Annotated in this window: 58 protein-coding genes and 1 pseudogene; 42 read left to right on the top strand and 17 right to left on the bottom strand. The window is 49.0% G+C overall.

Annotated features, from left to right (window positions below):
- The first annotated feature begins 5 nt into the window (after positions 1–5).
- The 6 genes and pseudogenes from PSI17_RS17420 to acpS all read left to right on the top strand — a co-directional run bounded on the left by PSI17_RS17420 (position 6) and on the right by acpS (position 3,226).
- Positions 6–137, top strand: a complete 132-nt coding sequence (locus PSI17_RS17420; protein WP_443256016.1) for a transposase — start codon at positions 6–8, stop codon at positions 135–137.
- A gap of 18 nt (positions 138–155) precedes the next feature.
- Positions 156–383, top strand: a pseudogene (locus PSI17_RS08050) (putative dsRNA-binding protein); the annotation flags it as partial.
- Positions 380–1,285 carry a GTPase Era gene (gene era / locus PSI17_RS08045; RefSeq protein ID WP_273551485.1) on the top strand — a complete coding sequence of 302 codons (906 nt, stop codon included), beginning with the start codon at positions 380–382 and terminating at the stop codon, positions 1,283–1,285. The pseudogene PSI17_RS08050 and the gene era, both read left to right, overlap by 4 nt.
- Positions 1,286–1,294: 9 nt before the next feature.
- The gene (gene recO, locus PSI17_RS08040) at positions 1,295–2,032 is read left to right on the top strand and encodes a DNA repair protein RecO (protein ID WP_273551484.1); all 738 of its coding nucleotides are present in this window, start codon (positions 1,295–1,297) and stop codon (positions 2,030–2,032) included.
- A gap of 82 nt (positions 2,033–2,114) precedes the next feature.
- Positions 2,115–2,846 (top strand): pyridoxine 5'-phosphate synthase, encoded by a 732-nt coding sequence (pdxJ, locus tag PSI17_RS08035; protein ID WP_273551483.1) that lies wholly within the window; start codon positions 2,115–2,117, stop codon positions 2,844–2,846.
- Positions 2,846–3,226, top strand: coding sequence for a holo-ACP synthase (acpS, locus tag PSI17_RS08030; RefSeq protein WP_273551482.1), 381 nt, complete (start codon positions 2,846–2,848; stop codon positions 3,224–3,226). The genes pdxJ and acpS overlap by 1 nt, the downstream gene beginning before the upstream one ends.
- Positions 3,227–3,228: 2 nt before the next feature.
- Here the strand turns inward: acpS and PSI17_RS08025 are convergent, their stop codons facing one another.
- Positions 3,229–3,489, bottom strand: coding sequence for a YfhL family 4Fe-4S dicluster ferredoxin (locus tag PSI17_RS08025; protein ID WP_273551481.1), 261 nt, complete (start codon positions 3,487–3,489; stop codon positions 3,229–3,231).
- A gap of 216 nt (positions 3,490–3,705) precedes the next feature.
- Between PSI17_RS08025 and PSI17_RS08020 the strand changes: the two genes are divergently transcribed.
- On the top strand, positions 3,706–5,103 hold the full coding sequence (locus PSI17_RS08020) for a recombinase (protein ID WP_273551480.1): 1,398 nt from the start codon (positions 3,706–3,708) through the stop codon (positions 5,101–5,103).
- 213 nt (positions 5,104–5,316) lie between these two features.
- On the opposite strand, the gene PSI17_RS08015 is transcribed toward PSI17_RS08020, so the two are convergent.
- The 8 genes from PSI17_RS08015 to PSI17_RS07980 all read right to left on the bottom strand — a co-directional run bounded on the left by PSI17_RS08015 (position 5,317) and on the right by PSI17_RS07980 (position 11,210).
- Entirely contained in the window at positions 5,317–6,699 is a 1,383-nt protein-coding gene (locus tag PSI17_RS08015; RefSeq protein WP_273551479.1) for a DEAD/DEAH box helicase, read from the bottom strand.
- Positions 6,700–6,888 (bottom strand): hypothetical protein, encoded by a 189-nt coding sequence (locus PSI17_RS08010; RefSeq protein WP_273551478.1) that lies wholly within the window; start codon positions 6,886–6,888, stop codon positions 6,700–6,702.
- Positions 6,889–6,985: 97 nt separating this feature from the next.
- Positions 6,986–7,225, bottom strand: coding sequence for a hypothetical protein (locus PSI17_RS08005; RefSeq protein ID WP_273551477.1), 240 nt, complete (start codon positions 7,223–7,225; stop codon positions 6,986–6,988).
- Positions 7,226–7,395: 170 nt separating this feature from the next.
- Positions 7,396–8,130: a phosphoadenosine phosphosulfate reductase gene (locus PSI17_RS08000; protein WP_273551476.1), complete on the bottom strand. Its 735-nt coding sequence runs from the start codon at positions 8,128–8,130 to the stop codon at positions 7,396–7,398.
- 78 nt (positions 8,131–8,208) lie between these two features.
- A complete protein-coding gene (locus PSI17_RS07995) occupies positions 8,209–8,658 on the bottom strand; it encodes a class I SAM-dependent methyltransferase (RefSeq protein WP_273551488.1) in 450 nt (149 codons plus the stop codon).
- A gap of 13 nt (positions 8,659–8,671) precedes the next feature.
- Positions 8,672–8,941, bottom strand: a complete 270-nt coding sequence (locus PSI17_RS07990) for a VRR-NUC domain-containing protein (RefSeq protein ID WP_443256015.1) — start codon at positions 8,939–8,941, stop codon at positions 8,672–8,674.
- Positions 8,898–9,140, bottom strand: coding sequence for an ANR family transcriptional regulator (locus PSI17_RS07985; protein WP_273551475.1), 243 nt, complete (start codon positions 9,138–9,140; stop codon positions 8,898–8,900). The genes PSI17_RS07990 and PSI17_RS07985 overlap by 44 nt, the downstream gene beginning before the upstream one ends.
- A gap of 3 nt (positions 9,141–9,143) precedes the next feature.
- Positions 9,144–11,210 (bottom strand): DNA polymerase, encoded by a 2,067-nt coding sequence (locus tag PSI17_RS07980; protein WP_273551474.1) that lies wholly within the window; start codon positions 11,208–11,210, stop codon positions 9,144–9,146.
- Positions 11,211–11,240: 30 nt separating this feature from the next.
- Between PSI17_RS07980 and PSI17_RS07975 the strand changes: the two genes are divergently transcribed.
- Positions 11,241–11,993: a hypothetical protein gene (locus PSI17_RS07975; RefSeq protein WP_273551473.1), complete on the top strand. Its 753-nt coding sequence runs from the start codon at positions 11,241–11,243 to the stop codon at positions 11,991–11,993.
- A 67-nt stretch (positions 11,994–12,060) separates the two neighbouring features.
- Here PSI17_RS07975 and PSI17_RS07970 read toward each other — a convergent pair whose 3' ends face one another.
- The 7 genes from PSI17_RS07970 to PSI17_RS07940 all read right to left on the bottom strand — a co-directional run bounded on the left by PSI17_RS07970 (position 12,061) and on the right by PSI17_RS07940 (position 16,711).
- Positions 12,061–12,618, bottom strand: coding sequence for a DUF2815 family protein (locus PSI17_RS07970; RefSeq protein ID WP_273551472.1), 558 nt, complete (start codon positions 12,616–12,618; stop codon positions 12,061–12,063).
- A 22-nt stretch (positions 12,619–12,640) separates the two neighbouring features.
- Positions 12,641–13,921, bottom strand: coding sequence for a DUF2800 domain-containing protein (locus PSI17_RS07965; RefSeq protein WP_273551471.1), 1,281 nt, complete (start codon positions 13,919–13,921; stop codon positions 12,641–12,643).
- 2 nt (positions 13,922–13,923) lie between these two features.
- Positions 13,924–14,703: a hypothetical protein gene (locus PSI17_RS07960; protein ID WP_273551470.1), complete on the bottom strand. Its 780-nt coding sequence runs from the start codon at positions 14,701–14,703 to the stop codon at positions 13,924–13,926.
- Positions 14,704–14,722: 19 nt separating this feature from the next.
- A complete protein-coding gene (locus tag PSI17_RS07955; protein ID WP_273551469.1) occupies positions 14,723–14,854 on the bottom strand; it encodes a hypothetical protein in 132 nt (43 codons plus the stop codon).
- 112 nt (positions 14,855–14,966) lie between these two features.
- Entirely contained in the window at positions 14,967–15,287 is a 321-nt protein-coding gene (locus tag PSI17_RS07950) for a hypothetical protein (RefSeq protein WP_273551468.1), read from the bottom strand.
- A gap of 51 nt (positions 15,288–15,338) precedes the next feature.
- A complete protein-coding gene (locus PSI17_RS07945; RefSeq protein WP_273551467.1) occupies positions 15,339–15,638 on the bottom strand; it encodes a regulator in 300 nt (99 codons plus the stop codon).
- Between the two features lie 407 nt (positions 15,639–16,045).
- A complete protein-coding gene (locus PSI17_RS07940) occupies positions 16,046–16,711 on the bottom strand; it encodes a S24 family peptidase (RefSeq protein WP_273551466.1) in 666 nt (221 codons plus the stop codon).
- 139 nt (positions 16,712–16,850) lie between these two features.
- Between PSI17_RS07940 and PSI17_RS07935 the strand changes: the two genes are divergently transcribed.
- The 34 genes from PSI17_RS07935 (at position 16,851) to PSI17_RS07770 (ending at position 43,262) form a co-directional block, all read left to right on the top strand.
- Complete coding sequence (locus PSI17_RS07935; protein ID WP_273551465.1) at positions 16,851–17,045, top strand: helix-turn-helix transcriptional regulator; 195 nt, start codon at positions 16,851–16,853, stop codon at positions 17,043–17,045.
- A 14-nt stretch (positions 17,046–17,059) separates the two neighbouring features.
- On the top strand, positions 17,060–19,228 hold the full coding sequence (locus PSI17_RS07930) for a VapE domain-containing protein (RefSeq protein ID WP_273551464.1): 2,169 nt from the start codon (positions 17,060–17,062) through the stop codon (positions 19,226–19,228).
- A gap of 303 nt (positions 19,229–19,531) precedes the next feature.
- Complete coding sequence (locus PSI17_RS07925) at positions 19,532–19,900, top strand: antiterminator Q family protein (protein WP_273551463.1); 369 nt, start codon at positions 19,532–19,534, stop codon at positions 19,898–19,900.
- A gap of 412 nt (positions 19,901–20,312) precedes the next feature.
- Positions 20,313–20,495 (top strand): phage holin family protein, encoded by a 183-nt coding sequence (locus PSI17_RS07920; RefSeq protein ID WP_273551462.1) that lies wholly within the window; start codon positions 20,313–20,315, stop codon positions 20,493–20,495.
- A complete protein-coding gene (locus PSI17_RS07915) occupies positions 20,479–21,015 on the top strand; it encodes a lysozyme (protein ID WP_273551461.1) in 537 nt (178 codons plus the stop codon). Before PSI17_RS07920 ends, PSI17_RS07915 begins: the two co-directional genes overlap by 17 nt.
- Positions 21,012–21,461, top strand: a complete 450-nt coding sequence (locus tag PSI17_RS07910) for a lysis protein (protein WP_273551460.1) — start codon at positions 21,012–21,014, stop codon at positions 21,459–21,461. Before PSI17_RS07915 ends, PSI17_RS07910 begins: the two co-directional genes overlap by 4 nt.
- A gap of 9 nt (positions 21,462–21,470) precedes the next feature.
- The gene (locus PSI17_RS07905) at positions 21,471–22,040 is read left to right on the top strand and encodes a terminase small subunit (protein WP_273551459.1); all 570 of its coding nucleotides are present in this window, start codon (positions 21,471–21,473) and stop codon (positions 22,038–22,040) included.
- Positions 22,041–22,042: 2 nt separating this feature from the next.
- Entirely contained in the window at positions 22,043–23,662 is a 1,620-nt protein-coding gene (locus tag PSI17_RS07900) for a TerL protein (RefSeq protein WP_273551458.1), read from the top strand.
- The gene (locus PSI17_RS07895; RefSeq protein ID WP_273551457.1) at positions 23,662–25,104 is read left to right on the top strand and encodes a DUF1073 domain-containing protein; all 1,443 of its coding nucleotides are present in this window, start codon (positions 23,662–23,664) and stop codon (positions 25,102–25,104) included. The genes PSI17_RS07900 and PSI17_RS07895 overlap by 1 nt, the downstream gene beginning before the upstream one ends.
- A 19-nt stretch (positions 25,105–25,123) precedes the next feature.
- Positions 25,124–25,717 carry a phage head morphogenesis protein gene (locus PSI17_RS07890; RefSeq protein WP_273551486.1) on the top strand — a complete coding sequence of 198 codons (594 nt, stop codon included), beginning with the start codon at positions 25,124–25,126 and terminating at the stop codon, positions 25,715–25,717.
- A 2-nt stretch (positions 25,718–25,719) separates the two neighbouring features.
- Complete coding sequence (locus PSI17_RS07885) at positions 25,720–26,934, top strand: DUF2213 domain-containing protein (protein ID WP_273551456.1); 1,215 nt, start codon at positions 25,720–25,722, stop codon at positions 26,932–26,934.
- Positions 26,935–26,938: 4 nt separating this feature from the next.
- Positions 26,939–27,433 carry a structural cement protein Gp24 gene (locus PSI17_RS07880; protein WP_273551455.1) on the top strand — a complete coding sequence of 165 codons (495 nt, stop codon included), beginning with the start codon at positions 26,939–26,941 and terminating at the stop codon, positions 27,431–27,433.
- Between the two features lie 14 nt (positions 27,434–27,447).
- Entirely contained in the window at positions 27,448–28,386 is a 939-nt protein-coding gene (locus PSI17_RS07875) for a DUF2184 domain-containing protein (RefSeq protein ID WP_273551454.1), read from the top strand.
- On the top strand, positions 28,387–28,740 hold the full coding sequence (locus PSI17_RS07870) for an STY1053 family phage-associated protein (protein ID WP_273551453.1): 354 nt from the start codon (positions 28,387–28,389) through the stop codon (positions 28,738–28,740). It begins immediately after the preceding gene.
- On the top strand, positions 28,721–29,131 hold the full coding sequence (locus PSI17_RS07865) for a DUF4054 domain-containing protein (RefSeq protein WP_273551452.1): 411 nt from the start codon (positions 28,721–28,723) through the stop codon (positions 29,129–29,131). Before PSI17_RS07870 ends, PSI17_RS07865 begins: the two co-directional genes overlap by 20 nt.
- Positions 29,128–29,673 carry a hypothetical protein gene (locus PSI17_RS07860; protein WP_273551451.1) on the top strand — a complete coding sequence of 182 codons (546 nt, stop codon included), beginning with the start codon at positions 29,128–29,130 and terminating at the stop codon, positions 29,671–29,673. The genes PSI17_RS07865 and PSI17_RS07860 overlap by 4 nt, the downstream gene beginning before the upstream one ends.
- A 1-nt stretch (position 29,674) precedes the next feature.
- Positions 29,675–30,055: a head-tail adaptor gene (locus PSI17_RS07855; RefSeq protein ID WP_273551450.1), complete on the top strand. Its 381-nt coding sequence runs from the start codon at positions 29,675–29,677 to the stop codon at positions 30,053–30,055.
- Entirely contained in the window at positions 30,052–30,591 is a 540-nt protein-coding gene (locus PSI17_RS07850) for a phage neck terminator protein (protein WP_273551449.1), read from the top strand. The genes PSI17_RS07855 and PSI17_RS07850 overlap by 4 nt, the downstream gene beginning before the upstream one ends.
- A 5-nt stretch (positions 30,592–30,596) precedes the next feature.
- The gene (locus tag PSI17_RS07845) at positions 30,597–32,063 is read left to right on the top strand and encodes a DUF3383 domain-containing protein (protein ID WP_273551448.1); all 1,467 of its coding nucleotides are present in this window, start codon (positions 30,597–30,599) and stop codon (positions 32,061–32,063) included.
- A 4-nt stretch (positions 32,064–32,067) separates the two neighbouring features.
- Positions 32,068–32,508: a phage structural protein gene (locus PSI17_RS07840; RefSeq protein WP_273551447.1), complete on the top strand. Its 441-nt coding sequence runs from the start codon at positions 32,068–32,070 to the stop codon at positions 32,506–32,508.
- Positions 32,509–32,519: 11 nt separating this feature from the next.
- Positions 32,520–32,963: a phage tail assembly chaperone gene (locus PSI17_RS07835; protein ID WP_273551446.1), complete on the top strand. Its 444-nt coding sequence runs from the start codon at positions 32,520–32,522 to the stop codon at positions 32,961–32,963.
- A gap of 35 nt (positions 32,964–32,998) precedes the next feature.
- On the top strand, positions 32,999–33,148 hold the full coding sequence (locus tag PSI17_RS07830) for a DUF6889 family protein (RefSeq protein ID WP_273551445.1): 150 nt from the start codon (positions 32,999–33,001) through the stop codon (positions 33,146–33,148).
- Positions 33,135–35,486 carry a lytic transglycosylase catalytic gene (locus PSI17_RS07825; protein ID WP_273551444.1) on the top strand — a complete coding sequence of 784 codons (2,352 nt, stop codon included), beginning with the start codon at positions 33,135–33,137 and terminating at the stop codon, positions 35,484–35,486. The genes PSI17_RS07830 and PSI17_RS07825 overlap by 14 nt, the downstream gene beginning before the upstream one ends.
- Entirely contained in the window at positions 35,486–36,133 is a 648-nt protein-coding gene (locus tag PSI17_RS07820) for a phage baseplate protein (RefSeq protein WP_273551443.1), read from the top strand. The genes PSI17_RS07825 and PSI17_RS07820 overlap by 1 nt, the downstream gene beginning before the upstream one ends.
- On the top strand, positions 36,130–36,429 hold the full coding sequence (locus PSI17_RS07815; protein WP_273551442.1) for a phage baseplate plug family protein: 300 nt from the start codon (positions 36,130–36,132) through the stop codon (positions 36,427–36,429). Before PSI17_RS07820 ends, PSI17_RS07815 begins: the two co-directional genes overlap by 4 nt.
- A 23-nt stretch (positions 36,430–36,452) precedes the next feature.
- The gene (locus PSI17_RS07810; protein ID WP_273551441.1) at positions 36,453–37,463 is read left to right on the top strand and encodes a hypothetical protein; all 1,011 of its coding nucleotides are present in this window, start codon (positions 36,453–36,455) and stop codon (positions 37,461–37,463) included.
- 339 nt (positions 37,464–37,802) lie between these two features.
- Positions 37,803–38,102: a hypothetical protein gene (locus PSI17_RS07805; RefSeq protein ID WP_273551440.1), complete on the top strand. Its 300-nt coding sequence runs from the start codon at positions 37,803–37,805 to the stop codon at positions 38,100–38,102.
- A gap of 46 nt (positions 38,103–38,148) precedes the next feature.
- Positions 38,149–39,102: a phage protein gene (locus tag PSI17_RS07800; protein ID WP_273551439.1), complete on the top strand. Its 954-nt coding sequence runs from the start codon at positions 38,149–38,151 to the stop codon at positions 39,100–39,102.
- Positions 39,099–39,854 carry a Gp138 family membrane-puncturing spike protein gene (locus PSI17_RS07795; protein WP_273551438.1) on the top strand — a complete coding sequence of 252 codons (756 nt, stop codon included), beginning with the start codon at positions 39,099–39,101 and terminating at the stop codon, positions 39,852–39,854. Before PSI17_RS07800 ends, PSI17_RS07795 begins: the two co-directional genes overlap by 4 nt.
- Entirely contained in the window at positions 39,854–40,198 is a 345-nt protein-coding gene (locus PSI17_RS07790) for a hypothetical protein (protein ID WP_273551437.1), read from the top strand. Before PSI17_RS07795 ends, PSI17_RS07790 begins: the two co-directional genes overlap by 1 nt.
- Positions 40,199–40,200: 2 nt before the next feature.
- Positions 40,201–41,388 (top strand): baseplate J/gp47 family protein, encoded by a 1,188-nt coding sequence (locus tag PSI17_RS07785; RefSeq protein ID WP_273551436.1) that lies wholly within the window; start codon positions 40,201–40,203, stop codon positions 41,386–41,388.
- Positions 41,385–42,041 (top strand): DUF2612 domain-containing protein, encoded by a 657-nt coding sequence (locus PSI17_RS07780; RefSeq protein ID WP_273551435.1) that lies wholly within the window; start codon positions 41,385–41,387, stop codon positions 42,039–42,041. The genes PSI17_RS07785 and PSI17_RS07780 overlap by 4 nt, the downstream gene beginning before the upstream one ends.
- Before the next feature lie 7 nt (positions 42,042–42,048).
- On the top strand, positions 42,049–42,840 hold the full coding sequence (locus PSI17_RS07775; RefSeq protein WP_273551434.1) for a phage tail protein: 792 nt from the start codon (positions 42,049–42,051) through the stop codon (positions 42,838–42,840).
- Entirely contained in the window at positions 42,840–43,262 is a 423-nt protein-coding gene (locus tag PSI17_RS07770) for a tail fiber assembly protein (protein WP_273551433.1), read from the top strand. Before PSI17_RS07775 ends, PSI17_RS07770 begins: the two co-directional genes overlap by 1 nt.
- Positions 43,263–43,288: 26 nt before the next feature.
- On the opposite strand, the gene PSI17_RS07765 is transcribed toward PSI17_RS07770, so the two are convergent.
- The gene (locus PSI17_RS07765; protein ID WP_273551432.1) at positions 43,289–43,708 is read right to left on the bottom strand and encodes a tail fiber assembly protein; all 420 of its coding nucleotides are present in this window, start codon (positions 43,706–43,708) and stop codon (positions 43,289–43,291) included.
- Positions 43,709–43,769: the final 61 nt, after the last annotated feature.

Genomic DNA, 43,769 nt, shown 5'->3' with positions numbered 1-43,769 from the left:
GCCAGTTGGAGTGGTTACCGCCTTACAGCCCAGATTTAAATCCTATCGAACATAAATGGGCTGGAGCAAAAGCCACAAGAAGGCGAGAAAGATGCTCTATTGATGAATTATTCAAAGAACACGTGAATTATGTCTAATTATATTGATTCTGCTATAAGCAGAAAGATCCTAAAACACGTTTACAAGAATATTTGCAAGGGCGTCATTTGCCGTTGCCTACATATCTGGTTGTTCAGGTTCGTGGGGAAGCACACGATCAGGAATTTACCATTCACTGTCAGGTCAGTGGATTTGAACAACCTGTCAGAGGAATCGGTTCCAGTCGCCGCAAGGCAGAGCAGGCGGCTGCGGAACAAGCATTAAAACAATTGGAGCTTGAATGAGCGAAGAAAAAAACTATTGCGGATTTGTTGCAATAGTCGGTCGGCCCAACGTCGGTAAATCAACGTTATTGAATCAGTTATTGGGTCAGAAAGTATCCATCACTTCCCGTAAACCTCAAACGACGCGGCACCGCATCATGGGGATCCAGACGGAAGGGGCTTACCAAGTCATCTATGTTGATACACCGGGCCTTCATATTGAAGAAAAACGGGCCATCAACCGGTTGATGAACCGTGCGGCGAGCAGCTCTATTGGTGATGTCGAGCTGGTTGTTTTTGTTGTGGAAGGTACGCACTGGACACCCGATGATGAAATGGTGGTGAATAAGTTGCGTCATTTACGTTGTCCGGTCTTACTGGCTATCAATAAAGTGGACAATGTGACAGATAAAACCCTTCTTCTGCCACATATCGGCTTTCTCAGCCAACAGATGAATTTTATCGATGTTGTGCCGATGAGTGCGGAAAAAGGCATGAATGTTGATACCATTGCCAAAATAGCGCGTGATCATATCCCTCAGGCGGCACACCACTTCCCTGAAGATTACATTACTGATCGCTCACAGCGTTTTATGGCATCAGAAATCATCCGTGAAAAACTCATGCGTTTCTTGGGTGAGGAACTGCCCTATTCCGTGACCGTGGAAATTGAGCAATTTGTTACCAATGAACGTGGGGGTTATACGATCCACGGTTTGATTCTGGTCGAGCGTGACGGCCAGAAGAAAATGGTTATTGGTAATAAAGGCAGCAAAATCAAGACCATTGGTATAGAAGCCCGTCAGGATATGGAAAAGATGTTTGATATGAAAGTCCACTTGGAATTGTGGGTAAAAGTAAAATCAGGCTGGGCTGATGATGAACGGGCGCTACGTAGCCTCGGTTATATTGACGACTTATAAGGCTGATGAGTGGACGGCTGGCAAAGAGCTTTCGTGCTTCATGGGCGCCCTTACAGTGAAACCAGCTTATTACTGGATTTTTTTACTGAAAACGAAGGGCGGGTACGTGTCTTAGCAAAAGGGGCACGCAGCCGTCGCTCCAATCTAAAAGGTTGTTTGCAACCGTTCACCCCGCTGCTCATTCGTTGGAGTGGGCGTGGGGAAATCAAGACACTCAGGGAGGCAGAGCCTGTCTCATTGGCTCTCCCCTTAACGGGAAGTGTGCTCTACAGCGGTTTATACGTGAATGAATTGTTGTCCAGAGTCCTTGAACAAGGAACGGCATATCCCGCACTTTTTTTTGATTACCTCCAATGTTTACAATCCCTTGCGGCGAGTGAATACACACCAGAAAGTGCATTGCGTCGTTTTGAATTAGCGCTACTCACCAATATGGGATACGGTGTAGATTATCTTCACTGTGCCGGAAGTGGTGAGCCGGTATCGGATACCATGACTTACCGTTATCGCGAAGAAAAAGGATTTATCGCCAGCTTGGTGGTGGATCACTACAGCTTTACGGGTGATGAACTAAAGGCATTGGCCATTAGCGAATTTCCTGATCCGGCCACCCTGAAAGCGGCGAAGCGTTTTACTCGCATTGCGTTAAAACCTTATTTGGGCGGGAAGCCATTAAAAAGCCGTGAACTCTTTCGCCAATTCGTGCGTAAAAAAACTGATCATCCCGACAAGAAAAATGAAAACTAAAGTAAGCCACTTTTTCATGGTAAATTTTTCATGATGAAAAGGGTACACTTTATTGAATCTTATATTATTGCAGGAGCTAAAAATGGCTGAGGTATTGTTAGGTATCAACATTGATCACATTGCAACCTTACGTAATGCCCGTGGGACGCAATATCCCGATCCCGTTCAGGCTGCATTTGTTGCAGAACAAGCGGGTGCTGATGGTATAACGATTCACCTGCGTGAAGATCGCCGCCATATTATTGACCGGGATGTTCAATTATTAGAAAAAACCATTCAAACCCGCATGAACCTTGAAATGGCGGTAACCGACGAAATGGTGGGGATTGCTGGTCAAATCAGGCCAGCTTTCTGCTGCTTAGTGCCTGAAAAACGTCAAGAGGTCACAACCGAAGGCGGACTGGATGTGTTTGGGCAAAAAGAGCACATTGCTGCGGCGGTTAAGACTTTATCGGCCGCGGGAATTCAGGTGTCTTTGTTCATTGATGCGGATCACCAACAAATTGATGCTGCTGTCGAAGTTGGTGCGCCATTTATTGAGATCCACACTGGTGCGTATGCAGATGCAGAAAATGAGATACAGCAGGAAAAAGAATTTCAGCGTATCAAAGAAGCGGCAACCTACGCGGCAGCCAAAGGCCTTAAGGTCAATGCCGGTCATGGTTTGACCTATCACAATGTACAACGTATTGCCGCCTTACCTGAAATTTATGAATTGAATATAGGGCACGCCATTATTGGCCGTGCGGTATTCAGTGGCTTATCTGCGGCGGTGGCCGATATGAAAACGTTGTTGCGGGAAGCACGCCGTTAATGGCCATTATTGGATTAGGCACAGATATTGTTGAAATATCCCGTATTGAAGACATTGTCGGGCGTTCAGGCGAACGTCTGGCAAGGCGTATTCTGAGTGACGGAGAGTGGCAACAATATCAACAGCATAACCAGCCTGTCCGCTTTTTGGCAAAACGCTTCGCCGTCAAGGAAGCGGCAGCCAAAGCGCTTGGAACCGGCATTCGCAATGGACTGGCCTTTAATCAATTTGAAGTGATGAATGATCCACTGGGAAAACCCACGTTGAAACTCCATGGAGAGGCTGAAATGCTGGCTAACAAACTGAATGTAAAATCCATCCATGTCACACTGGCAGACGAACGGCGTTATGCCTGTGCGACCGTGATACTGGAAAATTGAATTCAGATCTTATCAGCATGATGCAGGAGCACAAATTTATCCCATAACTGCTCTTCGGTTTCCTGATGGTTAGGATCAAGGATAATGGTATTTGTGATCGGGCAGACAGATTGGCAAGTTGGCTTTTCGTAATGCCCGACGCACTCGGTACAGCGTTCAGGCTCAATTTCGTAGATCTCAGTGCCCATTGTGATAGCCTGATTAGGGCATTCGGGTTCACACATATCACAATTAATGCAGCGTTTAGTAATTAATAATGCCATTTCAACCCCTTACATAAATTTTAAATTAAAATCAGTCATTTATAGGTAATTCCAAGCTACCCCTTTCGCTCATATACTGACGCTTTATCCAGTATACATTACCTTCAAAAACCATATTCCGTAACACAAAAACGCAACACATAGCTATTTTTAGTGTCTAAAATAGGGTAGTGTGTGTCACTACTACCTCAACGTTTTGATATTACGGAGTTTACAATGGAAAACATAGTAGCACAAACGCATAACCTCTCGGAAAACGATGCATATTTAAGCGCTTTGGCGAGTTGGGAGGCTTGCAAGCCTCCGTACACAGGCTCACACATGAGAGTTTGTGCTACGGCCGTAAAAACCATATTAAAACATCTAGGTAAGCCACGTCGATCTAAGTACGAAAAAGAAAACTACTTAAGGCTAGATTTTAGCAAGGCTGGAAAAGTTACTATCTATGCCGAATACCCTAAGAGCATGGGTTTAAAAGGCAGGAAATTGGGAGAGTGGCCTGAACTGACGCTACCGATAGCCCGTGAGAAAGCGCAGGAATTAGCGCAGGACGGGTTAACCGCGGAATCAGTACCCCAGCTTTTAGATGCCTACGAAAATGATTTACAGGCGAAGGTCGAGCGTAAGAAACTTGGAGAGCATAGCTTTTATACGTATCGATGCCGAATAAAACAATTGCGTGAATCGTTCGAACAGCGCGAGGTTTTTAGTGATGTTACGTATCCGCGGTTGATTGCCGTTCTCGATTCATGGATCGAAACAAAATCCAACAACCAGGCGTTTGAACTATTCGCGGAGTTGCGTAGATTTTGGAAATTTGCCGCGCCATTACATTGCGGCGGCCGGAATATTGCCGCCAGTATTCCTGATGACTATATTTCATCTCGTGTACAGCGGCCAACCCCTACCCGAAGATTTACGGATATAGAGTCTATTGCTCAACTATGGATTAATGTTGCGGCGTGCACTTCCGTTCATCAAAAAAATGCTATTCGCTATATGATACTGACTGGCGTTAGGCCGATCAACGTATCTAATCTGCGCTGGGAATATATCAATGAAACTGCGGGGGAAATTATTTATCCTGCTGGATTACCGGGAATGCGTGGGGCTATGAAGACGCAAAAAGAATTTCGATTGCCAATCACGCCTATGCTAAATGTTATCATTAATGAGCAAAAAGCATGGCGTGATTCGGTTGAAGGGTGTAACCGGGACTATGTATTTTTACAGCCAAGAGACATAACTGAACCGTTCTCAAAACGGTCTCTGGATAAACTAATAAAAATTTATAGTCCTGATAACGCGTTAAAAGGGGTCGTTCATGAGGGTACAGTGAAGGGTAAGTCGGGAGCGTTTAATACCATGTGCCGTAAGTTTCTAAAAAGTAATGTTATCGCCCAGATGCGGGCACGGGGTTACTCTCGCTCAGATACCAGAGAGATTAGCCAGTTGTGTATGCATCACTCTGATAACCGCTCCGATCCTATGGGCGAACATTACGATTTTTCCGATGAAATCCTGCAAGAAGAAATCGCGTTAAAACGGCTGGCATTTGAGGCACATGAAAACAGTATCATGGCGCAGGCTGCATTATTACGGCGAAAAAATTAATACACAGCACGGCATTTTTCCTTAAATGCCATGACGTTTTTATATTCATATCGAATAATCTTGGCCGTAAATCTTATGGGGGCCAATGTTTTTTTGTGCCGGTGTTTATTATTCCAATCGGCCAATGTTTTTTGCGTAATACCCCCCAGTAGTTTACAGACAGCTTCGGGGGTTAATAAATCGTCGTCTTTATACCGTTCCGTCATCTCGGGGTTACGTCCTCTTCATAGCCTCTAATAGAATGTCCTGAACTTCTCGCTTAGAATCGCGCCGTTCCATCACCATCTCATCCATTGTGCCGGTAGCAATAATATGGTGTATGAATACCGGGCGGTTGTATCCGGCCTGAATCTGTCGGGTAGGGCCGATACGTTCAATGATTTGCTGGTACTGTTCCAGATCCCACCAGTGGGAGAAAAACACTAAGATATTGCCGCCGTCCTGTAGGTTCAAACCGTGCCCAGCGCTGGCAGGGTGAGCGAACATCACCGGGATTTTTCCGGCGTTCCAGTCGCGCAGGGTTTGCGGATCAGAGTCGAGATGTCGCCCGCGCGGGAACGCTTTCAATAACCGTGCTAAATCGTGTTTCCAATGATAGGCGACCAGTACCGGCATTCCGCCCGCCTCATTAATAATACTATCGAGAGCCTGTAGTTTGGCGTCATGCAGCTCCTGCCAATTGCCGTTCTCGTCGGTGTATAGTGCACCGCTGGCAATTTGCAGGCATTTAACGGTTTTGGCCGCCGCGTTCAGAGCCTCCACGCTGATGTTACCCAGCTCTACAAACATCTCTCGTTCCATCGCCTGATACTGCTGGCGAACTTTGGACGGTAGGTCAACGTGGATAACGTTATGAACAGGTTCCTCGATATCAAACCAGTCCGCCGCGTCTAGCGCGATAGTCACCCCATTTAGTGCCGTTTGTATTTGCTCCTGGGCAAACGGCCACGGCTCTAATTTCACCCATTGTTGCCCCGGAAAACGAATGCTGTTAAACCAGCGTGAGGTGAAGGCGCTGTACGTTCGGCCTAAACGCTCGCCTTGGTCGACAAACCACGCCTGCCCCCATAAATCGACCAATCCATTAGGGGACGGGGTGCCGGTGAGGTTGACCCAACGGCGCGCATACCGATGCGCGACCCTCGCCAACGCGGCGGCGCGCTTGCCGCCCTTGCGTAACCTGAACGATTTTAGTCGTGTGCTCTCGTCGGCGATGACGGTAGCGAATGGCCATTTATCGCCTAGTGTTTCGACCAGCCAGACGAGGTTGTCATAGTTGGTGGTGAACACGCTGGCGTTGGTGTTTTTCAATGCGGCGGTGCGTTCCTTCGCACTGCCGACAATAGGCTGTATCTCGATATTGTGTAGATGGTTCCATTTATCCGCCTCATCCGGCCATGTGGAGCGAGCCACACGCAACGGGGCTAAAACTAACGTCGGTTGGGTTTCCATACCCGCCATGTACAAATCTTCGAGCGCGGTTAATGTTGCTACAGTTTTGCCCATACCCATTCCAGCCCACACATTGCAACGGGAGATATCCAGTTCGTGGTCGATGATCAGGTTTTGGTAGGGGCGGGGTGTGAACGGTTTCATTTATCCTTCCACATTCTCTATATAAACGGGAACGACAATAAGTTTTTTATCGCCATTATTATTATTATTATTAACCAGTAATTCAGCCTCCGATTTATCGAAAAATACCGCTTTCAATGTTTGGTATTTGTCACCGTTAAAATTGCAAACACCAACATCATCGCAGACTGCGTAAAATACAGTTTTCATATAGAATCTCATTCTGCATTTCTCCGTGTAAATTTATCGTACGTATTTGATATGAATTCCAACGCTGATAATGTATAGTCCACCGTGATATCTGGCATTATTTAATTGGCTCCCGTATTTTATAAATGGAGTTTTGAGTTTTTATATAGCCATCGGCTTTGTAGGTTTCAACATTAATTACCAACGAGGTTATTATTTCCACTCCGTCCTCAAATCGTTTACGGCTGTCATTAAATACCCGGCCGTATGCTCTGGCTGTAGTTTTGCCATCATCCTCACCGACATATTCCTGCGCGAAATCGGTTAATTCTAATTCTGCGGTATAGTCATTGTTCATAAATGTTTTCCTCATTTAATTTTCTTGGCAGGGAAATGATAACCAATCATTTGATGAAATACCCTCGGAGCAAATCGACCTAAACCTATTCCGCTCCATTCGCTGAAATTCCAAACCTGCAACCAAACCCATCGCCATAAATAAAAACGGCGTATATTGTTCATTTTTATTTACCCGTCATAGCAACCGCACGGCATATCGTGATCGGTATCGTCCATACGGTAGCCGTCAGGGTTTGTTAAAAAATCGCCCCAATTCCAGCGCCGGCCAATCCCTTTTATTTGTTTCAGATCGGCGGACTGCTCCATTACAAGCGCTTTTTCTACAAGTTCAGGGTGGTCTTGTTGGAGGCGTAAAAGCTCTGGCTTTTTCGTGTAGGGGCAACACCAGCAAGCGCTTTTACCCGGTCGGGGGAGTCCTGCGCGTTGAATGGCGTCTATACAAGCGTCTCTGCCCCATTCCCAATCATACAACGGGTATTCGTACTGAAATTTCTTGGACAGAACCGCATCATTAGCCAGGCTACGACGGGCGTTGAGTACTCGTTGCTCTTCGTCAAAATCGTAACCGACCAGCATGATGACCCGTTCACCACGCGCCCATGTAGCTTTGCACAGAGGGTGGTTATTCCATTCCTTTTCTTGCGGTTCGAGTTTAAATTTTTGACTGCAATTTTTAAAACCGTAGGCGACGGCGGGTAACATATTTCGTTCGCAATAGTAGGTATACAAATCCTTTTCCTCATATACCCACTCCGCTTTAGTTCGCCCCCGTCGAAATACTTTTTTGCAAACGGTAATTTGCGGCCCACCATTTGCCAGTAACCAATTATTTATTACGGAGAGGTACGCGTAGGTGTGAGGTTTTTCGCAACCGGTATCCGCGAATGTTATTAAATCTGGCATTAAACCTATTTCTAATAACCCGATTAATAACGCAACTGAATTTGTACCCCCCCCCATATGACATAGCGATCATTATTTTTACCTCTTATAAAATGTCATCCAATGTGTATATCCGCGTTTACCTGACGGATGCCCAATAACCGGTTTAATATCTGTCAATGCCAATATTTCACTGGTTTTAATTTGGGTTTCATTCCATTTGAAAATTAATATTCGTTCTGGTTGCAATACCCGAAATGCCTCTTTGAATCCCCGTGATAAATCATCGCGCCATGTCGCTTTATTCAATGCTCCGTATTTCTTACGTTGCCAGCCATTTTCACCCGCACGAATTAAATGCGGCGGGTCGAATATCACTAAATTAAACGACTCATTTTCGAATGGCAGGTTTCTAAAGTCGGCTATTAAATCTGGATTAATATTTAACTCCCTGCCATCACATAAAATATGTTGCTCTCTGCGAATGTCACAAAATAAAACATCGGGATTGGATTTATCAAAATAGAACATTCGGGAGCCGCAGCACATATCGAGAATGGGTTTATTCAACGATTGCCTCCACATTTTGGCTATCCAGAACAACCACTGTTTGCCCCAGTGCCCTGAGCCGTTCATGTTCCCGTAATTGGTCAGGGCGGGGCTTTTCGCCCGGTGCTTTACACTCAACAAACACCACACGCCCGTTGGGTAAAACGACAACGCGGTCGGGTACACCCCGGCGACCGGGGGAAACGAACTTATAGGCGATACCGCCTAATTTTTTCACTTCATTGACCAGATGCCGTTCGATCACGTCCTCGCGTATTTTCATTATTTTTATTCCGTTCACGTTGTTTTAAACAAAAATCAGAACGATTTTCTGCCCACTCAATATTTAACGTATTGCGTGAATGGCGGGCCGCTTTATTCCAGACTTTTGATGCCTGTAAATAATCGCCTTCGCGTTCAATTTGCGCAGCCTCCCGCGCTGCCCGAAAATATAACGGGCTGTCTCGGTATTTAAATGACATAATTCAACTCTTCTTATATCGGTACGCCTCAAACCCGCCAGCGCTCAGAGGTAAATCCGGTGCCCAGTCGGGGTTAGTGGCGAGTAGGGTGCTGAGATGTTCATGGGAGTAACCCAACGTGTCTGGTGCCTCGGTCAAAACCTCATCGTGTACGGTCAGTACAATGTCATAGCCGGCGGCTTCAATGCGTGGCATGTTGCCCGCCAGCACATCGCGGGCGGCGGCTTGGGTGACGTTTTCGACCAGTTTCCCGCCGTAGGTTTTGAGCCGTTGCCATTTGCGGCTGTAGGGGTTCGTACCCATGTAACTGATCTGCCCGTCATCCAGACGAGGCGAGGGGTAGCACACGGCACGCCCCGACGGTAGTACCGCCCTGAGCCAAGCGCCATCGCGGCGGATACGCAGTTTACGGCAAAGAATAGTTGTACCGGGTGCGCTGATAGCACGCCTTACCGCCTCTTCCAGCTCATACCAGAACGGCACGGTTGCGGTGTGGGCATTGCGCCACATACGTTTAAGTGAATCGCAGGTAATAAACACCCATTCGCTCAGGCCATACGTGTTTTGCTTTTTGACCGATTCCGTGTACCAGCGCCGGGCATCCCGCTGAACAGGGGCGGGAATGTTCGGTAACGCGGCGTCGGCGAGTTCATCCAGATCCATGCCGTAGGTCATGGCAAATGTCAGAAACGCAGAGACACCGCCCCCGTACCCTAATCCCAATTCCATCACTTTACCGATTTGGCGCTGATCTTTCGTCACTTCATCGGGTTTGATATTGAACGCGCGGGCATAGGCCAGTTTATAGAGGTCGTGGCCTATGCCGTTGTCATAGTCGCTAAACGCCCGTAATTTCCAGTGCTCCCCCGCCAGCCATGCGAGCATTCGCCCTTCGATGTTGGACAAATCCGTGGCTACCAGTTTTTGACCGGGTGGAGCGATGATAGCGCCGCGGATAGCGGAGCTGGTTAACTCCATGATGTTATCGAATAACAGATCCGCACAGTCCGTTTTCAACGCCTCAATACCGGTATCAATCGTGGCCTGACTTAGAGTAGCCCTAGGGAGATTTTGCGGTTGGAATAGGCGTCCTGCCCAGCGTCCTGTACGTGACGCCCCGCAAAATTGGAGTGTACCGCGTAAGCGGTTATCTGCGCTAATGCCATTCATCAATGCCTTGTACTTGCTGGTACTGGTGGTACTGGCCTGTAGGCGGATGGTCAGCAATTCCCGCAATGCAACGGGAATATCAGGATCGGCGATCCGGCGTTCCAAGGTACTTTTTTGCATATCGGGCAGTTCAACACCGAACGCGGCGGTAATATGTCGTAGCATTGCGTCACGCTGGGTAGCTGCCTGTACACCACCGTCGGTCAGTTTCTGCGTGCGTTTTGCCAGCCGTTTCTGTTCCTGTTCCACGGCATCGATGGCGGCTATTGCCAGCTCCATATCCATGCGCACACCGCGATCATTAATTTGTTGGTCACGGTGCCAGAGCGCTAATTCATTGCCCTGATAATTCCATTTGGGCAGGCGTTTATGCACCTCGCGCATGGCCTCGATATCCAGCCCGGCATACGTGACGAATCGCTGCCACTCTGTGGGATGGGTTTTACTGGTGGCGCGGCGAATGGCGACGTTTTTAGGTCTGGGTTTACAGAATAACTGGATCAACGACTTGCCCTCCTTGTCTTTCGCTTTGTCCGCCGGAATGCCCAATACCTCACACAACGCACCCAGTGCCCCCGGTAAACCGTGAGCTAATGCCTGCACCATCGTGTCACGCCAGCGTCCAATATCCAAATGCAACGTCGGCATGTCATGGCGCAGAACGGTACGGTCAAAGTGGCTGTTATGGGCGAATAGAATAGCGTTCGGATCTTGTAACATTTGATACAGTTCGACGGGCATGGGCGCACCACTGGTAACATCCCATACCTGAACAGGGTTATTGTTAACCGCCCATGCAAATAGCATAATTTCGGCATGTTCGGCGTAGGCGTGAGTGCCGTTTTTAATCGGCGTCTCACAGTAGGTCTCAAGGTCGAGCCAGAGAATTGTTTTATTCATAGTAGTTTGTTTTAAATTGGTGAGGAATATATGGGAAGCTCCGCAATTAATATTAAGAAATTCGTGATTGCCATTATTGTTATGGTTGTCTTTTTTGCTGTGGGTTATGGTTATGCAAAAGATAAAGAAAACATCATTCCTACACGGGAAAAAGTATTAAAAATGTATCCAATGTTTGAGGCAATAAACAAAATTGATCCGGAAAAGTTTGAGAGTTTATATAAAGAGATAAAATCTATGCCTTATACGGAGAATAAGGAGATTCAAAATGAATTTATATTAAAAGTCCTATCATCTCTTAATGTATGGTTTGATAGCAAGATAGGGAGTTTATTAAACTCCGCTTCTGATGAAGCTGTAAACAAATACGGTAGGCATTTCATTAACTCCTTTAGTATCTTATTAAAAAATGATCCTACTGGTGTCCAGTGTTTCAACACCGTATATCCCGGTGTGATAGGTGATCTCGATGCATTTAAATTAAAAGATGATATTAAAGGGATAGAAAAAAAGACAAATTATTTGAATAGCATTGCTGATTCAATAGCTCGCGGTGATAAAGTTAATAGATTACCCGCCGAACAAGTCGAAGAAGCATTATCCATCATTAATGATAAATTAATCGGAAAATATGGAGAAGATTACTATATTGAAGACCCGAAAGAATTAGCTAAACAACCTAGTTTAGTATGCAGGAAAACCCTAGATCTACTGAGAGAGGTGTTAGCCCTAGACCCGCATCTTTCGGCGGAGATTCTCCGTTATATAAATGCACCTGAATAATTCTATTTTCTGTGTCATGGTTTTTTATCCTGATAAATACCCCGCCCGAAGCGGGGCATAAAAATATTTAATTAAAAACGTCGGCCTCTGCATCAGCCCCTTCGCTGATATCGTCAAAATCATCTACCGAGGCTACGCCGCCACCTGCGAATGCGTCACCGTCGCGGAAGAACTGAACCCCTGAGAGCGAGGCTGATATTCCTTTACCGTTATTTTCATAGGCGAAAATACTGATAGTGGCATTAACATAGCAGCCAGAATACGGTTTACCGTCCTGAGCCGCGAGTGGCGAACGGTCGCGATCAATAACCAATGGACGGGATTTGTTACTGGCGGAAATATACATATTGCCGGCGTAACCGTCGTAATCTGGTTTATCATCACCATCACGGAAATTAAATCGCATGTTGTTCCCTCGGATACTTTTAATAATACCCTCCGCTTTAGCACCCCATTTTTCCGTGGCCACTTTTTTGATCGCGGCTTCAATTTCAGCAATTACATCTTTGCGCTCTTTTGGAATTAGAAACGTGGAGCGAAATTTAAAATCGCCCTGACCATTAACTTGGGTCGCTTCAAATAAATCAGGGAATGCCAGACGCACTTGTTTTAAACTAACTTTCATTTTGTTATCTCTTTAGAGGTTATTACGAGAACATACCATCAGATATGTCGTCAAAATCATTGATAGGATTAACGTCCAGTGCTGGACGGGGATCAGATTCCTGTACGACGGTAGGTTTACCGTCAGGTCGAGTAATCAGTGATTCCAGTTTGGCCCACTTTTTCGGGTACTCTTTTTTGAGCACTTTTTCCGCTTGGGTAGGGCTAATGAGTTTTTTGATGTAGATTTTGTCTTGTTTGAGTTTGAACCCCTTTAGCATAGATTCGGCGTCGGCCTCAACACCCCATGACCGGTTACCCTGTTTACCCCCGACCAATTTAAATCCGGGGATAGGGTGACCCGCGTTGAGCTCATCGTTGACACGCCCCCGAACCGCTTTGCACCAGCTTTCTATAAAATCAACCTGTGCGTATTTAGCCGCGAGGGTTTGGTTGTCGTAGTGTGGAACTTGTTCCTCCACTGCCGGAGGCTCTAACGGTTGCGTCAGGTCGTCAAAATCCTCTGCGATAACGCTCCAAACGTGGGCGGACAGCGCGGGGCAATCCGCCTTGGCCTTGCAAAATCGGCACTGCTTTTCACCCGGTGTGAACGTATCAGGCGGCAGCGTGTCCACCCCCTCACACTGGGCGATGTTGAATGTGACAATAACTGATGCGGCGGCGTCTTTGGCTCTTTCTCCGAACTGGCGCAGTTCATCGACACCCAGCGCCCATTCTGAAACGTGATTCAATCGGGGCTGGTGGATGAACAACCGTACCGTTTCGAACTCGTACAGCATATCGAATTGGTCGAGAGCACCCAGCGCGTACAACATGAGTTGTTCATTTTTCTCAGCATCGACCCGCACGCCGCGCCCGTATTTCAGGTCGTGAACTTGCAGTTCACCGCCGTTAATGATGATGGCATCAGCAGTACCGAACGAGTTTTCAACGCCAATCACATCAGAAAAATCAACGCGCTGTTCGATCAATAGCTCGTTACCCTGAGCCAGCCCCCAGACCGTCTCGACATACTGACCCACCGTCTCCACCATTTCGTCATTAACCTGTGGTGTGTTGGGTTTGAGCAATATGTGCTGCCCTAAATAATCGGCGGTGTTTTGCCCTAATGTAACGGGTTCACCGAGGAACGTAGAATTCTGGCGGTTGTTCAGCACAGTTTCGGCCAGCGCATGGGCTGCGGTGCCTTCAATCGCGAACGGTGATTCAGTGTTAGGCTGGCCTATTTCCATCGCGAGGCTGCCTGTGCAACGCAACCAACGATGGGCAGATGAGGGCGAGAGTTTTGCGTGTACCTCCGACATGGCTATCCCTCCAGCGCAGTTTCAGCCAGTTCCAGAACCGCCGGCAGTTTTTCCTGTGGGATATCGCCCAATTTTTTAACCCCAAATTTAGAGACGATGTCCACAGCCTCGCGGCGGTAACCGTTTTTTGCCAGCCGTAGCAGTGCCTGTTGCGCCTGATTGAAGATCGCCCCATAATCTGGCTCTGGCTCTGGCTCTGGCTCTGGCTCTGGCTCTGGCTCTGGCTCTGGCTCTGGCTCTGGCTCTGGCTCTGGCTCTGGCTCTGGCTCTGGCTCAGTGGTGTGTGTGCCCCGATTGAGTAAATCTAGTGCGAATTCTCGCCGTTCAGTAATGCCGGGGATGTCGTCCCAGTTTTCCAGCATTTCTAGGCACAAATCCAAAATTCGCCCATTGGTCAGTGCCTTGAGTTCCTGTAGCCCCTGTAGCGCGCAATCCAACGCGTCCGCTTGGCCGTTACGCGCGTCGCCAACAGCCGCTATCACGGCGCGAGCCTGTGCTAGCTTATCGGCGGTCAGGTCGTAGGCGTCATTTTTAAACAGTACTGAGAGGGCTACTACCGTTTCTAAATCGAGGGTTTCAATATCGACGGGGGTGTTATCGACTGTTTTTTTAACCGCTTTTTCTTTTTTGGTGGGTTGTTCAATAGGTTCGGGGTTATCTGCTACCCATTGAACACGTGGTTCCACGTTCGTTTCGTCATTTGCTGCTACTAATCGCGTTAACAACGGGATTAACTGCTCCAGCAGCTCACTATGCTTATCTAGAGACGCTTCTAAGCTCATTTTTATTGGACCTTTCTATCTATGAATACAGGGTAATTGGGAATTGGGTGTTAGGGCTGCGCTTGAGTTCATCACATTTCCGTAGCCAGCGCAGACGGCGAACGGAGTTGCTTATCGGGTACTTATCCACGGGAATTACTTTGGGTTTCACTGCCGGAACTCCTCATTTTGCGTATCAAAAAGCACACCCTCCGGCCAGTTTTGGCGGGGGTGTGGTAGCGAATGGATGTGCTTTTTGATAGGGCGTGCGGGACGCCCCTAAATTAGGTGTTATTTTCCGGGCGAGTTAATTTCGCCAATATTTTCTCGGCCTGTTTCGGTCTGTATTGCACCATTATTTTTAATTCCAGACGATAATCAGGCAGGCTCATTCCAACTCGTTTAGCCGCGTTTTTCATTAAATTTCTATCAACCAATTTAAATAATTGCTCGGCGTTTTTCCGTTCCTGTTCGCGTTGATAGTTAATCTCATCCAACCGCTGTCGTTTCTCCGCTACCTGTTCGTTTTTCCATTTATCGATTTCCCTATCGATATTCCCGCGTTTATGTAGCGGGACGTTTAATACACCGTGATCTAATGCCATATTCGCCTCTCTGTAATTACTCACCACAGCCCACTCGGAAATGAGCTGGAGTTAATTAGTGTGCGGCTCTCTCGGTTTATATTTATACCGATGCCAGCTATCCGCTAACTCGATTGCATCATAATTATCACGACGCTCGGCAAAACCCAGCTCCACTGCCAGAGCATGTAATTCATGCCGCCTTTTGATATTATCCATAGCAATCCAATCGGCATCTGTCGTTCGTTTTTGTGCCTGTTTAGGTGTCAGACCTCGATAATCTATTTCACTCAGTTTATTGAGTTTCAGTAAATCTGTTTTCAGTTTTCGCAGCATTGCGATCATTGAATCAATTCGTTCGATATCCGTCATTTAATACCTCGCTATAATTATTAACTCACCACAGCCCCCTAATTTAATGAGCTGTAATTAGTCGCTCTATTTAATGCTTGTTCCTCCTCTTAGTTGGGTTTTGCGCTCGCACGCTCCCTACTGCCAGTGTTGCCCGTTCGCGCCCATTTCGGGGGTTAACCTTCCCATCGACCGGATCGCGCCCGATGGTACGTCGCATTTGATGCGTAGGGGTCTAAACAGTAGGTAGTGTGCTGTTCCGACTTTCTAGATTGTTAAAGAGCAACTGCGCTAATGCAAAACTGTATTTTTAATTCGATAATGTATTTATATACCGTGTTGCATGAGAGGTCAATACGAAAACACATAATTTTTCCAAAAATAAAGGCCACAAATATGTGGCCTTGTTTAACTAATTGATTTTAAAGTTAAGAATGCCATAACGAACTTTTAGCTATTCCTGCTACGTATTGCATCCGAACTATTTTGGAGGTGTGGAGGCGTACGGGGGCGTGGTCTTCGTTGATAGATAGTAGGTGGCAATAGCCCTCGCGTTCAAACAGAAATGTTTTAACCCTCACCTCCTCGGTATCAGTGACAACTAATACCTCGTCCCCCGGCGAGTACAAATGATTTGGCTCTATGATTACGAACTCGCCCTCTTTTACTCTGGGGATCATGGCGTTGCCTATACATTTTAGTGCGTAGGCGTCTGGGTCATGCGTCGGCCATCTGATATACCCATCCGTACTGTCGATATTGTTCCAACGACTGACATCACCTAATTGGGCGTTCCCCCGCACCGGAATGTCATTGAAATGGTATATATGCGGTTCCCCCTGTTCGTCTAGGACTATTTTAGTGGGGGCGGATTGCAGATCGCACTCAACCAAATCGATTGGGGATACTCTAAAAAAATCAGCGATAGTTTTTAGCGTGGCGTATTTAGGATCTTTTACCTCCCCTGTCAACATCCGGTGTAGTGTTGGTTGGTGCATTTTCAACCGTTTAGATAGCTCTGTTACGCTGGTTATCCCCTGCGCCTCCATCAAGTACCTGATATTTTTAGTTAAAACTCCAAAGTCTGACATCATTTTCTAGACCCTCGTTCGCGCTATTTTTAATCAATTATGCAGTTACGCATATATTAGAGTTTTTTTCGATACATTCCAGTATTGATATATAATTCGTTTACGTATAGTTTAGGCTCATCTAATAAATAGGAGCGCGATGATGCACGAATTTCACCCACAAGAATTGATTAAAAAAATTATAGATGCTGGATTTACCCAAGCCCAGCTAGCCTCACACACAGGGGTTAGCCAGCCGTCGTTGAGCCGGATTTTGACGGGTGTCAGTCCTAACCCCCGTTTATCTACCGCTAGGTCTATTGAGCGTTTTTACACCGAATTTGTAGCCAAAAAATAACAGGACATACGCATATGTCAGAACAAAAACAATGGGGAGCTACCCAAGACGAGTGGTTCCACCTCGATCTGATTCAGGGCTTTACAGATAGAATGCTACCCGTTGTATGTAACCCCGGTGCGACAGTCTCCCCTGATTCATCACTGAAAAGCATTGGCAAGACACCTAGCCGTTACAATCGTTCACGACATGTAGTCGGCATCCCTAAATGGACGGAAAAGATCGCGACCGATTCCGAAATTATTACGTGGGCTAACGAGCCTGATTATGGCATTTGTATGCTCACCGGTCGGGGGCAGTTAGGGCTGGATTGCGATAGCGATGACGCAGGCATACACGCCCAAATCCAGACGCTGTTGGTCAATGTGTTCGGCGAACTACCCCCGCGCCGTTACCGTAACAACTCTAACAAATGCCTGTACCTGCTGGCCGTTGAGGGCGAGTACCGTAAACGCATCCATCGTCTGGAGGGCGAACTCGGTATTATTGAGCTGCTGGCCGAGGGTCAGCAATTTGTTGCGGCGGGCACTCATCCCAGCGGTGCACGCATCCAATGGGACGGCGGTCTGCCCGGTGAGCCGCTCGCAATCACGCCTGAACAGTTAGAAATGCTGTGGTCGGCGTTGTCCGAACATCTGCCCGTTGTTGGTTCCACTAGGGCAAATATCACTGGCGCGTTGCGTGATCGTAGCCTGTCTACGCCTAACGCAACTGACGAAACCGCCGATTATCTGGACGCGAACGGGCATACATTGACATCGGGTAAAAACGGGGAGCGTTATATCACATGCCCGTTTGCAGATGGGCACAGCATTGACAGCGGCCCCACCAGTACGGCGTATTTTCCGGCAGGTACGGGCGGGTTCGAACAGGGCCATTTCAAATGCCAGCACGGTTCATGCGCACATCGTAATGACGGCGATTTTCGTAACGCTATCGGTTTCGGCAAAGATGATTTTGAGGATTTAACGTCTACCGAGGTGGCAGAATCCGCGCCGTTACCGGCGTTCAAACGCGATAAATGGGGGCAAATCGAGGCTACCATAGAAAACACATTCAAAGCGGTGATGCGGCCTGATTTTGTTGGTATCGAAATTCGGTTTGACCAATTCAGGGACGAAATCATGCTTACCCCAACGGGTACGGTTCAGTGGCAGTCATTCAATGATGCTGAGTATTCGCGCCTGCGCATCACATTGGAAAATAAGGGGTTCAAACCCGTCGGGCGTGAATTAGTGCGCGATGTTGTGCTGCTGGTGGCAGATGAACAACCGTTCGACTCGGCTATCGAGTGGCTCAACAGTTTGGAATGGGACGGCGTACCCCGTATCGAGCGTTTTTACCACACCCATTTTGGTACTGAGGATACGCCGTATACCCGTGCGGTATCTATGTACACGTGGACGGCATTAGCGGGGCGCGTTCTCGACCCCGGTTGTAAAGCCGATATTGTACCGATTTTGGTCGGGGAGCAAGGTTGTGGTAAATCGTCCGGCGTGGCGGCGCTCTCGCCGGCTCCCGCGTTTCATACCGAGGTCAGTTTTGCCGAAAAAGATGACGATTTGGCGCGCAAGATGCGCGGGCGCTTAGTTGCGGAAATCAGCGAATTACGCGGGCTGAACACCAAAGAGCAAGAAAGTATCAAGGCTCTGGTCACCCGTACCCATGAGAACTGGGTGCCTAAGTACCGTGAATTCGCTATTCAGTTCCCTCGACGGTTGTTGTTCTTCGGTACGACCAATAAAAGAGAATTTTTAGGGGATGATACCGGCAACCGTCGGTGGACTCCCGTTGAGGTTACTAAAATAAACCTCGCGGCGATTAAAGACGATTTGTTGCTGCTGTGGGCGGAGGCGAGAGAAACATTTAAACAGACGGGTATCCAATTCAGCGAGGCAGAAAGGTTAGCGGTGACAGTGCATGACCAGTACCAGATTAGGGACGCGTGGCTGGAAATTGTCGAGAGGTGGTTAGACGAACCCGATTTGATGACAGGTGAACAGCCACGAACGCGCGGATTTTTACGCGCAAGTGACGTTTTACGTGAAGCGCTGAATTTTGAGTCATCGCGGATCACCAAGCGCGAGGAGATGAGAATCAGCAATGTTTTACAATCGTGTGGTTTTAAACGTGTTCAGCGACGTGTTGACGGGAAAGTTACGCGAATTTTTGAGCCAGTGTAACAACCTGTACCAACCGGAGAACGTAGGTTGGTACACTTAAACTTATTGATTTATAAGGCAAGTCCCAACTGTACCAACTGTACCAACCTTGTGGTTAACTACCCCATTATATATATAAGGCGCTTATAGGAAAGGTTAAGAAATAGATGGTACAGGCGGCTACAGGTTGGTACACCTTTAATAATCAACCACTTAGATGCTAGCACTTCGCGATTTGCTTTCGCGAGCACCACACAGACACGTAGGCGCGACGGCTTCCAGTGAAAAATTTTCAGGATACACGAAACTACAGGGCAAAATTCTATGCGAGATATTCAACAGGTTTTAGTACGGTGGGGCGGTTGGTCAACCAACGAATCGACTCGCGTCGGCTGGTCGCCTGTCGCGGCGGGTTTTAGCGGGCTGGTCTCTGCCAGTGGCGACAACCGGCTAACATGCAGCGACGAGGACGGGCTGATCGTCGATCTCTGCGTAGCACGGCTACAGGCAACGGGAAGACATGACGAACTAGAGTACATCAAACAGCACTACCAGTTGGGGCGCTCCAAACGCGAGATTGCACGCCGATTTGAGACGAATGAAAAAGAGGTCAGGCACCGGATACAACGCGGGGAGAGTTTTATTGAGGGTTGTCTATATATGCTTAATATTCAATTAGATATGGATTTATAGGCTAAAAAACAATCAGTCGGTTGCTAAACGTTAGTGCGGGCCGCAAAAAGTGTGCTATTGTGCTAAAAATGGTTTTTTGTATCCTGAGAAAAGGCGCCCAACTTCGAGCGCCTTTCTTTTTGCCTGAAAAACGAAAACGGGAAAAACACAGCGTAGCCATCGAGATTTGCCCGAACCTCAATAGCGGCTATTTGTTAACAAAATGTTATGGCAAAAATACGGCTATTATGGGCGAGAAAAGTTGCGCTTTTAGGGATTTGGCATCGTTTTTTGCCTGAGTTGCAAACCTCGGGTGCGCATAATGACCATTATGTTAAATAGACCTCGTTTTTAACAAATTATCTACCACCCTCGATTCTGAGGGCTTTCCCGATCAACACACCTAATGGTCACTCCGTCAGTGGGGTGGAATATGCGTATGGACAAATATACAAGCCCCACTGCCTACGGATGGGGCGCATTTACAGCTATGCTCGGTGCTTTGTCATTAAACGATTGGGCGATTGTCGTCGGCATTATCTGCACGGTGGGAACATTCGCCGTGAACTGGTACTACAAACACCGGGAATTCAGCAAACATGAAAAAGACGAGTAAATTAACGGCTGCGGTCATTGGATTGGTGCTGTCCAGTGTAGGTGCCACGGCCATCCTCTCTCAGTTTCTGGATGAAAAAGAGGGTAATCGACTGTCAGCGTATCGGGATGCAGGCGGCGTCTGGACCATCTGCCGGGGTGTGACACGGATAGATGGCGCTCCCGTTCGTCAGGGCATGAGACTGACCGCAGCACAATGCGACTCTCTGAATCGGGTTGAGGCGCAGCGGGCGATTGACTGGGTTAAACGCAATGTACGAGTGCCGCTGACTGAACCTCAGATAGCGGGCATTGCCAGTTTTTGCCCGTACAACATCGGCCCTGCCCGGTGTTTTTCCTCCACGTTCTACCGGAAACTCAACGCGGGGGATAAAACAGGTGCCTGTGATGAGATCCAACGTTGGATTTTTGACGGTGGACGTGACTGTCGTCAGACCTACGGGCAGGCGAACGGCTGTTATGGGCAGGTAGAGCGGCGTGCTCAGGAGTCGGAACTGACATGTTGGGGGTTGGATGAATGAAATTCAATTTCACCTACGGCGTTATTGTTGCGTTGATTGTTGCATCAGCTGCGGCCGTTTTATATCGCTCTGGATACAAAAAACAGATCGGTATCAACAGCAATCAGGCAACCGAAATTCAGCAACTAACCGACACCATCAACTACCAGAACACGCACATTGAAATGCTGCATGAATTGGATACTAAACACACCCAGAAAATCGCCGATGACCAGATTGAAATCAATAAGCTACGGGATGCTGCTCTTGCTCATCCTGAGCGGGTGTACATCCAAGCCAAATGCCCCGCGCCTAAAACCACTGCCCCCTCCGGCTTGGATGATGCAGCCACCGCCCGACCTACAGACACCGCTGTCCGAAATTATTGGTTACTCAGAAAACGAATTGCCATCTCAGAGCAAATGATTCTGGGGTTGCAGGAATACGTCAAAACACAATGCAAATAGAGAAATGCTATGACCAGTACAAAAATGACTACAAAACAAAAAACGTTTTGCCGTGAGTATCTGGTCGATTTGAATGCAACACAGGCAGCGATCAGAGCGGGGTACAGCCAGAAACGCGCGAGCGAGATTGGCTACCAGCTAATGCAGAAACCCTATGTTGTCGCGCTGATCGATGAACTGAAAGCGGCGCGCAATAAACAACTGGGAATCGACGCGAGCTATGTCCTGATGCGCCTCGTTGAAATCGACCAGATGGACGTGGCTGACATTCTGAACAACGACCTGAGTATCAAACCGTTGTCCGACTGGCCGGAATCGTGGCGCAGATATTTGAGCGGGTTCAATCTGGCTGAGATGTTCGAGGGCAGGGGAGATGAGCGCGATATGGTCGGTATCCTCAAAAAGATCAAATGGCCGGACAAGGTCAAAAACTTGGAGCTATTGGGTAAACATGTGTCCGTTCAGGCGTTCCGCGAGAATGTGAAAAACGAACTCACAGGGGCTAACGACGGCCCAATTGAGGTGGCGAAATTGACCCCTGAACAGGCGGAGGCCGCCTACAAAAAAATGATGAGGTGATTATGCCTGTGCCGTTTTCGTTTGATTTTCGTAACCCGGATTACAACGCGGTGTTTGAATGGCGAATGGAGCGGTTACAACGTATTCGCCAAAACCCCGCGTTGCTACCCCCTATGCGTGCGTTTTACAGGGATAATCCGGGGCAATTCATTATTGACTGGGGCATGACCGCTGACCCCCGTAACATCGAGCGAGGGTTACCCGCCCGTATTCCGTTTATTCTGTTCCCTCGACAGGAGGAATGGATCGATTGGTTCATGGAGTGCTGGCGCACGCAGGAGCCGGGCATTACCGAAAAAACCCGTGATATGGGCATTAGCTGGCTGACCATCGCAACGGCCAGCTCGATTTGTCTGTTCAACCGGGGTGTCGCGGCAGGTTTCGGCTCCCGAAAAGAAGAGTACGTCGATAAACTCGGCTCGCCCAAGTCGCTGTTTGATAAGGCGCGAAATTTTATCAGCCTACTCCCAGCGGAGTTCAGGGGCACATGGGACATGCGTAAACATGCACCTCACCTGAGAATTCTGTTCCCTGATACCGACTCAGTCATAACCGGGGAGGCTGGCGACGGCATAGGGCGCGGCGACCGTGCGTCTTTCTATTTCGTGGATGAATCGGCGTTTCTGGAGCGCCCGGAGCTGGTGGATGCGTCGTTGTCTGCCACGACCAACTGTCGGCAGGATGTTTCAACGCCGAACGGTATGGCGAACTCGTTTGCCCAACGGCGGCACAGCGGGCGTATCTCTGTTTTTACATTCCATTGGCGGGGCGACCCGCGCAAAGACGATGCGTGGTATGCCAAACAGGTGGAAAAACTTGATCCAATCACTCTGGCGCAGGAAGTCGATATCAACTATCAGGCGTCAGTTGAGGGGATTTTGATCCCGTCTGAATGGGTACAGGCTTCGATCGACGCTCATGTCGAGTTAGGTATTCAACCAACCGGTATTCGCATGGGCGCGATGGATGTTGCGGACGAGGGCAAGGACAAAAATGCGTTCTCCTGGCGGCATGGCCTCCTGTTGGATGGTATCGAGGAGTGGTCGGGTAAAGGTTCGGATATCTACGGTTCTGTTGAACGCGTCTTCGGATGGTGTAGTACACATACGTTAGGTTCTTTCAGGTTCGATAGTGACGGTCTAGGGGCGGGTGTACGGGGTGATGCCCGTATTATCAATGACCAACGTACCGCACTGAGGATGGACACCATCACCGCGACGCCATTTCGTGGCAGTGGTGCGGTGTTTGATCCGGAAGGGGAAGCGGTGCTGGGTGATGCATTTAGCGCGGCGCGATTGAACAAGGATTTTTTTGCCAACGTTAAAGCCCAAGCGTGGTGGTCGCTCAGAACGCGGTTTCAGAAAACCTACCGTGCGGTCAAAGAGGGGCATGTGTACGACCCCGACGAACTAATATCAATATCCAGCGAGATGCCACTAAAAGACAAATTAATAATCGAGTTATCTCAGCCCACCTATTCGGTGAATGGTGTGGGGAAAATCATTGTAAATAAAAAACCGGATGGCACGAAATCGCCCAACTTGGCGGACTCAGTAATGATCCTTTACGCCCCTATGGATATCTCGATGGAAATTTGGGAATTATTAGGACGAGGTAGTTAATGGCGAAAAATCGCAAAATACCCACGGCTGACAGTTACGAGAACATGATGGCCCGTGTGGGGATGAACACGCCTAACCAACACTCAGCATCCACATACCGCCCGAACTGGACGAGCCGCAACCGGATGCTGGTCGAATATGCCTACCGTTCATCATGGATAGTTGGCGCGGCGGTGGATTCGGTGGCCGACGATATGACGCGCAAGGGGTTTAGCATCACGTCTGAGATAGACCCTATGGCGCGCGGCGTACTGGAATCGCTGTTTGATGAGCTGGAACTGTGGGAAAATCTGAACAACATCATCAAATGGTCACGGCTCTACGGAGGGGCCGTAGGGTTAATTCTGATCGAGGGGCAGGCACCCTTTACTCCACTACGGCCGGAAACCATCGGTAAAGGCAAATTCAAGGGGTTGCTACCTCTCGACCGCTGGCAGGTGGAACCTGATTTAAACCGCCGTATCAAAGAGATTGGTAAGGATTTTTGCAAGCCGGAATTTTACAACATCGCAAACACGGGGCGAGGTATCCCCGCGTGGAAAATCCATCACAGCCGCTTGATACGGTTTGATGGGGTTACGTTACCGTACCAACAGGCACAGACTGAAAATGAGTGGGGCATGTCAGTAGTTGAGCGCATTTATGACCGTCTCACAGCGTTCGACAGTGCCACAACCGGCGCGGCGCAGTTGGTCTATAAGGCACATTTGCGAACCTACAGCATCGATAAATTACGTGAAATTATTGCGATGGGCGGTGTTCGATTGGATGCGTTGCTCAAACACATGGACATGATCCGGCAGTTCCAGAGTAACGAGGGTATGACACTGATGGATAAAAACGATGTGTTTGAAACCCATCAATATTCGTTCAGTGGTCTAGATAACGTACTAGCACAGTTTGCTGAGCAAATAGCGGGCGCGGTGGGTATTCCTCTGGTGAGGCTGTTTGGGCAGTCCCCACAGGGATTCTCAACGGGTGACGCGGATTTAGCTAACTACTATGACAACATCGGCACCCAGCAGGAGCGCCGGTTGCGTCAACCCATCCGCCGACTATTGGATGTGATGCACCGTTCGGAGTTCGAGCAGCCATTGCCGGACGATTTTACATTCGAGTTTAATCCGTTATGGCAAATGTCTGACCTAGACCGCTCTACCATTGCCGTGAATACCGTCAACGCGCTAAATGGTGCGCTGGACAGCGGCATGATGAACCTCAAGGCGGCCATGACCGACCTTCGCGAAACGGCAGACGTTACTGGCATTGGTGGCTCGATAACAGATGAGGATATCAACAATGCGGAAACCGAAACCCCGCCGAAACTCGACCGTGAAAACATTGAACCGGTCACGTCAGGCGGAAATCCGGTATCGAACGAGCCTACGGGAGATAGCGCGAGCGGTCGGCGAAATCGTAAAAGGTTCTTACGATGGTTCTAATGATTCCGTGACGGAAATCATGGACGCACTGGGCAGCTACAGCGAGTTAATTACACCGTGGGCGCAACGAGTGGCGCAACGGTTTGCCCTCGATGTGAACCGCCACAACGAAACAGAGTGGCGGCAACGCAGCCAGTTAATCAGTAACGAGTTGCGCCATCTGGTGAACAATACTCCCGTCGGGCAGGTGATGCGCTCTATCGTCGATGAGCAAATCAGGTATATCAAATCGTTGCCCCTAGAGGCGGCCGATCGGGTGTACGACATCCATAATCAGGCCATTGAATCGGTAGTCACTGGCGGTCGTCATGAGGCGTTCTCACAGGAAATTGCCCAGACGGGTGACGTGGCTGAATCCAGAGCAAAACTCATTGCCCGCACCGAGTTAGGCAGGGCACAGACCGCACTGACACAGGCGCGGGCAGTGTCCATAGGTTCTTCGGGTTATATCTGGCGCACTGCGCATGATGGCGATGTTCGTAGCTCTCACAAACACCTAGAAGGGCAATTTGTCGAATGGGCAAAACCTCCGACGCTGGACGGCCTGACAGGTCATGCGGGCACGTTGCCTAATTGCCGTTGCTACTGTGAAGTCGTCATACCGGAAGATTAATCATGAAATATTTCTTTACTACTCGGTTGGGTAACACTCGTTACCAACTGGCCGACGGCTCCCTATTGTGTAAAGACGTACCCATAGCCAGAACGGGTAATCAGCTTTATGCCGATTTTGAGCTGCCAACCCTTGAGCCAGATGATGATGGCGAGATCGTGGTTGAACGCTCCCCCGAAGAGGTGTTCAGCGAGGCTACGCTAGCGTCATTCGAGGGGATGACCATCACAATACAACATCCCGAGGATACCGAGGGCAACATCATTTTTGTTGACCCGGATAACTGGCGGGATTTGGCCCACGGGCATGTTCAAAACGTTCGGCGTGGAGAGGGAGAACAATCCGACCTGATGTTAGCCGACCTTATTATCAAAGATACCGATGCGATAGCAGCAATAGATGGGGGCTTCGACGAGGTATCTTGCGGTTACGATGCGGAGTACCGACAGACGGCCAACGGTAGAGCCGAACAATATCAAATTACGGGTAATCATGTGGCGCTGGTTCAAGACGCCCGCGCCGGTTCACGTTGTTCAATTGGAGATAGCATGTCTACTAAAACTCAAACATGGTTCAAACGTCTGAGGCAGGCGATTAAAACCAACGATTCTGCGGCGATGGAAGAGGCGCTAAACAATGCGCCTGAGTCCATCACAGGGGACGAGGGCACGGGCGAGGTGCCTAAAGCCATCAACATTAACATTAGCCCCCAGCAACCTCTTCCTAAAGAAGACCCAGAGATGAAAACTGGCGATGAGCAGATCCCTGAATGGGCTAAGGCGCTGCTCGCTCGGCTGGACGCTCTGGAAGGTAAGACGGGTGATAACGGTGGCGAAACTGATCCCAAAGAGCTGGAGCAGACAGGAGATGATGGCGAAAAAGAGGAGAGAGAAGAAAAAATTACTGGAGACTCAGCATATAAAGCGGAGCTGATTGTACCAGGAATTGACCTGTCTACCCCGTCTAAATTGACCACATTCAAACGTCAGGTGTTGGTCAGTGCAGATCAGGCAATGGTACGCACCATTGTGGGGGATGCGGAAATCAAAAAACTGCCTAAGCATACCGTTGATATGGCATTTAATGCGGTGGCTGAGCTGGCGAAAAATCGCAATACCCAAGTCACGGGCGATTCAGCTCGTAACAAATTCTCAGGTAATAGTATTGCCGACCTAAACAAAGCTAACGCCGAATTTTGGGCAAACAGGAGTAAATAACATTATGACCGTTTATTTAAAACGTATGCCGGTGGGCATTGCGGGGACTATCTCACGCCTACAGGATACGACCGTCGAGCCTGTATTACTGAAATCGGCGAACCTGTTCCCTGCATATGGGTTAGCAGGTAGATATGACGACGGTGGCTATTTCGTGCCATTGGTGGAGGGCGATACGGCAGACCAGATTCAGGGGATTTATGTCCGCCCATATCCTACCACTAGTATGCCGGACAGGGCTTATATTATTGGCACCGACAACAACTACACGGGCGATAACCTGAAACGCGGGTACATGACCGTGCGATTAGATGGCAACGCATCCGGCATCAAAAAAGGCGCGCCGGTCTACGTTCGAGTTGGAAAACCAAACGAAAACAGCCCATTAGGCAGTTTCCTGAACGTAGCAATAAACGGTGAAACGGCGGCACTACCTAATGCGCAGTTTACCGGCGCGGGCGACGCTGACGGCAATGTTGAAATTTCGTACAAAATTTAATGGGAATAGAATAAATGCCTACATTTGACCAACGCACCATTGATAACGGCGGTACATTTTTGATAGGGGAACTGGAGCGTTTAGACCAGACTATCAATCTGCCATTGGCGCAATATACGTGGAGCCGTGATACGCAGTTGCGCGAGGACGTGACCATAGCAGACGAAATGGCGACATGGACAAACACGCAATTTGCGGCTGCGGGTTCTGCCAACCCGAACGGTAAAAACTGGATCAGCGGAAACGCTACGGCATTGGCGGGTGTCAGCGTGAACATTGAACGTGAGGGGCATCCGTTAACGCTGTGGGGTATGGAACTGGGCTGGACAGTCATAGAGCTGAATGCCGCGCAACAGGTCGGACGTCCCATCGACTCCCAAAAACATGACGGCATGATGCTGAAATGGAACATGGACATCGACGAACAGGTGTACATGGGCGACGAGGGACTGGGGTTACAGGGGCTATTGAACCAAAAACGCGCGGGTCTAGGTAATGCGCGTAAACCATGGGCGCAGTCCACACCCGACGAAATCAGAGAGAGCATTAACCAGATATTGAGCGACGCGTGGGCGCGCTCCGGTTACACGATGGTGCCGACCGATTTGTTGATTCCGCCTGAGCAATTTGCGTTGTTGTCGTCCATTATCGTCTCTTCGGCGGGTAACCAATCCCTGTTAACGTACCTGAAAACCAACACTATCGCATATCACCAGAATGGCATTCCGTTGGATATCCGCGCAGTGAAATGGGCGAAGGGCGCGGGTGTGGCAGGTAAAGACCGCGCGATAGCGTACACCAATGACAAAAAATTCGTCCGGTTCCCGATGGTGCCGTTGCAGAGCATCCCGATCCAATATCGCAGCCTGTACCAGATGGTGACGTACTACGGCAAATTAGGCGCGGTTGAGCTGGTCTACCGAGAAACACTGAACTATATGGACGGTATCTAAATGAAAATACGGGTACATACCGAATTTCGATTCACTCACGATAACGGCGAATCGGAAAATTTTACTGTCGGTGTTCATGATGTTTCATCGGCGATCGCTCAACATTGGTTCGTACAGGCTCATGCGGAGACCATTGACACGGTGGATGAGTCTGTACCAGCAGATTATGACGCCGAACTGACCGCACTCCGATCCGCAATTGACGACCTGACCAACCAATTGACGGAACGCGACAAACAGGTTGCTGTTTTAACTCAGCAATTGGAGGAGCGCGATACCCGAATTGCTGAGTTGATGCTGGGCGATTCGCAATCCGCGCCTAATGGGGGTAAAAATGGGGGCAACAAAAAATAGGCAACTCCCCTCCGTAGCACAGTTTCGCGCCGATTTTTCTCAGTTCTCCGATATTCAAAAATTCCCCGACGCACAAATCCAGTTCCGGTTAAATCTGGCGGATAAACAGTTGGATGAAGGCCGGCTGGGGGACATGTTTGTTTATCTGGTAGAGCTGATGGTAGCTCATTACATGGCACTGTGGGCAGCGGACAGTCGGTCAATGGCGGGCGGAGGCACGGGCGGAGCCAATAGTGGTGTGGTGTCGTCCAAATCGGTGGATAAGGTGAGCGTCAGTTATGACACAGGCACAACCCTGAACCCGAACGCCGGATTTTGGAATAACACCCGCTACGGCTCAGAGTTCTACGAACTGTCGTTAACATTCGGTGCCGGGGGTATCCAGCTATGAAAAGCGGTTTAAAAATCCGTGTTGACAAAGCTACCGCCATTTTGGATGCGCTAAAAACCATTGGCAATCGGGATGTGCTAGTAGGCGTTCCCGCTGAGAATAGCAACCGGGACGACGTGCAGTTCGGTAATGCCGGCATCGGTTATATCAATGAATTTGGCTCACCCGCCCAAAATATCCCGGCGCGTCCCCATCTTCGCCCCGGTATTCGCTCGGTGGAGGATAAAACCACTGAGCAATTGAAAATCGCGGCGGAGGCGGTATTAGACGGTAAACAGGACAAAGCCGAAAAAGCGCTGAATAAAGCCGGTATGTTCGCGGTTCAGGGTGTCCAGCGCTACATGACTACCCATGATTTTGAACCGCTGGCCGATCCGACTGTTACCGCCCGTGCCAGACGAGGGCGTAAAGGCGCGAAAATTGAGTTGGCTAGCCGACTCGCGGGTAACTCATCGAGCAATGATAATGTCCGCCCGCTGATAGATACCGGTAGTTATCGTCGTTCTATCACGTATGTTGTTCGGGATAAATCGGAGAAATAACATGCCATTATTAGACGTCACTGATGTGTTGTTCGACCCTGATTTTTGCGATCCATCACTGGCCTACAGACGCCGACAGACGGTGATTGATGATGACGGATTCCCAACTACGCAGGACCCTGTCACCCGGTTTTCGGGGGTAGTGACAGTAGACCGCTCAGTTGAGGCCCAAATCCGACTGTCAGGGCAGACGGTCACCGGCAATATTTTGATTATCACCACTGAGCGACTGATAGCGGGAGCGACTGGCAAAATCGGGGATATCGTCACCTATCAAAACCGTGACTATCTGGTTAAATCCGTTGACCCGTACACAGCGTATGGGGCGGGTTTTGTTCAGGCACACTGTGAACTGTTGCCATTTGACGGGGGTTCTCCATGAACACTTCGGAGCGCGCGGGATGGTTAACACCTGATAGCGAACCAGTATACGATGAGGCATTAGAACGATTACTCAGTCAATGGCTGCGGGGCGTATCAGGGTTACCTAAAGGCATGGTGCGCCCGCGCTGGACGCCTGTACAGGCAGCACAGCCTCCGGCGGATGCCGACTGGTGCGGTTTTGGCGTGGTGGAAATCCCAGCGGACGATAACCCGGCCTATGCCAACCAAACCGATCAGTCAGGCGAACTCTGGCGACACGAAGTGTTCGAGTGCTCGGCTTCGTTCTACGGGCCGCGTAGTCAGTGGTATGCCTCACGTTTTCGGGATGGGGTGAGTCTCAGCCAGAACAACGCCGAACTCAACCAGTTGGGGTTGTCAGTTGTCAAACACTCCCGGATCACATCGTTCCCTGAACTCATCAATAACCAATGGGTACGCCGCTATGACATCACGATCACATTGCGGCGAAAAACGGTGCGCCAGTACGGTATCAAACCATTGACGGACGCACCCATTAAATTTTTTGGAGATTAATCCCTATGCAGGGTTTACCTATTTCTAGCATCGTTAACGTCAAAATTAACATGGCGCCGCGTGCGGCATCGTCCAGAAATTTTGGTTCGTTACTGATAGTCGGTGCCAGTAACGTGATCAATACGCACGAACGGCTGCGCTACTACACTGATATCGAGGGTGTTGGCGCCGATTTTGGCATGGATACGCCAGAGTATCAGGCAGCGGCATTGTACTACTCACAGTCACCCCAACCGGTTGACTTGTATATCGGGCGGTGGGCAAAAGAGCAAACGCCGGCAGCACTGCGCGGTGCGGTACTAACCAAACCTGAACAGGTCATGAACCGATTTACAGCGGTTAGCGACGGCTCGTTCAAATGGGTCATTGAAGGTAAAGAGACGGCCATCACCGGTATTGATCTTAGCCGTGAGACTAACCTGAACGGTGTCGCTGAGCGGTTGGCTGAAAAACTGAAAAACGCCTCGGTACGCTGGGACAGCATTTCGTCCCGTTTTGCTGTCTCACTACAAACATCAGGAAAATTGGGGTATGTCACACGTGCCGCCAGCGGCAATTATATCGGGGACATACTGAAACTGGACGCGACGTCAGGCGCGACGGTCATCGACCCTACGGCACCTGAAACTATCGCTGAGGCAGTGGCGACATTAGGATCAGTATCAGGAGCATGGTACGGGCTGGTTATTGCCGATAACACCCTGTCAGACAATGACGTACTGAGTGTCGCTCGTTATATCGAATCGGCGTCAGTGTCTCGTATTTACGGCCACACGGTCACCAAAACGGGCGTACTAGACCTTGATGTAGATACGGATATTGGTTCACAGCTAAAAGGGGCGTTCCTCGGCCGCACGCTCTGGCAATACTCCGCCCAACCCTATGCGGTGGCATCACTATTTGGCCGGATGTTTACCGTGAATTTTCAGGGCAACCGAACCACAATCACCCTGAAATTCAAACAGGAACCGGCTATTAGTGCTGAGTTACTGACGGCAACCCAAGCCCGCGCGTTGAGCGCCAAAAATGGCAACGTCTTTGTACATTACAACAATGACACCGCCATTATCCAGGAGGGAGTCATGGCGAATGGTACGTTTATTGACGAACGCCATGGGCTGGATTGGTTGCAGAACTACGTCCAGACTAACCTCTATAACCTGATGTACACCAGTACAACCAAAATTCCCCAGACCGATGAGGGCGTGACGCAGTTGTTGGCCAACGTCGAGCAGTCACTGTCTCAGGGTGTCAACAACGGGTTGGTCGCGCCGGGCGTTTGGGGAGGGGACTCGTTCGGAGCACTGAACAGGGGTGATATGCTGACCAAGGGGTACTACGTCTACGCGGCACCCATCGCCGAACAGGTGCAGGCTGAACGCGAAAAACGCAAAGCGCCGCTGACCCAATGCGCGATTAAACTCGCGGGTGCGGTGCATTTCGCAGACGTCATTATCAATGTAAACAGGTGATTAAATGGCTACCTATTCATTTCAGGACGTATCCGCCACGATAACAGGGGTAGGCGGACATGTGAATTTAGCTAATGGCGCGGCGACCTCTGAGGAGGGGCTGACCGTTGCAATGTCCGACGCTAAAAACACTATGACCGTTGGCGCGGATGGTGAGGTGATGCACTCACTGAGCGCAGGCAAAAACGGCACTATCACAGTTGTACTACTGAAAACCTCCCCCGCTAACGCCAAGTTGATGCTGATGTACAACGCTCAGCAATTTTCTTCATCAACATGGGGAAACAATTTCATCCTGATCCGCAACACGGCGAGCGGGGATACCATCGCGGCGCGTTCGGTTGCGTTCCAGAAAATACCGGACATATCCAACGCCAAAACCGGCAATACAGTGAGCTGGGTATTTGACTGCGGCAAAATCGACACAGTATTAGGCACATTCTAACGGGGGATAACATGGAATTCGAAATCAATGGTAAAAAATATCGCGCGGGAAAAATGAACGCATTTCAGCAACAGGATCTGGCTGTCGCGCTTGTACCGGTTATTCCGGCACTTAAACCAATTTGGGACAGTTTGACGCCCTCCGTTGTGGGTATGGACGGTCGACCAGCGTTCGCACGAGAAAATATGGTGGATTTTCTGGCACCACTGGCAGACGCCATTCGTTCGCTGGGGAAAGAAAATCGATATGAAATCAATGATATTTGCCTGTCTGTGGTCAGCCGTGAATCCGGTGGCTCTTGGAGCGGTATTTACACCAGCCAGCAACTGATGTTTGACGATATCAACGGGTTGGATTTACTGAAAATCGTTGGACAGGTCATTAAAGACGCGCTGCTTAATTTTTTTCCCGCACTGCCAGAGAGCGGCGAGCTATCCCCGGCCAGCTCAGTTTAACTCTGGAAACCCTCCCTAACGGGCGTGATTACGTTATGCGCCCTGTTCTTGCGGGCATGTGCACATTCGAGTCATTAGAAAATGGCGTTATCGATCTGGCCGGTATCGCCCTGATGAATGATGCGCTGGACGTACAGGCCGAAAACGAAGCGCTAATAGCACGGTGGCACAATGAGCAACACTAACGCAGAGACAATCCGGGATTTTTTAATCTCGCTGGGTTTTGAGCTGGACGACGCGGGGCAGAAAAAATTTAGCGCGGTAGTGGCAGGCGTCACCGCGAATGTTCTTAAACTGGGCGCAGTAGTCGAGAGCGCCGCCGCTTCGGTGGTGGGTTTCGCAGTCGTGGCCGCCAATGGCTTGGATAAACTCTACTGGCAGGCACAACGCACAGGCGGAGCCGCTGAACAGATCAAATCATTGGGTTACGCAGTCAGTCAGGCGGGCGGCACTGTCGAGGGGCTGAATTCATCGCTGGAGAACGTCGCCAAATTCCTGCGCAACAATCCCGGTGGCGAGGGGTTCCTCCGTAACATGGGTATTCAGACCCGTGATGCCAACGGCAATTTACGCGATACCGCCTCGTTGGTCGCGCTGGTGGGCGAACGGCTGTCGGCACTGCCAACGTACCGGGCAAACCAGTATGCGAGCATCCTTGGCATTGATGAAAACACCCTGATGGCGATGCGCCGGGGTGTTGGCGCATATACCGCTGATTATCAGAAGATAATGCGCACAATGGGGTATAACCCCACGGCAGCCACCAAACACGCCAACACCTTTATGACTGAACTCTATAAATTGAAGACGGTCATGGGTACGGCGAAGGACAAGATCGGTGGCGAACTTGCCCGTACTTTGACTCCCAGCATAGAGAAATTCACCAACCTGATACTGAAACACTGGCCGACCATTGAAAAATTTATCTTGTCCGTGGTGGATGCGATTCTCGCCATGTCCGAAATACTAGGGCAGATGGTCTTTCGCGGAGCCAAGGGCATTCAGGATTTAATTGGCTGGTGGAAGCAACTAGACGAAGGTAGCAAAGGTCTGATTAAGACATTCGGGCTGGTCGCCGCTGCGTGGTCGGCGTTGAATACGAAATTCTTAGCATCCCCTATAGGCATTATTACGGCGTTAATGGCCGCGCTCTTCTTACTTTATGATGACTATATGACATGGAAAGAGGGCGGGAAATCTCTGATTGACTGGGGCCAATGGGAAGGTACCTTAGAAAAAGTCGGTGAAAACATCAAGCAACTGAAAGACGGAATGCTAGATATCAAGGATGCGCTTGGCGGTTGGGAAAATGTTTTTTGGGGCTTTGCGATATTTTTTGCGGGTAAATGGTTGACCAGTGTGTTAGGAACACTGGGGAAACTGTCTAAAGAAGTGAGCAAAGGCGGTTTGACTAAGTTGTTACGCCGGGCGGGATGGTTGGCATATGGGGGATATTTAGTCTCTGATTGGGACAATATAGCCGCCAGTGCTCAGGCGTCGTGGAATTCCAATAAACGAGATCTTCAACGTTTAGCCGGTAATGCGGGTCAGGCATTGGGCATAGAAAATAAATGGGCGAGCCAGAATAACGGGTATCACCTGAACGAAACTACGGTGGACATACCGACGGGCGATCCCTTTGTTAGCGAATTACAGCGAAAAATTCAACGCCATGAGCTAACGTTTGATGAGGCGAATAAGATTCTGGATGAGAAATATTCTCCGAATAACGCCAAAGGGAATACACGCGGGGAACGCAATAATAACCCCCTGAATATGGAATTCGCCAAACAAAGAGGTGCAACGGTAGAAAACCACCCTGAGCAACGTTTTGCTCAGTTCGCCACAGCATATGAGGGGCTGGAGCGCACCGCGTGGCAATTGCGGCGCTATTTCAACGGCCTGACAGATAACGTTAATCGCCAATCTGTTGAAACCATAATAGAGAAATGGGCGCCACCGGGCGGAAAAGATAAAAACCGTACAGAGGATTACATCAATAGGGTTGCACAACGGTTAGGCGTCAGGCGGGATGATCGTCTTGATTTAAACAATCACGATGTAATGTACGCCCTGATGAACGCTATGAGTGTAGAGGAAATCGGAAAACCGCTACCCTATGATAAACGGTTGGTCATGGCGGCTATCACCGGTGACCAAGACCCAACCAAAGAACCGGTAAAAACGCCAAAAACGCCAGCTACAAACAGTAGCTTTGACCCTCGCGTACTCGATAACGCAATGGCGAATATCGGCAATATGGTGAGCGGTATAGACTCTCGCGTAGTTAATAACGCTCAGGCGAACGTTGATAGCATGATGAGCAGGAGAGTTGGCGACTATACCCCTGAGTTATTGCGGGCGGGAGCGGGCGGGGCGAATACCCAGACCACGATAGCGCCAAATTACAATATCACGGTTAACGGTGTTGAATCCCCGCGTGAAGCCGCGGCACTAACCAGCGAGTCGGTACAACGCACTAATGCAATACTCGTTCGCAGTTTACAAACTAAGGTGGGCTAATGGACATTTTATCAACGTTATTTTCTCAGAATACGAGAAAAATAGAGATGATAGTACCCAGCGTTGTGATCTCTGAGAGGCACCAAGACGCGACTGAAATTACCGAACACCCTGTACAGCGGGGTGCCGCCATCAGCGATCACGCCTATGACACGCCGTCAGAGATCACTATGGAAATTGGTTTTGCTGGCGGGGGTTCGTTAATTGATGGCTTCGACACCTCAAAAATATTTGATCTCGATACCGGAGCAACACTAGGGGAAAGCCCCGCAGAAATTTATCAGCAATTATTAGAGTTGAAAGCCTCGAAACAGCCGTTCGACGTCACCACGGGGAAACGTCAGTATAAAAACATGCTGATCCGTTCAATAGAGGTCACTACAGATAAAACATCGGAGAATGTGCTGATGGTAACGTTGGCTCTGCGCGAGGTGATTATTGTGGAGACTCAGGCAGTCGTAGTTACCGCACCACCGGAAAGGATGACGTTCCCCTTGGATACGGCTCCGGTTGTTGATAAGGGCACTAAAACACCTGTTGTTCCGAAACAACGCGAAAGTATATTAAGCAAAATAAATGAAAGCACGGGGGGCGTCTTAACACCCGTAAAAAACGGGGTTGAATGGCTAGGAGATGTACTCCGATGAATATTATCGAGATCCCATTACAGGCAGAGAACCAACAATTTGATATTCAATTGGGCGGCGTCAGTTACCGGATGCGATTACAGTGGCGAGATTGTGCAGGTTGGGTTTTAGATATTATGCACCCTAACAGTGAACCAATAGTAATGGGGGTCTCCTTAGTTTTTGGCGCGGATATTTTGGAGCAACATAGTTATTTAGGTTTTAACGGTTCGCTTGTATTTGTGTGCGATAATCCTCAAAGTGAGGCCATTAGAGATGATTTGGGAAAAACCAATAGGCTATACTTTATGCAATAAATACCTAATAGGAGGCTATTCAATTGAAAAACGTTATCTTCTGCTTGAGTTTATTACTTCTTTCAGGTTGTGCGTTGTCCAAACCCCCAGACGCAGAAAGAACGATAGCGTTAGATAGTAAAGCTATCGATTCGTTGATAGCTGTAGCTACAATATTTAATGAGGATAAAGACACTCATACCTCAGGTGGAAAATCATTAATAGACTGGGATACTGTTAAATTAAAAGATAATAAAGTTACCGCAGATGATATCGTTAGAATCATTCAGGGGCAGGGGGGAGAAGGCACCCTATATTCTCAAAATGCATCCGGGCTAGGGTATAGTATGTATTATTTGATTACTCTCTCCAATCCGACTAAATCATGTTTGTACAGTGCTGAGTGTGTTCTAAAGCTACTTAAGCACGGTGCGTCAGAAATGAGCGAAAAGAGAGACCAAGCCTTCCTTAAATCATACATTGCTGACAATAAAAAATTTAAATATACGTATTTTGACCCTGAAAAAATTATACCGATGATGAAGGGTCTAGCGGATTCTTTTACGGAAATGAAAAATCGAGAGATAGCGGAAAACGCAACGCTGCCAGATACTCAGCCTATTGAATTTTCGTACAGTAACGACGGTTATGTGAACGTCGCAATTGCGTTACTAAATAATGCCAGATTAGAAGAATATAACATTAGAGATCGAGACGGCAACAAAACCGAAAAGTACGGAAACCCCACGATTTACGGTCGCCCCTTATTTTCATACCCATATATGTATAAAAATACGCTGGTTAAGCAAGCTAAATCATGCGAAAAAACGTCGGTGTATGCCAAGGCGGATATAAATAACGCGTGTAAGAGGGCAATCATCGCCGGAGTTAAAGATTGGTTAGCTACTGCTAGGGACCCCGACATATCAAGGCTAGCGTGGAAAATGGCGGCTAGTCAGTCCATCTTTAGGGGTGAAATAGTGTTTTCTCATTGGGCGGGTATGGCCAGAGTTCACCAGAAAAGCCTAAATGAAACGGGTCGCCTTAGCCTTTAAATCTGTAACAAAGCCAGCCCCGTTAAGGGGCTTTTTACACCGCTCGCCAATGGCTTCCTCTCGTAAATCAATTAATTCAAATTAGTTACTGCAAAATGTAACTCTATATTGTAAAGAATTTTAAGTGAAAAAAGCGAGTCTACGGCTTCATGGCGAGAATAATTGGTTGATTGTTCGAGTGGGTTCGCAAATTTAGTAATAAAATAAACGCGTAGCTTTACAAAACGTTACAATAACGAGATAAATTATATCGGTATAAAACGGCGAAGCCCCTCAACCGCGGGGGCAGTTTAGGGGCTTCTACTGACTGTCTAACACTCAAATTCAGGAATAATAGACATGTCGAGTATAGCAGTTGGTGAAAACGGTAAAACATCCAGTGTTCGTTTTTATGATAGCGAGCAAAATAATGGGATAAACGGGCGATATTTGGTTACTATCCGCGACGGTGAACTACAGGGTTTAGAGTCAATGAGCGGGAGAACCGTAGTAGACGCGGAGGCATATTGGCGGTTACGTAAAGATCTGACCGCCGCCCAAAAAGTTATCTCTGAGCTATCTAACCGTATGCGGTTCATCCATGATGAATGTAGCATAGGTGAGTTTGACTACCCGATACATGAGGTAGCCACACGTTAGCCAATCTGAACCCGCCGAGGCGGGTTTTTCTTTTATAGGGGTCACTATGTCAAAACAGTGGTTGCGCGAATGCAGCCTGATTGTTGCAGATGAACAGGGTGAGGGCATCGACCTGTCGGCTCTTAAGATAACGTTCTCCATTACACGCCCTAGTTTCGCGTACCCAGCGACGGGCATTTTCAAAATTTATAATCTAAACGACGAAACCAGAGCAAAGATCCGCGCAAACGAGTATAAGATTTTGAAATTCAGCGCGGGTTATCGAGGTAATTTGGGGCAAATTTTTTCAGGTCAGATCCAGTACACCTACACAGGCCGCGATAGCCCGACTGATACCTACGTGGTCATACAGGCGGGGGACGGCGACCAGCCCTATAACAACGCAGTGATCAATATCACAGTATCGGCGGGTTACACTCAGGAGGATATTGACCGGGTGCTGATGCGAGATATCGAGAAATACGGAATAGTTGCCGGGGTGCGGCCTGAGTTAAATAAAAACGTTGCCCCACGCGGCAAAGTTTTATTTGGCATGCACCGCGACGAACTCAGCATTCTGGCAAAACAGAACGGTGCCGAGTGGCGCTACGAGGACGGCCAATGTCACATTATTCCCAAACGCACCTATTTAACTGAGGCTGTTGTACTGACCTCTGAAACTGGGCTGATCGGTACGCCGGAACAAACCATCGGCGGGGGGGTCAATGTTAAATGCCTCATCAATCCTAAAATCAGGCCAGAGACATTAATCAGGATAGATAATGCCTCTATTAATGAGGCGGGTATATCAACGGGCGGTATCGCTCGGGGTGACAGTTCTGAGGGTTCACTCGAGCAACCGGCACCTATTGATGCAGACGGCGACTACGTTGTTATCAATGTCAGTTATTTTGGCGATACGCGCGAAACCACGTACTACATGGAATTAATTTGCGTGGCTAAATCTGACCAAACGTTATTGAACATGTCAGCAATACAGGCGGATGTGAGGCCAGCATGATTACTAATTTTGAACGTATTAACCAGCCCGAAACGCCGTTCATATTAATGAAAGAGGCGATCAACTCGGGGCTATATGTTTCTGTGCCGTGCATTGTTCAGTCGTTCAATGCTGACGCGGTGACCGTTACCGCACAACCAGCAATACGTTGGTCAGTCACCAATAGCGAGGGCAAAACCGAATCGGTCGCGTTGCCCCTGTTAGTGGACGTACCTGTGATTTTTCCTCGCGGCGGCGGTGTCACCCTAACATTTCCTATTCAGCCTAGAGATGAATGTTTAGTTATTTTTGCCGACCGTTGTATTGATTATTGGTGGCAGAACGGCGGCATTCAGGAGCCGGTTGACCTCCGTCAGCACAATTTGTCTGATGGATTTGCCATTGTCGGCCCTCAGTCGCAGGCGAGAAAAATAGGCGGTATCAGCACCAGTACTGCCCAACTCCGGACAGACGACGGCGCAGCATATATAGAGCTGTCTCCTGGTAGTCATAACGTTACCGTGAAAACCCCCGGCAAATTGACCGCCACGGCTGACAGCGGAACAGAAATCAACTCCCCTGAAATCGTGCTCAACGGTAATGTGACCATTAACGGGGGTCTGTCACAGGGAATGGGCACTAACGGCGGCGCGGCAGCTATGAACGGCCCCGTTACCGTTAAAAACGATGTTACGGCGGGCGGTATCAGCCAGATGAAACATACACACGGCGGGGTTAAAACGGGCGGCGGATCGACAGGAGGGCCACAATAATGCGATATCGGCGAGAGGATAACGACGATTATTCATTTGGGCAGGGCGATAACACGTTCTGGATCAATTCGCCGGAGGCGGTGGCACAGGCGGTAAAAACACGGCTTGATTTATGGCGCGGGGACTGGTTTTTAGATACGGCGGAGGGCACGCCCTACCGGGAGGCGGTATTAGATAGAAATTATGCCAGTGTGATGGCTCTGCGTGAGCACATTCTCGGTACGGTGGGTGTAACTGAAATTGCTTCGCTCGATGCCGAGCGTGACCCTGATACCCGTAAAATTACCATCACTGCCGCTATCAACACCCGCTACGGCAAAACCACAGTAACCAGCGAACGATAATTATGCTCAAACTAGACACACTAGGGCTCGCAGCCAAAATTACCGCGAGCGGCGTTACCGCGCCCGATTACCCAACCGTATTGGAACGATTACGAGGATATTTCAGGCACATTTACGGAGACGATGCATATTTGGAACCGGACAGCAAAGACGGGCAGATGCTCGCCATCTACGCGATGGCAATTCACGATGCGAATAACGCATTTATAGACGCCTATAACGCGTACAGTCCGTCAACAGCCACTGGAGCCGCACTGTCCAATAACGTGGCAATTAATGGACTGTCACGTCACAAAACAACAAAATCGACCTGTGACGTGGAGATCATCGGGCAGGTAGGAACCGTCATCAAAAACGGGGTTGTGCGCGATACTCAGGGTTATTCGTGGAGCCTGCCGGATAACGTTATCATCGGTACACATGGAACCATAACAGTTACAGCGACCTGTCAGACGGGCGGAGCAATTACCGCTGCGTCAGGTGATATTTCTGAAATTGGTACGCCAACACGCGGTTGGCAGTCAGTCAGAAACCATTCGGTGGCCACTCAGGGGCGAGCTGTTGAGACTGATGCCGATTTACGGATACGCCAGCGCAAATCTGTGGCCCTGCCATCGCGAACGGTACTGGATGGCGTGCAGGGCGCAATCAGTTTGATACACGGCGTTTCACGATTGCGCGGGTTTGAAAACGACACTAACCAGACGGATGAGTACGGCATTCCACCCCATTCCATCGCGATGATCGTTGACGGAGGCGATGCGAGCGCAATCGCTCAGACTATCGCCTTGAAAAAAGGCCCCGGCGGCGGCACGTTCGGCGACACGGTTATCAAGGTGCCCGATCGTTATCAGATAGTGCACCCGATACGTTTTTCTCGTCCGGTAGATGTTGACGTCTATGTAGAAATTCACCTGACACCATTTGAGGGGTACACCACGCTGGTGGCTGACCGAATCAAAACGGCGATCGTTAATTACATCGATTCAATCCGTATCGGTGACAGTGTTTACCTGACCAAACTGTATCTACCCGCGAATTTACCGGACGGTGAGGAGGGAAAAACCTATGATATTCACGAGATAAAAATAGGCCGTTCAGCCAGATCGGTAACCGCTGCCAACCTGAAAACCAAATTCAACGAGGCAGTAACCTGTAAACCCGACAACATAAAACTGGGGGTGACATGAGAGATTACCTAAAACTCATCACCCCGCAACACCGTACAGCCTCTAAATTCGTTGATCACATTGACCTAATCACTCGCTCACTCTCTGAAATAGGTAATGCCGCCCTACAGTTAAATAACGCATTCTCGCTGGATTATGCAGTAGGCGTACAACTGGATGCGGTTGGTGAATGGGTGGGGCTGTCGCGTTATGTGAAAACGCCCATCGCCGGAGTGTATTTCTCTCTGGATATAGTAGGCATTGGTTTTGACCAGGGGGTTTTGAAACGGCGGTTTGATGGTGCTAGCGGGTTTACTGAGCTGGACGATGAAACCTATCGAACGCTGTTACGGGTGAAAATTGAGGCGAATCATTGGGATGGTTCCAGTGAGATGCTGGAGAAAATCTATCAGAGGATATTACCGGATAACCGTGTTTTTTTTGTGGATAACCAGAACATGACAATGGACGTTTTTTTAACCGGTTGCGCGATAGCTGAGATCGTCCAGTCGGTTATTCGGCAGGGATATCTGAACATTAAACCCCAGAGCGTGCGAGTGAATAATTATATTAATTCCGCCGCCGCCGCCGCCGCTGGTGGTCTGTTTGGTTTTGACGGTAATAACGAATATGTCGCGGGTTTTGACACCGGCGGCTGGGCAGTAAAACTGTGAGGATATTATGGCAAAAAATGAATTTCTCCCGTTCGGACTGGCAGACGGGGCAAATGTGTTACCAAATGACGAGTACGGCAAATTGGCCGCACGTACTAACGGTTTTAGTTCGGGCGTGGCTAAATCTCAGGAGTTGAATAAAGTTTGGCGGCAGGCGTCAGTAATTGCGAGCGTTGTCGCTCAGTTTATTGCAGAGACAACCGGGCGTGACGCGTTAGATGATGGGAATTTGGCGGCATTGCAAAACGGGCTACTCAGTGCGTTACGGGAAACTGTTAGCTCTAATGTTCCTGCGGCGTCGTTGAATGTCTCGGGCATTACTAAACTGAGCAACGCAGTGGACAGCAACAGCGAAACGCAGTCGGCAACATCCAGAGCGGTTAAATCGGCTAACGATAATGCCAATAATCGCCTCGAAAAATCGCAGAATGGCGCAGACATTCCTAACCCGTCTGAATTTGTAAAAAACCTCGGTTTAGCGGGAACGGTGGATAAAAACACATCCGGCGCAGCACAAAACGGATGGTGGAAATGTGGCGATACTGGTCTGATGTTTCAATGGGGTTATACAGATAATATGCTGGCCGAATCATCTGAAACCATTAAATTCCCGCTGGAATTTCCTCATCGGTGTTTTGGGGGACTGGCGACACCATCGTATACCCATGCAAGTGGTGATAATTCCAGTGCCTATTTTTTTAATCTCAATGATGGCCAGCATGCAGTTATCACGTGTGACCAGGGTGCGGGGGCGCCAGATGATGGCACCTATATTTTTTGGTGGGCAGTGGGGATTTGATGATGTACACATACAGCGCGAAAAATAATATGTTCTATTTGTTATCGATAAAACAGAACTACATTAATGCAGGGACATGGCCGGATGATGGTATAGAGGTGGTTGAATCTGTATTTTTGGAATTTGCGGCAGACAGACCACCACAGGGAAAGCGACGTATAGCGGGAGCTGATGGTTTGCCTGCATGGGCTAATATTCCTCCTCCAACGTCTGGAGAATTACAGCAACAGGCAGAACGAAAAAAGCGTCATTTACTGGATGCCGCTGATACCCAGATTATGCGATTGACACGCATTACCAGACGAAAAATGGCAACTGATGATGAAATTAATTTATTGAATAACTGGGAGCTATATAGCATTGAATTAACTCGCCTGAATTGTGCCGCGCCCGATATCCAATGGCCGGAACAGCCGAAATAATGAAAGGGGCGTCGCGCCCCTAACCATCACTCTGGCGCTTTAGGCCAGTCAATATCTGGTGCTGTCGAACAGTCTACACGGTTTAATAACACACAGTATCGTTTCCACGCTGTCAGTGCCGCCCGTTCTGCGTCCGTTGCCATTTCGAGGTCAACGGCGTATTGGAGCGGGGCTATTGAGTTTGCGGCCTGAGACAGACGGTAACGTTTCTGGGATTCAGCCTGTTGCTGTAGTTGCTCAGGTGTTGGCGGTGGAATATCCCCCCACGCAGGCAGACCATCGGGGCCAACAATGCGTATCTTACCGATTGGCGCACTGCCAGTGAATTCAGTAAAAACAGATTCGCTAACATCGACACCAACGGCGGGCCATGAGCCGGCTGACTCATATTCTGTTCTCAACGCATACGCGTAGAATGTATTTTTATAAAATTTATATTCGTTCATATCAGAACCCCAGAGTCAAAACTGTGACAGACGATGAATCGGTTGATCCAAAACGCCGCCA

Origin of the sequence: Xenorhabdus sp. IM139775, from assembly GCF_028598745.1 — a bacterium.
GTDB lineage: Bacteria > Pseudomonadota > Gammaproteobacteria > Enterobacterales > Enterobacteriaceae > Xenorhabdus.
Note: the sequence above shows the minus strand (reverse complement) of the source record. Positions and strands in the feature narration are given on the sequence as shown.

Bases quoted from the DNA above. Each gene is read 5' to 3' on its own strand.
- PSI17_RS07825 (WP_273551444.1), top strand. From the start codon at position 33,135: ATGAGCAACACTAACGCAGAGACAATCCGGGATTTTTTAATCTCGCTG.
- PSI17_RS07935 (WP_273551465.1), top strand. From the start codon at position 16,851: ATGCACGAATTTCACCCACAAGAATTGATTAAAAAAATTATAGATGCT.
- PSI17_RS08000 (WP_273551476.1), bottom strand. From the start codon at position 8,130: ATGCCAGATTTAATAACATTCGCGGATACCGGTTGCGAAAAACCTCAC.
- PSI17_RS07840 (WP_273551447.1), top strand. From the start codon at position 32,068: ATGGCTACCTATTCATTTCAGGACGTATCCGCCACGATAACAGGGGTA.
- PSI17_RS07885 (WP_273551456.1), top strand. From the start codon at position 25,720: ATGAAATATTTCTTTACTACTCGGTTGGGTAACACTCGTTACCAACTG.
- PSI17_RS07975 (WP_273551473.1), top strand. From the start codon at position 11,241: ATGGGAAGCTCCGCAATTAATATTAAGAAATTCGTGATTGCCATTATT.
- PSI17_RS07890 (WP_273551486.1), top strand. From the start codon at position 25,124: ATGGACGCACTGGGCAGCTACAGCGAGTTAATTACACCGTGGGCGCAA.
- PSI17_RS07990 (WP_443256015.1), bottom strand. From the start codon at position 8,941: ATGAAAATACGCGAGGACGTGATCGAACGGCATCTGGTCAATGAAGTG.
- PSI17_RS07985 (WP_273551475.1), bottom strand. From the start codon at position 9,140: ATGTCATTTAAATACCGAGACAGCCCGTTATATTTTCGGGCAGCGCGG.
- PSI17_RS07895 (WP_273551457.1), top strand. From the start codon at position 23,662: ATGGCGAAAAATCGCAAAATACCCACGGCTGACAGTTACGAGAACATG.
- PSI17_RS07780 (WP_273551435.1), top strand. From the start codon at position 41,385: ATGAGAGATTACCTAAAACTCATCACCCCGCAACACCGTACAGCCTCT.
- PSI17_RS07795 (WP_273551438.1), top strand. From the start codon at position 39,099: ATGATTACTAATTTTGAACGTATTAACCAGCCCGAAACGCCGTTCATA.
- PSI17_RS07820 (WP_273551443.1), top strand. From the start codon at position 35,486: ATGGACATTTTATCAACGTTATTTTCTCAGAATACGAGAAAAATAGAG.
- PSI17_RS07845 (WP_273551448.1), top strand. From the start codon at position 30,597: ATGCAGGGTTTACCTATTTCTAGCATCGTTAACGTCAAAATTAACATG.
- PSI17_RS07900 (WP_273551458.1), top strand. From the start codon at position 22,043: ATGCCTGTGCCGTTTTCGTTTGATTTTCGTAACCCGGATTACAACGCG.
- PSI17_RS08020 (WP_273551480.1), top strand. From the start codon at position 3,706: ATGGAAAACATAGTAGCACAAACGCATAACCTCTCGGAAAACGATGCA.
- PSI17_RS07910 (WP_273551460.1), top strand. From the start codon at position 21,012: ATGAAATTCAATTTCACCTACGGCGTTATTGTTGCGTTGATTGTTGCA.
- PSI17_RS07765 (WP_273551432.1), bottom strand. From the start codon at position 43,708: ATGAACGAATATAAATTTTATAAAAATACATTCTACGCGTATGCGTTG.
- PSI17_RS07800 (WP_273551439.1), top strand. From the start codon at position 38,149: ATGTCAAAACAGTGGTTGCGCGAATGCAGCCTGATTGTTGCAGATGAA.
- PSI17_RS07965 (WP_273551471.1), bottom strand. From the start codon at position 13,921: ATGTCGGAGGTACACGCAAAACTCTCGCCCTCATCTGCCCATCGTTGG.
- PSI17_RS07850 (WP_273551449.1), top strand. From the start codon at position 30,052: ATGAACACTTCGGAGCGCGCGGGATGGTTAACACCTGATAGCGAACCA.
- PSI17_RS07815 (WP_273551442.1), top strand. From the start codon at position 36,130: ATGAATATTATCGAGATCCCATTACAGGCAGAGAACCAACAATTTGAT.
- PSI17_RS08010 (WP_273551478.1), bottom strand. From the start codon at position 6,888: ATGAAAACTGTATTTTACGCAGTCTGCGATGATGTTGGTGTTTGCAAT.
- PSI17_RS07915 (WP_273551461.1), top strand. From the start codon at position 20,479: ATGAAAAAGACGAGTAAATTAACGGCTGCGGTCATTGGATTGGTGCTG.
- PSI17_RS07770 (WP_273551433.1), top strand. From the start codon at position 42,840: ATGATGTACACATACAGCGCGAAAAATAATATGTTCTATTTGTTATCG.
- PSI17_RS07940 (WP_273551466.1), bottom strand. From the start codon at position 16,711: ATGATGTCAGACTTTGGAGTTTTAACTAAAAATATCAGGTACTTGATG.
- PSI17_RS08005 (WP_273551477.1), bottom strand. From the start codon at position 7,225: ATGAACAATGACTATACCGCAGAATTAGAATTAACCGATTTCGCGCAG.
- PSI17_RS07860 (WP_273551451.1), top strand. From the start codon at position 29,128: ATGAAAAGCGGTTTAAAAATCCGTGTTGACAAAGCTACCGCCATTTTG.
- PSI17_RS07980 (WP_273551474.1), bottom strand. From the start codon at position 11,210: ATGAATAAAACAATTCTCTGGCTCGACCTTGAGACCTACTGTGAGACG.
- pdxJ (WP_273551483.1), top strand. From the start codon at position 2,115: ATGGCTGAGGTATTGTTAGGTATCAACATTGATCACATTGCAACCTTA.
- PSI17_RS07775 (WP_273551434.1), top strand. From the start codon at position 42,049: ATGGCAAAAAATGAATTTCTCCCGTTCGGACTGGCAGACGGGGCAAAT.
- PSI17_RS07945 (WP_273551467.1), bottom strand. From the start codon at position 15,638: ATGACGGATATCGAACGAATTGATTCAATGATCGCAATGCTGCGAAAA.
- PSI17_RS07905 (WP_273551459.1), top strand. From the start codon at position 21,471: ATGACCAGTACAAAAATGACTACAAAACAAAAAACGTTTTGCCGTGAG.
- PSI17_RS07925 (WP_273551463.1), top strand. From the start codon at position 19,532: ATGCGAGATATTCAACAGGTTTTAGTACGGTGGGGCGGTTGGTCAACC.
- era (WP_273551485.1), top strand. From the start codon at position 380: ATGAGCGAAGAAAAAAACTATTGCGGATTTGTTGCAATAGTCGGTCGG.
- PSI17_RS07805 (WP_273551440.1), top strand. From the start codon at position 37,803: ATGTCGAGTATAGCAGTTGGTGAAAACGGTAAAACATCCAGTGTTCGT.
- PSI17_RS07790 (WP_273551437.1), top strand. From the start codon at position 39,854: ATGCGATATCGGCGAGAGGATAACGACGATTATTCATTTGGGCAGGGC.
- PSI17_RS07855 (WP_273551450.1), top strand. From the start codon at position 29,675: ATGCCATTATTAGACGTCACTGATGTGTTGTTCGACCCTGATTTTTGC.
- PSI17_RS07865 (WP_273551452.1), top strand. From the start codon at position 28,721: ATGGGGGCAACAAAAAATAGGCAACTCCCCTCCGTAGCACAGTTTCGC.
- PSI17_RS07785 (WP_273551436.1), top strand. From the start codon at position 40,201: ATGCTCAAACTAGACACACTAGGGCTCGCAGCCAAAATTACCGCGAGC.
- PSI17_RS07960 (WP_273551470.1), bottom strand. From the start codon at position 14,703: ATGAGCTTAGAAGCGTCTCTAGATAAGCATAGTGAGCTGCTGGAGCAG.
- PSI17_RS07950 (WP_273551468.1), bottom strand. From the start codon at position 15,287: ATGGCATTAGATCACGGTGTATTAAACGTCCCGCTACATAAACGCGGG.
- PSI17_RS07995 (WP_273551488.1), bottom strand. From the start codon at position 8,658: ATGTGCTGCGGCTCCCGAATGTTCTATTTTGATAAATCCAATCCCGAT.
- PSI17_RS07870 (WP_273551453.1), top strand. From the start codon at position 28,387: ATGAAAATACGGGTACATACCGAATTTCGATTCACTCACGATAACGGC.
- PSI17_RS07930 (WP_273551464.1), top strand. From the start codon at position 17,060: ATGTCAGAACAAAAACAATGGGGAGCTACCCAAGACGAGTGGTTCCAC.
- PSI17_RS07920 (WP_273551462.1), top strand. From the start codon at position 20,313: ATGCGTATGGACAAATATACAAGCCCCACTGCCTACGGATGGGGCGCA.
- PSI17_RS08015 (WP_273551479.1), bottom strand. From the start codon at position 6,699: ATGAAACCGTTCACACCCCGCCCCTACCAAAACCTGATCATCGACCAC.
- PSI17_RS08025 (WP_273551481.1), bottom strand. From the start codon at position 3,489: ATGGCATTATTAATTACTAAACGCTGCATTAATTGTGATATGTGTGAA.
- PSI17_RS07970 (WP_273551472.1), bottom strand. From the start codon at position 12,618: ATGAAAGTTAGTTTAAAACAAGTGCGTCTGGCATTCCCTGATTTATTT.
- PSI17_RS07875 (WP_273551454.1), top strand. From the start codon at position 27,448: ATGCCTACATTTGACCAACGCACCATTGATAACGGCGGTACATTTTTG.
- acpS (WP_273551482.1), top strand. From the start codon at position 2,846: ATGGCCATTATTGGATTAGGCACAGATATTGTTGAAATATCCCGTATT.
- PSI17_RS07830 (WP_273551445.1), top strand. From the start codon at position 32,999: ATGCGCCCTGTTCTTGCGGGCATGTGCACATTCGAGTCATTAGAAAAT.
- PSI17_RS07835 (WP_273551446.1), top strand. From the start codon at position 32,520: ATGGAATTCGAAATCAATGGTAAAAAATATCGCGCGGGAAAAATGAAC.
- PSI17_RS07880 (WP_273551455.1), top strand. From the start codon at position 26,939: ATGACCGTTTATTTAAAACGTATGCCGGTGGGCATTGCGGGGACTATC.